This is a genomic window from Pelomonas sp. Root1444 (genome assembly GCF_001426885.1).
Taxonomy (GTDB): domain Bacteria; phylum Pseudomonadota; class Gammaproteobacteria; order Burkholderiales; family Burkholderiaceae_C; genus Pelomonas.
In genome coordinates this window covers 271461-327717 of the sequence record NZ_LMFP01000028.1, presented here as the reverse complement: position 1 = coordinate 327717, position 56257 = coordinate 271461, and the positions used below count along the sequence as shown (strand labels likewise).

Sequence of the window (56257 nt, the reverse complement as noted above, 5' to 3'; positions counted from 1 at the left end):
CTCGGGGTGGTTTCCCCCGTGTCCGCAAGTCAACCCCGGAAACCGTCTGCGGCAGCGCTTGTAGTGCGTCTCGCCCGGCCGGACTTCCGAAACCTTTTTGGAAAACACAATGTCCGTCGCCGATCTGAACAAGGCCGAAATCGTCAAGGCCAATGCCCGCAGCGCCAATGACACCGGCAGCCCCGAAGTCCAAGTCGCCCTGCTGACCGCTCGCATCAACGAGCTGACCCCCCACTTCAAGACCCACGCCAAGGACCACCACGGCCGCCGTGGTCTGCTGAAGATGGTCAACACCCGCAAGAGCCTGCTGGCCTACCTGAAGCGCGTCGACTCCAGCCGTTATGTCGCGCTGATCGCCAAGCTGGGCCTGCGCAAGTAATTCACCGATTCCGACACGGAGCCTGTCTGGTCCTCAAGCCCAGTACAGGCTCTTTGTCCATCTGCCGGAACCGAGCTGACGTGGTGTCGGATCATTCCAAGACGGTTTGCCTGAACCGCCCTGGAATGGCATCTGGACCAAACCCAGTCTCGTTCCCGGTTCCCCCGGGTGCCGCCGCACCCACAACAACCAGGAGATGAGCATGTCCATGTTCAACAAGGTCACGAAGTCCTTCCAATGGGGCCGCCACCAAGTCGTGCTGGAAACGGGTGAAGTTGCCCGCCAGTCCAGTGGTGCCGTCCTCGTCAACATCGAAGGCACCGTCGTGCTGGCCACCGTGGTCGCCAAGACCGAAGCCAAGGCCGGCCAGGACTTCTTCCCGCTGACCGTCGATTACCTCGAGAAGACCTACGCCGCCGGCAAGATCCCCGGCAGCTTCTTCAAGCGCGAGGGCCGCCCCTCCGAGCACGAGACACTGACCAGCCGCCTGATCGACCGCCCGATCCGCCCGCTGTTCCCGGAAGGCTTCTTCAATGAAGTCCAGGTCGTCATCCACGTGGTGAGCCTGAACCCCGAAGTGCAGGCCGACATCGCCGCAATGATCGGCACCTCCGCCGCGCTGGCCATCTCCGGCATCCCGTTCAACGGCCCGATCGGCGCCGCCCGCGTGGGCTACGTCAATGGCGAGTACGTGCTGAACCCGAGCAAGTCCGAGCTGGTCAACAGCAAGATGGACCTGGTCGTCGCCGGCACGCAAGCCGCCGTGCTGATGGTCGAGTCCGAGGCCTCTGGCCTGTCGGAAGAAGTGATGCTCGGCGCCGTCGTCTACGGTCACGATCAAGGCAACGTCGCCATCGCCGCGATCAACGAGCTGGTGCGTGACGCCGGCAAGCCGGCCTGGAACTGGACCGCGCCTGCCAAGGACGAAGCCTTCATCGCCAAGGTCAACGCGCTGGCCGAGGGCCCTCTGCGCGAGGCCTACCAGATCCGCTCCAAGCAGGCCCGTACGCAAGCCTGCCGCGGCGTGACCGCCAGCGTGTTCGCCGCGCTGAAGGGCGAGGGCGTCGAGTTCGACAAGGTCGAGGTCGAAGGCCTGCTGTTCGAGATCGAAGCCCGCATCGTGCGCAGCCAGATCCTGGCCGGCGAGCCGCGCATCGACGGCCGCGACACCCGCACCGTGCGCCCCATCGAGATCCGCAACGGCATCCTGCCGCGTACCCACGGCTCGGCGCTGTTCACGCGCGGCGAGACGCAGGCGCTGGTCATCGCCACGCTGGGCACCGACCGTGACGCGCAGCGCATCGATGCGCTGGACGGCGAGTTCGAAGACCGCTTCATGATGCACTACAACATGCCCCCCTTCGCCACCGGCGAGACGGGCCGTGTGGGCAGCCCCAAGCGCCGCGAAATCGGCCACGGCCGCCTCGCCAAGCGCGCGCTGATCGCCGCGCTGCCGAGCAAGGAAGACTTCCCCTACTCGCTGCGTGTGGTCTCCGAAATCACCGAGTCCAACGGCTCGTCGTCGATGGCTTCCGTCTGCGGCGGCTGCCTGGCGCTGATGGACGCCGGCGTGCCGATGAAGGCCCACGTGGCCGGCATCGCCATGGGCCTCATCAAGGACGCCAACCGCTTCGCCGTGCTGACCGACATCCTGGGTGACGAAGATCACCTGGGCGACATGGACTTCAAGGTGGCCGGCACGACGACCGGCATCACCGCCCTGCAGATGGACATCAAGATCCAGGGCATCACCAAGGAAATCATGCAGGTCGCGCTGGCGCAAGCCAAGGAAGCCCGCCTGCACATCCTGGGCAAGATGGTCGAAGCCATGGGCACGGCCAACACCGAGGTGTCGCAGTTCGCGCCGCGCCTGTACACGATGAAGATCAACCCGGAGAAGATCCGTGATGTCATCGGCAAGGGCGGCTCGACCATCCGCGCGCTGACCGAAGAAACCGGCACGACCATCGACATCGGCGAAGACGGCACCATCACGATCGCCTCGACCGACGCCGACAAGGCCGAGCTTGCCAAGAAGCGCATCCAGGAAATCACGGCCGAAGTTGAAGTGGGCAAGGTCTACGAAGGTCCGATCGTCAAGATCCTGGACTTCGGCGCGCTCGTGAACCTGCTGCCTGGCAAGGACGGCCTGCTGCACATCAGCCAGATCGCCCACCAGCGCGTCGAGAAGGTGACCGACTTCCTGCAGGAAGGTCAGGTCGTCAAGGTCAAAGTGCTTGAGACCGACGAGAAGGGTCGCATCAAGCTGTCGATGAAGGCGCTGATCGACCGTCCTGAGCGCGAAGCTGCGCCGGTGGCTCCGGCCGCTGACAGCACGCCGCCCGCCGCGGAGTAATCGCCCAAGCGATGAAAGCCATCGCGATCACCCGCCCCGGCGGGCCTGAAGTGCTGGAGCTGGCTGAAAGGCCAGACCCGGTCGCGGGCCCGGGTGAGTGCCTGATCCGCGTTGCAGCTTCGGGCATCAACCGCCCGGATGTGCTGCAGCGCAAGGGCGCCTACCCGCCGCCGCCGGGTGCGAGCGAGCTGCCGGGGCTGGAGGTCGCGGGCGAGATCGTCGCCGGCGATGCCGATGCGCTGGTCGCGCATGGTTTCAAACTGGGCGACAAGGTCTGCGCGCTGGTCAACGGTGGCGGCTATGCCGAGCTGTGCACAGCGCCGGTCGGGCAGTGCCTGCCGGTGCCGCAGGGCTGGACGCTGACGCAGGCGGCGACCCTGCCGGAAACCTGCTTCACCGTCTGGGCCAACGTGTTCGATCGCGCAGGTCTTCAGGCTGGCGAGACGCTGTTGATCCACGGCGGCGGCAGCGGCATCGGCGTGACCGCCATCCAGCTCGCCAAGGCGCTGGGCGCCCGCGTGCTGGTGACGGTAGGCGCCGCCGACAAGGCGGAGGCGTGCAAGGCGCTGGGGGCCGATCTCGCGATCAACTACCGCGAGCAGGACTTCGTCGCTGAAGCGAAGGCTGCCACCGGCGGACGCGGTGTCGACGTGATCCTGGATATGGTGGCCGGTGACTACATCGGCCGCGGCGTGCAGGCGCTGGCTGAAGATGGCCGGCTCGCGCTGATCGCGGTGCAGGGCGGCGTGAAGTCGGAGATCGACGCCGGACTGGTGCTGCGCAAGCGGCTGACCATCACGGGCTCGACACTGCGCCCGCGCTCCGCCGCTTTCAAGGCGGGCATCGCGCGGTCGCTGCGCGACAAGGTCTGGCCGCTGATCGATGCCGGCAGGATCAAGCCGGTGGTCTACCGCGAGCTGCCTGCCGTCCAGGCGGCCGAAGCGCATGCGCTGATGGAATCGAACCAGCACATCGGCAAGATCGTGCTGAACTGGTGATGGAGCTGAGATGAGAAGAAAACTCGTCGTGGGCAACTGGAAGATGCATGGCAGCCGCGCTGCAAATGCCCAGCTGCTGGCCGGCCTGAAGGAGGCCGGCCCCTGGAACGCCGACGTCGCCGTCTGCGTGCCTTTCCCCTACATCGCCGAGACGGCCCTCGCGCTGACCGGCACGAGCATCGCCTACGGTGCGCAGGATTGCTCCTCGCACGAGCAGGGCGCCTTCACCGGCGAGGTCTCGAGCGCGATGCTGGCCGACATCGGCTGCCGTTACGCCATCGTGGGCCACTCGGAGCGGCGTGCCTACCATGCGGAGAGCGATCAGCTCGTCGCCGACAAGGCCAAGGCTGCATTGGCCCATGGCGTGACGCCGATCGTCTGTGTTGGTGAAACCCGCGCCGAGCGCGAGGCCGGCCAGACGGAAGCCGTCGTCAAGCGCCAACTCGCGGCGGTCATTCACACGCTCGGCCATTGCTGCGGCGAGATGGTCGTCGCCTACGAGCCCGTCTGGGCGATTGGCACCGGCTTGACGGCCACGCCGGCCGAGGCGCAGGCCGTGCACGCGGTGCTTCGCGCTCAACTGCATGCAGCGACGGACCGTTCCGGCGTCATGCGCATCCTCTACGGCGGCAGCGTGAAGGCTGACAACGCGGCCGAGCTGTTTTCGCAGCCTGACATCGATGGTGGTCTGATTGGCGGCGCCTCATTGAAGGTGGCCGACTTCGCGGCCATCTGCCTGGCCGCGGCCCACTGAGTTTTCCGGCGCCGGCCAATGAGGGCCGGCGTCACAAGAGTTTTGATGGAGTGTTTGGAATGCAGTTCTTTGCGAATCTGGTGTTGATCGTTCAATTGCTGTCGGCGCTGGCGATCATCGGTCTGGTGCTGGTGCAGCACGGCAAGGGTGCCGACATGGGCGCTTCCTTCGGCAGTGGCGCCTCCGGCAGCCTGTTCGGCGCAACCGGAAGCGCCAATTTCCTGTCGCGCACGACGGCCGTCGCTGCGACGCTGTTCTTCGGCTGCACGCTGGGCCTGGCCTTCCTGTCCAACGGCCGAACGTCCGCTTCGACCGGCGCCGATACCGCGCTGGACCGCGCGCCCATCACCGCCCCGGCTCCGGCCGCGTCGGGTGCTGCCGCCATCCCGGGCGCCGTGCTGGCACCGGCCGCGCCGGCCTCTGCTGCGGCGTCGGCAGCGGCGAACTGAAGCCGGGCTGAAAGCTCGCTTCTTTGGCCGAGAGCTGTCACTTTCGGTATAGAATGCGAGGCTGTCTGGCAAGCAATCCCTCCCAGGTTGCCAGGCGCATTTGAATACTGCCGTCGTGGTGAAATTGGTAGACACGCTATCTTGAGGGGGTAGTGGCGAAAGCTGTGCGAGTTCGAGTCTCGCCGACGGCACCAGAACATAGGCTAGGATCCCCGTCGCTTGTGGCGGGCCAGCCAAAGCGGCCTGTCGCGAAGATCAGCCGGTTTGAAACCGTGCTGATCCAAGCTGGGTTCAAGGCGGGCGCGATCCGCGAGCGACATCATTCGATTCGCTGGTGGCGCGCCTGTTTGCTTTTGTGGTCGGCTGGTACAGCGGCTGCGTTGACGAAGACGTTTTAGTCGACCAGAGAAGGCGCAAATGAATCTCGATCAATACTTGCCCGTCATCCTCTTCATCTTGGTTGGCGCAGTGGTCGGGATTGCTCCCCAGATCCTGGGCGCACTGCTCGGTCCGAACCGGCCCGACGCGGCGAAGAACTCCCCCTACGAATGCGGCTTCGAGGCGTTTGAAGACGCGCGCATGAAATTCGACGTGCGCTACTACCTCGTCGCCATCCTGTTCATTCTTTTCGACCTGGAAATTGCCTTCCTGTTCCCTTGGGCCGTGGCGCTCAAGGAAATCGGCGCGACGGGCTTCTGGGCGATGATGATCTTCCTCGGCATTCTGGTCGTCGGCTTTGCCTACGAATGGAAAAAAGGCGCCCTGGATTGGGAATAAGAAGCGCCACGCCACACACGCTGGGAATTCGAAATGGGTATTGAAGGCGTCCTGAAAGAGGGCTTTGTCACGACCTCGGTCGACAAGCTCATCAACTGGTCCAAGACCGGCTCCCTCTGGCCGATGACCTTCGGCCTGGCCTGTTGCGCCGTGGAAATGATGCATGCGGGCGCGGCCCGCTACGACATCGACCGCTTCGGCATGCTGTTCCGTCCGAGCCCGCGCCAGTCCGACCTGATGATCGTGGCCGGCACGCTGTGCAACAAGATGGCGCCGGCCTTGCGCAAGGTCTACGACCAGATGGCCGAGCCGCGCTGGGTGCTCTCGATGGGCTCCTGCGCCAACGGCGGCGGCTACTACCACTACAGCTACTCCGTCGTGCGCGGCTGCGACCGCATCGTGCCGGTGGACGTCTACGTGCCCGGCTGCCCGCCGACGGCCGAGGCGCTGCTGTACGGCATCCTGCAGTTGCAGGCCAAGATCCGCCGCGAAAACACCATTGCCCGCTGAGTGCCAAGGTATGAGCCTGAATCTCGAAACCCTGGCCCAGCAAATTGGCGCCGTCCTCGGTGATCGCGTCGTCGATCTGAAGAACGCGCTGGGTGAACTGACGCTGACTGTGCGCGCCGCCGACTACCTCGACGTGGCGACCACGCTGCGTGACCACCCCGAGCTGAAGCTCGAGCAGTTGATCGACCTGTGCGGCGTCGACTACAGCGACTTCGGCAACGGCGGCTACGAAGGCCCGCGCTACGCGATCGTCAGCCACCTGCTTTCGATCACCAAGAACTGGCGCCTGCGCCTGAAGGTGTTTGCCACCGACGACGACTTCCCCAGCGTGGCGTCGGTCACACCGGTGTGGAGCTCGGCCAACTGGTTCGAGCGCGAGGCCTTCGACATGTACGGTGTCATCTTTGATGGCCATGACGATCTGCGCCGCATCCTGACCGACTATGGCTTCATCGGCCACCCGATGCGCAAGGACTTCCCGGTGTCGGGCCATGTCGAGATGCGCTACGACGCTGAGCAGAAGCGTGTCATCTACCAGCCGGTGACCATCGAGCCGCGCGAGATCACGCCGCGCATCATTCGCGAAGACAAGTACGGCGGCCTTTGAGTCTGTAAGCCATGGCAGAAATCAAGAACTACACGCTGAACTTCGGTCCCCAGCATCCGGCCGCCCACGGCGTGCTGCGCCTGGTGCTCGAGCTGGACGGCGAAGTCATTCAGCGCGCCGACCCGCATATCGGCCTGCTGCACCGCGCGACCGAGAAGCTCGCCGAGCAGAAGACCTACATCCAGTCGCTGCCCTACATGGACCGCCTCGACTACGTGTCGATGATGTCCAACGAGCATGCCTACTGCCTGGCCATCGAGAAGATGCTCGGCCTGGAAGTGCCTATCCGCGCCCAGTACATCCGCGTGATGTTCGGCGAGCTGACCCGCATCCTGAACCACCTGCTGTGGCTGGGCGCGCACGGCCTGGACTGCGGCGCGATGAACATCCTCATCTACTGCTTCCGCGAGCGTGAGGACATCTTCGACATGTACGAGGCGGTGTCGGGTGCGCGCATGCACGCGGCCTACTTCCGTCCGGGCGGCGTCTACCGCGACCTGCCGGGTAGCATGCCGCAGTACCAAGTCAGCAAGATCAAGAACGCGAAGACCATCGCGCAGCTCAATGAGAACCGCAGCGGCTCGCTGCTGGATTTCATCGAGGACTTCTGCAAGCGCTTCCCGAAGAACGTCGACGATTACGAGACGCTGTTGACGGACAACCGCATCTGGAAGCAGCGCACCGTCGGCATCGGCGTCGTCTCGCCGGAGCGTGCGCTGAACCTGGGCTTCTCCGGCCCGATGCTGCGCGGCTCCGGCATCGCCTGGGACCTGCGCAAGAAGCAGCCTTACGACGTCTACGACCGCATGGACTTCGACGTGCCCATCGGCACCAACGGCGACACCTATGACCGCTATGTCGTGCGCGTCGAGGAAATGCGCCAGTCCTGCCGCATCGTCGAGCAGTGCGTGGCCTGGCTCAAGGCCAACCAGGGCCCGGTCATCACGGACAACCACAAGGTGGCGCCGCCTTCGCGCGTGGACATGAAGTCCAGCATGGAAGAGCTGATCCACCACTTCAAGCTTTTCACCGAAGGCTTCCACGTGCCCGAAGGCGAGGCCTATGCAGCCGTCGAGCACCCCAAGGGCGAGTTCGGCATCTACATGGTCAGCGATGGCGCCAACAAGCCCTATCGCCTCAAGATCCGCGCGCCCGGCTTCCCGCACCTCGCGGCACTCGACGAGATGGGCCGCGGTCACATGATCGCGGACGCCGTCGCCATCATCGGCACCATGGACATCGTGTTCGGCGAGATTGATCGATGAGCTACCAACTCTCTGACGCCACCCGCGCGCGTTTTGACCGCGAGGTCGCCAAGTACCCCTTCGAGCAGCGCCAATCCGCCGTGATGGCCTGCCTGGCCATCGTGCAGCAGGAAGAAGGCTTCGTGCCGCGCGCCGCGGAAGACGCGATCGCCGCGCATCTCGGCATGCCGCCCATCGCCGTGTACGAGGTGACGACCTTCTACAACATGTACAACCAGCGTCCGGTCGGCAAGTTCAAGCTGAGCGTTTGCGCGAATCTGCCTTGCCAGTTGCGCGACGGCCAGAACGCGCTGGACCATCTGTGCAGCAAGCTCGGCATCGAGCAGGGCGGCACGACGGCCGACGGCCTGTTCACCGTGCAGAAAAGCGAATGCCTGGGCGCCTGCGCCGACTCGCCGGTGATGCTCGTCAATGACCGCCAGATGTGCAGCTTCATGACGACCGAGCGCCTCGATGAGCTGGTCGACGTGCTGCGCGCCGAAGCTGCCAAGGCCTGAGGAAGACGATGCTGGACCTTTCCAAATTCCAAAGCACCGGCGCCGAGACCTGCTTCCATGGCCGCCACATCAGCCCGCAGATCTACGCGGACCTGGACGGCAAGAACTGGTCGATCAAGGACTACGAAGCCCGCGGCGGTTACGCAGCGCTGAAGAAGATCCTGGCCGCCGACGGCGGCGAGGGCCTGACGCCTGACCAGGTCATCGCCGAAGTGAAGACCTCGGCCCTGCGCGGCCGCGGCGGCGCCGGCTTCCCGACCGGCCTGAAGTGGAGCTTCATGCCGCGCCAGTTCCCGGGCCAGAAGTACCTCGTCTGCAACTCCGACGAAGGCGAGCCGGGCACCTGCAAGGACCGCGACATCCTGATGTTCAACCCGCATCAGGTCATCGAGGGCATGGCCATCGCCGCCTACGCGATGGGCATCACGGTAGGCTACAACTACATCCACGGCGAGATCTTCGAGGTCTACGAGCGCTTCGAGGCCGCCCTGGAAGAAGCCCGCGCCGCCGGCTATCTCGGCAACGGCATCATGGGCAGCGGCTTCAATTTCCAGCTGCATGCCCATCATGGCTTCGGCGCCTACATCTGCGGCGAGGAAACCGCGCTGCTGGAATCGCTGGAAGGCAAGAAGGGTCAACCCCGCTTCAAGCCGCCGTTCCCGGCCAGCTTCGGCCTGTACGGCAAGCCCACCACCATCAACAACACCGAGACGTTTGCTGCGGTGCCCTGGATCATCCGCAACGGCGGCCAGGCCTACCTGGAGATCGGCAAGCCCAACAACGGCGGCACCAAGCTGTTCTCGGTGTCGGGCGACGTCGAGAAGCCAGGCAACTTCGAGATCCCGCTGGGCACGCCGTTCTCGGTGCTGCTGGAGATGGCCGGTGGCGTGCGCAAGGGTCGCAAGCTCAAGGCCGTCATCCCCGGTGGCTCGTCGGCCCCGGTGCTGCCGGCCGAAGTGATGATGCAGTGCACGATGGACTACGACTCCATCGCCAAGGCCGGCTCCATGCTGGGCTCGGGCGCCGTCATCGTCATCGACGACTCGCGCTGCATGGTGCAGAGCCTGCTGCGCCTGTCCTACTTCTACGCCCACGAATCCTGCGGCCAGTGCACGCCTTGCCGCGAAGGCACGGGCTGGATGCACCGCGTGCTGGAACGCATCTATCACGGCGAGGGCAGGGCCGAGGACATCGACCTGCTGAACTCGGTGGCCGACAACATCCAAGGCCGCACGATCTGCGCGTTGGGCGACGCTGCCGCGATGCCCGTGCGCGCCATGATCAAGCACTTCAAGCACGAGTTCGTGCACTTGATTGAACACAAGAAGCCCCTGGTGGCTCCGACCTGAGCGCCTAGAGAAACACCACCATGGTTGAAATCGAACTCGACGGTCAGAAGGTCTCGGTCCAGGAAGGCAGCATGGTCATGCATGCCGCCGAGAAGGCCGGCACCTACATCCCGCACTTCTGCTACCACAAGAAGCTGAGCATTGCGGCCAACTGCCGCATGTGCCTGGTGGACGTGGAGAAGGCGCCCAAGCCCATGCCGGCCTGCGCGACCCCGGTCACGCAGGGCATGATCGTCCGCACCAAGAGCGACAAGGCGATCAAGGCTCAGCAGGGCGTCATGGAATTCCTGCTGATCAACCACCCGCTGGACTGCCCCATCTGCGACCAGGGGGGCGAGTGCCAGCTGCAGGACCTCGCGGTCGGCTACGGTGCGAGCAAGAGCCGCTACACCGAAGAAAAGCGCGTCGTCTTCCACAAGAACGTCGGCCCGCTGATCTCGATGGAAGAGATGAGCCGTTGCATCCACTGCACCCGCTGCGTGCGCTTCGGCCAGGAGATCGCCGGCGTCATGGAACTGGGCATGGCCCACCGCGGCGAGCACAGCGAGATCCAGACCTTCGTCGGCCGCACGGTGGACTCCGAGTTGTCCGGCAACATGATCGACCTGTGCCCGGTCGGCGCGCTGACCAGCAAGCCGTTCCGCTACAGCGCCCGTACGTGGGAGCTGTCGCGCCGCAAGAGCGTCAGCCCGCACGACTCCACCGGCGCCAACCTGATCGTCCAGGTCAAGGGCAACCAGGTGATGCGCGTCGTGCCGCTGGAGAACGAGGCCGTCAACGAATGCTGGATCGCCGACCGTGACCGCTTCAGCTATGAGGCCCTGAACAGCGACGCCCGCCTGACGGCGCCCATGATCAAGCAGGGCGGCGCCTGGAAGCAGGTCGACTGGACGACGGCGCTGGAGTATGTCGCCAACGGCCTCAAGTCCATCGCCCACGACCACGGTCCGGCAGCGATCGGCGCGCTGGGCTCGGCGCACAGCACTGTGGAAGAGTTGCACCTGCTGACGCAGATCGTGCGCGGCCTGGGCAGCGACAACATCGACCACCGCCTGCGCCACAGCGATTTCGGCAATGCCGCGCCCGCCGGCCAGGCGCGTTGGCTGGGCGCCAGCATCGCCAGCCTGTCTGAACTCGATCGCGCCCTCGTCATCGGCTCCAGCCTGCGCAAGGATCACCCGCTGTTCGCCGCCCGGCTGCGCGCGGCAGCCCGCCGCGGCGCCGTCGTGCACCGCGTCGGCGTCAACCACGACGACTGGCTGATGCCGCTCGGCGCTTCGTTGTCCGCCGCACCTTCCGGCTGGGTGCAAGCCCTGGCCGATGTGGCTGCTGCGATCGGCCCGGGCGCACCGCTGGCCGGCACGGCAACGGACGCAGCCAAGGCCATCGCCGAAAGCCTGGTCGCCGGCCGGGCCAAGGCCGTGTTGCTCGGCAATGCCGCGGCGGAGCATCCTCAGGCCTCCAGCCTGTTGGCGCTGGCGCAGTGGATTGCCCAGCAGACCGGCGCGAGCATCGGCTACCTGACGGCCGCCGCCAACACGGTCGGTGCCCAACTGGTCAAGGCGCAACCGCAGGGCGACGGCCTGAATGCCGGCCAGATGCTGGGTGGCACGTCGCTGAAGGCCTTGCTGCTGCTGAACGCCGACCCGTTGCTCGACGCGGCCAACCCGGCCGCTGCCGCCAAGGCGCTGGGCGCCGCCGAGATGGTCGTGGTCATGAGTCCGTTCAAGAGCGGCGTGGAGTACGCCGACGTGCTGCTGCCGATCGCGCCTTTCACCGAGACATCGGGCTCGTTCGTCAACGCCGAGGGCCGCCTGCAGAGCTTCGTCGGCGTTGCTCGGCCGCTGCTGGAAACCCGCCCGGGCTGGAAGCTGCTGCGCGTGCTGGGCAACCTGCTGGGTCTCCCTGGCTTTGACCAGGACAGCTCCGAGCAGGTGCGCGAACAGGCGCTGGGCGGTGAATTTACCGGCCGGCTCAGCAACGCGACGACGGCCGTGCCGCAGATGGCCGCGCGCGCCGAAGGCGTCGAGCGCTTCGCCAACCTGCCGATCTACGCGACCGATGCGCTGGTACGCAACTCGACACCATTGCAGCTCACCGCCGACGGCCGTGAAGCGCCTGTCGTCGGCCTGCCGACGGGCCTCTGGCAGCAGCTGGGTCTTTCAGCCGGCGACCAGGTGCGCATCGTGCAGGACGGCGGCGCCGCCCAGCTGCCGGCCCGCCTTGAAGCCGGCCTGCCCGATGGTGTCGCCCGCGTACCCGCCGGCCTGCCGCAAACCGCCGCGCTGGGTGCTGCCTTCGGCACGCTGACGCTGAGCAAGGTCTGAGGGAGCCCACAAGAATGATCGACACCCTCTACCAAAACGGCGCTTCGCTGCTGGGTGGCCTGTGGCCCCTGGTCTGGAGCCTGCTGAAGATCGTCGCGGTGGTGGCGCCGCTGATGCTCTGCGTCGCCTACCTGACGCTGTGGGAGCGCAAGGCCATCGGCTGGTCGCAGATCCGCCCGGGCCCTAACCGCGTGGGCCCCTTCGGCCTGCTGACGCCCATCGCCGACGCGGTCAAACTGATCTTCAAGGAGATCATCAAGCCCGCCGCCGCCAGCAAGGGCCTGTTCTTCCTCGGCCCCGTCATGACCATCATGCCGGCGCTGGCGGCCTGGGCCGTCGTGCCCTTCGGCCCGGACGCCGCGGTCGCCAACGTCAACGCCGGCCTGCTGTTCCTGATGGCGATCACGTCGCTGGAGGTCTACGGCGTCATCATCGCCGGCTGGGCGTCCAACTCGAAGTACGCCTTCCTCGGCGCACTGCGCGCCTCGGCGCAGATGGTCTCCTACGAGATCGCGATGGGCTTCGCGCTGGTCGTCGTGCTGATGGTGACCGGCAGCCTGAACATGACCGAGGTCGTGCAGGTGCAGGAGCGCGGCTGGTTTGCGTCACACGGCGTGCCGCTGCTGTCGTGGAACTGGCTGCCGCTGTTCCCCATCTTCATCGTCTACTTCATCTCGGGCCTGGCCGAAACCAACCGCCACCCGTTCGACGTGGTCGAAGGCGAGTCGGAAATCGTCGCCGGCCACATGATCGAGTACTCGGGCATGTCCTTCGCGATGTTCTTCCTCGCCGAGTACGCCAACATGATCCTGGTGTCGGCACTGGCCGTCGTCATGTTCCTGGGCGGCTGGAGCGCTCCCATCTCCTGGAGCCTGTTCGGCATGGAGACGCCGGCCTTCATCCAGCACACGATGGCGTTCTGGAACTGGGCGTGGCTGTTCGGCAAGACCTTCGTCGTCGTCACGATGTTCCTGTGGGTGCGCGCCACGTTCCCACGCTTCCGCTACGACCAGATCATGCGTCTGGGCTGGAAGATCTTCATTCCCATCACGCTGATCTGGCTGGTCGTTGTCGGTGCCTGGATGCAGACGCCGTTCAACATCTGGAAGTGAGGCGGCGACCATGACTGCAATCACGAATTTCGCGAAGACCTTCTTCCTCTGGGAACTGCTCAAGGGAATGAAGCTCACCGGCCGGCACTTCCTGTCGCGCAATATCACCGTCCAGTTCCCTGAGGAAAAGACGCCGCTGAGCCCGCGTTTCCGCGGCTTGCATGCGTTGCGCCGCTACGAGAACGGTGAAGAGCGTTGCATCGCCTGCAAGCTGTGCGAGGCCGTTTGCCCCGCGATGGCCATCACCATCGAGAGCGACGTGCGCGCCGACGGCAGCCGCCGCACGACGCGCTACGACATCGACCTGACCAAGTGCATCTTCTGCGGCTTCTGCGAAGAAAGCTGCCCGGTGGACTCCATCGTCGAAACGAGCATCTTCGAATACCACGGCGAAAAGCGCGGCGACCTGTACTTCACCAAGGACATGCTGCTGGCCGTTGGCGACAAGTACGAGCCCCAAATCGCGGCCCAAAAGGAGGCGGACGCCAAGTACCGCTGATCGTCGCCGGCGCCACAGCCGACGCACGGTCCAGCCGCCTGGCCTGGATACGCATGGACATCACGACCATCCTCTTCTACGTCTTTTCCGGCATCCTGCTGGTGAGCTCGTTCCGTGTCATCACGGCGCGCAGCACCGTGCACGCCGCGCTTTTCCTGATCCTGTCGTTCTTCACGGCGTCCTGCATCTGGATGCTGCTGAAGGCCGAGTTCCTGGCGATTGCGCTGGTGCTCGTCTACATCGGCGCCGTCATGGTGCTGTTCCTGTTCGTCGTCATGATGCTGGACCTGAACACGGACAGCATGCGTGAGGGCTTCTGGAAGCACCTGCCCGTCGCCGCCGTCATCGGCGCGCTGATCGCATTTGAGATGGGCATCGTGCTGATGGGCGGCTACCAGCTGTCCGATGCGCCGGTGGCCACCGCCGAACAGCTCAAGCTCGGCAACACGAAACTGCTGGGCATCGAGATCTACACGAGTTACCTCTATCCGCTGCAGATCGCCGCCGTGCTGTTGCTGGTGGCCATCGTCGCGGCCATCGCGTTGACTCTGCGCCGCCGCAAGGATTCACGCGCCATGGACGCGTCCGAGCAGGTCAAGGTCACCAAGGCCCAGCGCCTGAAGATCGTCAAGATGGCGCCGACCGTCAGCGCGCCCACGCAACCTGCTGCACCCACCGAAGGAGGCCAGGCATGACCGGCATTGCTGGACTGAGTGGCTTGACCCTGGGCCACTTCCTGACGCTGGGCGCGATGTTGTTCGCGCTGTCGGTGATCGGCATCTTCCTGAACCGCAAGAACCTGATCGTGCTGCTGATGGCCATCGAGCTGATGCTGCTGGCGGTCAACCTGAACTTCGTCGCCTTCTCGCACTACCTGGGCGACATGGCGGGCCAGGTCTTCGTGTTCTTCATCCTGACCGTCGCGGCGGCCGAGTCGGCCATCGGCCTGGCCATCCTCGTCGTGCTGTTCCGCAACCGCGCCAGCATCAACGTCGAAGAGCTGGATGCGCTGAAGGGATAAGAACAAGATGCCTGCACAACTCTCCCAGAACACGCTGCTCGCGGTGCCGTTGGCGCCGCTGGTGGGCGCCGTCGTGGCCGGCTTCTTCGGCCGGGCAGTGGGCCGGCGCGGCTCGCACATCGTCACCATCCTCGGCGTGCTGATCGCCTTCATCCTGTCGGCGCAGACGCTGTACAGCGTCGCCGTCGACGGCGCGCGCTTCAACGCGACCATCTACGAATGGATGGTGCTCGGCCCGCTGAAGATGGAGGTCGGCTTCCTCATCGATGGCCTGACCGCCATGATGATGTGCGTCGTGACCTTCGTGTCGCTGATGGTGCACATCTACACCATCGGCTACATGGAAGAGGACGACGGCTACCAGCGCTTCTTCTCATACATCTCGCTGTTCACGTTCAGCATGCTGATGCTGGTCATGAGCAACAACATGCTGCAGCTGTTCTTCGGCTGGGAAGCGGTGGGCCTGGTGTCCTACCTGCTGATCGGCTTCTGGTACAAAAAACAGAGCGCCATCTTCGCCAACATGAAGGCCTTCCTGGTGAACCGGGTCGGTGACTTCGGCTTCATCCTCGGCATCGGCCTGCTGGTGGCGTTCGGCGGTTCGCTCAACTACGCCGAGACCTTTGCCAAGGCGGACGAACTGTCCAAGCTGGTCTTCCCCGGCACCGACTGGGCGCTTCTGACCGTCGCCTGCATCTGCCTGTTCATCGGCGCGATGGGCAAGTCGGCGCAGTTCCCGCTGCACGTCTGGCTGCCGGACTCGATGGAGGGCCCGACGCCCATCTCCGCGCTGATCCACGCGGCGACGATGGTGACGGCCGGCATCTTCATGGTGGCGCGCATGTCGCCGCTGTTCGAGCTGTCCGACACCGCGCTGAACTTCGTCATGGTGATCGGCGCGATCACGGCGCTGTTCATGGGCTTCCTGGGCATCATCCAGAACGACATCAAGCGCGTCGTCGCGTACTCCACGCTGTCGCAGCTCGGCTACATGACGGTGGCCCTGGGCGCTTCGGCGTATTCGGTCGCCGTCTTCCACCTGATGACGCACGCCTTCTTCAAGGCGCTGCTGTTCCTCGGCGCGGGCTCCGTCATCATCGGCATGCACCACGATCAGGACATCCGCAACATGGGCGGCCTGCGCAAGTACATGCCCATCACGTGGATCACGTCGCTGCTGGGTTCGCTCGCGCTGATCGGCACGCCGCTGTTCTCGGGCTTCTATTCCAAGGACTCGATCATCGAGGCCGTGCATGCCAGCCATCTGCCGGGTGCGGGCTTCGCGTACTTCGCCGTCATCGCGGGCGTGTTCGTGACGGCCTTCTACTCGTTCCGGATGTACTTCCTCGTCTTCCATGGCAAGGAGCACTTCCACCACAAGCCGTTCCCGGGCGAGCATGATCATCACGACGATGACCATGGCCACGATTCGCATGCGCACACGCCGCACGAGTCGCCTGCCGTCGTCTGGGTGCCGCTGGTGCTGCTGGCCATCCCTTCGGTCGTCATCGGCTTCATGACCATCCAGCCGATGCTGTTCGGCGACTTCCTGAAGGACGCGATCACCGTCAACCTGCACGCCCATCCGGCGATGGAGGAACTGGCGCACGAGTTCCATGGCGCCGCGGCAATGGCCCTGCACGGCCTGACCACGCTGCCGTTCTGGCTGGCCCTGGCCGGTGTCGTGACGGCCTACGTCTTCTACATGGTCGCGCCCAGCATCCCGGCGACGCTGGCCAAGGTGCTGCGCCCGTTGATCATCGTCCTGGAGAACAAGTACTTCATGGACTGGTTCAACGAGAACGTCCTGGCCCGCCTGGCGCGCGCCATCGGCGTCGGCCTGTGGAAGGGCGGCGATGGCGCCCTCATCGACGGGCTCATCATCAATGGCTCAGCCCGCACGGTCGGCGGCATCGCCGGCCTGGTGCGTCGCGTCCAGACCGGCCATCTGTACTGGTACGCGCTCGTCATGATCCTCGGCGTGACCGGCCTGATGACCTGGCAGCTGTGGCCCTACATCGAGCCCCAGTTCAAGTCGCTCCTCGGGGCTTGAGGAGATAACAAGAATGTTGCTGAGTCTTGCGATTTTTCTGCCCATCGTCTGCGGCGCGCTGCTGCTGGCGCTCGGGCGCGACGACCAGGCGCACGCAGTGCGCTGGCTGGCCCTGGTGGCGGCGGTGGCGAGCTTCCTCGCCACCATCCCGCTGATCACCGGTTTCGACACCACGACGGCTGCCATGCAGTTCGTCGAGAACCAGCCCTGGATTGCCCGCTTCAACATCCACTACCACCTCGGCGTGGACGGCATCTCGATGTGGTTCGTGCCGCTGACGGCCTTCATCACCGTCATCGTCGTCATCTCCGCCTGGGAGGTCATCGAGACGCGCGTCAACCAGTACATGGGCGCGTTCCTGATCCTGTCGGGCCTGATGGTGGGCGTGTTCAGCGCGCTGGACGGCATGCTGTTCTACGTGTTCTTCGAGGCCACGCTGATCCCGATGTACATCATCATCGGCGTCTGGGGCGGGCCGAACCGTGTCTACGCGGCCTTCAAGTTCTTCCTGTACACGCTGGCCGGCTCGCTGCTGATGCTGATCGCGCTGCTCTACCTGTACGTCAAGGCCGGTGGCAGCTTCGACATCCAGACCTGGCACCAGTTGCCGCTGACCGGTGGCGCGCAGACCTATCTCTTCTTCGCCTTCCTCGCCGCATTCTCGGTCAAGGTGCCGATGTGGCCGGTGCACACCTGGCTGCCCGATGCGCACGTGGAGGCACCCACCGGCGGCTCCGTCGTGCTGGCGGCCATCATGCTCAAGCTGGGCTGCTACGGCTTCCTGCGCTTCTCGCTGCCCATTGCGCCTGACGCCGCGCGCGAATGGTCGTGGCTCATCATCGCGATGTCGCTGATCGCCGTCGTCTACATCGGCCTCGTCGCGCTGGTGCAGAAGGACATGAAGAAGCTGGTGGCCTACTCGTCCATCGCGCACATGGGCTTCGTCACGCTGGGCTTCTTCATCTTCAACGAGCTGGGCGTCTCCGGCGGCCTGGTGCAGATGATCGCCCACGGCTTCGTGTCGGGCGCGATGTTCCTGTGCATCGGCGTGCTCTACGACCGCGTGCATTCACGCGAGATCGCCTCTTACGGCGGCGTCGTCAACACCATGCCCAAGTTCGCCGCCTTCGCCGTGTTCTTCGGCATGGCCAACTGCGGCCTGCCCGCCACGGCCGGCTTCGTCGGCGAGTGGATGGTCATCCTGGGCACCGTGAAGTACGACTTCTGGCTCGGCGGCGTCGCCGCGACCGCACTGATCTTCGGCGCGGCCTACACGCTGTGGATGGTCAAGCGCGTCTACTTCGGCGACATCGCCAACGATGACGTCCGCGCGCTCACCGACATCAACAAGCGCGAATTCATCATGCTGGCGCTGCTGGCCGTGGCGACGCTCTACATGGGCCTGTATCCCAAGCCCTTCACCGACGTGATGCACCACTCCGTCGTCGAGCTGCTCCAGCACGTCGCGCAGAGCAAGATCCCCGGTTGATGGCGCGCTGAGGCAAAACAATGAACGACATGAACTGGCTCGCGATCTATCCCGAAATCCTGCTGCTCGCGATGGGCTGCGTGGTCGCGCTCGTGGACCTGTGGGTCACCGACGAACAGCGCCGCCCCACCTACTGGCTGACCCAACTGACGTTGGTGGTCGTGGCTGGCATGCATTTCTCCTACTACGACGCCGGCGTCACCACCTACGCCATGCAGAACATGGTGGTGGCCGACCCCATGGGCCACCTGCTGGCCGGCTTCGCCTGCGTCGCCACGCTGATCACGCTGGTCTACGCGCGCCCCTACGCCGCCTTCCGCGAGATGCTCAAGGGCGAGCTCTTCATCCTCAGCCTGTTCGCGCTGCTGGGCATCAACGTGATGCTGTCGGCCAACAACTTCCTGGTCGTCTACCTCGGCCTGGAGCTGATGAGCCTGTCGCTGTACGCGCTGGTCGCGCTGCGCCGTGACCACGCCGTGTCGACCGAAGCTGCGATGAAGTACTTCGTCCTCGGCGCGTTGGCCAGCGGCTTCCTGCTGTACGGCCTTTCGATGATGTATGGCGCCACCGGCTCGCTGACCATTCCCGAGGTCTTCGACGTCATTTCCAAGGGCATCCCGAACAAGGCCGTGCTGATCTTCGGCGTCGTCTTCGTCGTTGCCGGCCTGGCCTTCAAGCTCGGCGCCGCCCCGTTCCACATGTGGGTGCCCGACGTCTACCAGGGCGCCCCCACGGCCGTCACGCTGCTCATCGGCGGCGCGCCCAAGCTGGCTGCGTTCGCCATCACCGTGCGGCTGCTGGTGGAAGGCATGATCGGCCTGGCCGTCGACTGGCAGCAGATGCTGGTGGTGCTGTCCGTCATGTCGCTGCTGGTCGGCAACCTGGCCGCCATCGCGCAGAGCAACCTCAAGCGCATGCTGGCCTATTCGACCATCGCCAACATGGGCTTCATGCTGCTTGGCATGACCGCCGGCGTCGTCAATGCCAGCACGCAGTGGGGAGCAAACGCCTACAGCTCGGCCATGTTCTATGTCGTCACCTACGTGCTGACGACGCTGGGCACCTTCGGCATGATCGTCCTGCTGTCGCGCCAGGGCCATGAGGCAGAAGAGATCAAGGACCTGGCCGGCCTGGCCAAGCGCAGCCCCTGGTTCGCGCTGGTCATGACGCTGTTCATGTTCTCGCTGGCCGGTGTGCCGCCGACCGTCGGCTTCTACGCCAAGCTGGCCGTGCTGCAGGCGCTGGTGGCGCCCGAACTGCCGTTCTACCTGTGGCTGGCTGGCTTCGCCGTCGTCGTCTCGCTGGTGGGGGCGTTCTACTACCTGCGCGTCGTCAAGGTCATGTTCTTCGATGCGCCGACCGACACCGCGCCGCTGGCCGCACCCGCCGACGTGCGCTTCGTCATGACGCTGAACGGCGCCGCAGTGCTCGTCTTCGGCCTGCTGCCGGGCGGCCTGCTGGAGCTGTGCAAGGTCGCCATCCGCCAAGCACTGACGACCTGAGGGCCGGCTGCCATGGACCAGTCCGTCGCTGTCTGGCTGGTCCTGGCCCTGGCTGTCTTCGCAGCCAACCTGCCTTACTTCAACGAGAGGCTGCTGCTCGTCGGCCCGCGCCAGGCGCCCAAGGCGGCGTGGTGGCGGCTGCTGGAACTCGTCCTGATGGCGGTGCTGACCTTTGCCATCGGCTCGCTGCTCGAGGCCCGCATCGGCCAACGCCACGCCCAGGGCTGGGAGTTCTACGCCGCGGCGGCCTGCCTCTTCATCACGCTGGGTTTCCCCGGCTTCGTCTGGAGATACCTGCGCCGTGGCCGAGGCTGACACCCATCTCGTCGAGCGACCGCTCGAAAGCAATCAGGTCTACCAGGGCCATTTCCTGGACGTGCGCCGCGACCGCGTGGCGCTGCCCGATGGCAGCACCTCGCACCGCGAGTACATCCGCCATCCCGGTGCCGTCATGGTCGTGCCGCTGCTGGACGACGGCCGCCTGCTGATGGAACGGCAATACCGCTATCCGATGGGCCGCGTGATGCTGGAGTTCCCCGCCGGCAAGCTCGACGCCGGCGAAGACCCTGGCGTCTGCGGCCGGCGCGAGCTGCTGGAAGAGACTGGCTACAGCGCCGCCGAATGGGCCTATGCCGGCGTGCTGCACAACGCCATCGCCTACTCCGACGAGGGCATCCACATCTTCTTCGCACGCGGCCTCACGCGCGGCGAGCAGAAGCTGGATGAAGGCGAGTTCCTCGAGCTCGTCACACACACCGTCGACGACCTGGACCGGCTCGCTGCCCGCGGCGAGCTGACTGACGCGAAGACGCTGATTGGCCTGCTCTGGCTGCAGCGTTGGCAGCAGGGCGCCTGGCCGCTCGACTGGCGCCCCGCCTGAAGCGGCGCAACGGCGCGGGCCGCTGCGCCCGTGCATGACCTCTGGCGAAGTCGTGTCAGAACGTTAAGCTCCGGCGTTTTCGCCGCCTGAACCTTGTCTGAAGAAAGCTTCTCCATGACGCGTGCAACGCCGATCCTGACCGCCCTGACGTTGGCCCTGATCCTCACCGCCTGCGGCAAGGGCGGCAAGCCCGACGATGCCAAGGCCACCACCAAGCCGGCCGCGCCGCTGCTGCTGGCTCCGGAGGACCTGCGCCAGGTCGGGCAGAGCGGCCTGATCGGCGCCCCCGTCATCACCGGTGCCATCCAGCCGGCCCGCCGCGCCGACCTGCGCGCCGAGGTGGCCGCCGTCGTGCTGCAGGTGGCCAAGGACAACGGCGAGCGTGTGCGCGCGGGTGACCTGATCATCCGCCTGGACCCCACCTCCATCCGCGACGGCCTCACGTCCGCCGACGAAGCCCTGCGCGCCGCACAGCAAAGCTTCGAGCAGGCCGAACGCGTGCTGGTCCGCCAGCGCACGCTGAACCAGCAGGGCATGATCTCCATGCAGGGTCTGGAGGACGCCGAGGTACGGCGCAACTCGGCACAGAGCGAGCTGGCCGCGGCCAAGGCCCGTGCCGTCACGGCGCGTCAGCAGGTCTCCCGCACCGAGGTTCGCGCACCGTTCGACGGCGTCGTCAGCGAGCGCAAGATCTCCGTCGGCGACACCGTGCAGATCGGCCGCGAACTCATCAAGGTCATCGACCCGGCTTCGATGCGCTTCGAGGGCCAGGTCTCCGCCGACCGCCTCGGCGAGCTCAAGCTGGGCCAGCCGGTGTCCTTCCGCATCAACGGCTTCGGTGACGCCGAGTTCCGCGGCAAGCTGGCCCGCATCGACGCCGCCGCCAATGCGACGACCCGCCAGGTCGAGCTGATCGCCGAGTTCAACGACCGCGCCAAGGCGCCGCAGGTCGCCGGCCTCTACGCCGAAGGTCGCGTCGAGAGCGCCGACCGGCGCTCGCTGGTGCTGGCCGAAGGCTCGGTGGTGCGCCAGGGTGATAACGCCTTCGTCTGGAAGGTGGCCGGCAACCAGTTGAAGAAAGTGCCCGTGACGCTGGGCGAGCGCGACGACCGCCGTGGCGAAGTGGTCATCGCTTCGGGCCTCACCGTGGGCGACGAAGTGCTGCGTGCGCCCACCAGCAGCCTGACCGACGGCGCACCGGTTCAACGTGTGGCCGCCGGCGCCGGTGCGGCATCCGCCGTTCGGCCCGCCGCACCTGCCAGCAAGTAATCCGCAAGGGGTACCCCGATGTTCCTCTCCAACTTCAGCATCAGCAGGCCCGTCGCGACCGTCGTCATGGTCATCGGGCTGATGCTGGTGGGCCTGCTGGCGCTGTCCAAGCTCAAGGTCAACCAGTTCCCCGACATCGAGCCGCCGGTGCTCGTCATCAACATCCCGTATCCGGGTGCCTCACCCGAGACCGTGGAGCGCGAGGTCGTCAACCGCATCGAGAAGGCGCTGCAGAGCATCTCCGGCGTGGACCGCTCCAACTCGACGTCGCGCGAGGGCAGCGCGACCATCGTGCTGGTCTTCGATTTCTCGAAGAACATGATCGAGGCCGCCGACGAGGTGCGCAACGCGATCGCGTCGGTGCGCTACAAGCTGCCGACCGAGATCCGCGAGCCCATCATCACGCGGGCCGACCCTGGCGCCCAGCCCATCCTGCAGTTGTCGCTGTCCAGCACGACGCTGACCCACGCCCAGCTCAGCCGCCTGGCCGAGGACAAGCTGGCCGAGCGCTTCCGCGGCATCACCGGCGTGTCGGTCGTCAACGTCAACGGCGCGCTGCGCCGCGAGCTGTCCATCCTGCTGCGTGCCGACAAGCTGCGCGAGTTCGGCGTGTCCGTCACCGAGGTGCTGAACGCCGTGCGCGCGCAGAACACCACCGCGCCGGTCGGCAAGGTGCGCGGCACGCTGGAGGACCAAAGCATCCGCCTGCTGGGCCGTATCGAATCGCCGGCCGAGTTCGAGCAGATGATCGTCAAGCGTTCAGGCGCCGGCACCAGCGCTGGGGCGGGCGGCAATGTCATCCGCCTCGGCCAGGTCGCCGAGGTTCGGGACGGCTTCGCCGAGATGACGGGTTATTCGCTGCGCAACGGCCGGCCCAACGTCGGCATCTCCATCACGCGCTCGCGCGACGCGTCCACCGTCAGCGTCGCCGACGACTCGCGCAAGCTGGTCAAGGAGATCGAGAAGGAACTTCCCGCCGGCACCACGCTGGAGGTCACGCAGGACGGCGGCAAGGATGCCGAGGACAGCCTGCACAACGTGACGCACTCGCTGGTCTTCGGCGCGGGGCTGACCATCTTCGTCGTCTACGCCTTCCTGAACAGCTGGCGCTCGACGCTGATCACCGCGCTGTCGCTGCCCACCTCGGTGCTGGCCGCCTTCATCGCCGTCTGGCTGATGGGCTTCTCGCTGAACTTCATGAGCCTGCTGGGCCTGTCGCTGGCCATCGGCGTGCTCATCGACGACGCCATCGTCGTGCGGGAGAACATCGTGCGGCACATGGAGCGCGGCAGCGACCGCGTGACCGCAGCGCGCGAGGGCACGGCCGAGATCGGCCTGGCCGTGGCCGCCACCACCTTCGCCATCGTGGCGGTGTTCGTGCCGGTTGCCTTCATGGGCAACGGCCCCGGCCAGTGGTTCAAGCCCTTCGCGCTGACCGTCGTGGCTTCGGTCATCGTGTCGTTGATCATCAGCTTCACGCTCGACCCGATGTTGTCGGCCTATTGGGGCGACCCCCCGGGGTACCACGAGCAGCCCAAGAAGGGCTTCAGCAAGGTGCTGGAGCGTTTCAACCACTGGTTCGACGGTGTCGCCAATGGCTATGGCCACGTCATCGCCTGGGCACTGCACCACCGCCGCTGGATGGCTGCGTTCGCGGTGCTGAGCTTCATCGGCGCCATCGCCCTGCAGGTCACGGTCGGCGGCTCCAGCTTCCTGCCGCAGTCCGACGCCGGCTTCCTCGCCATCGAGGTGCGCAGCCCGGCGTCCAGCAGCCTGGACTATTCCAAGCTCAAGCTCGACGCCGCCGCGGCGCTGGCCTCGACGATCAAGGAAACCAAGCACACGACCGCCTACCCGAACGCCAGCGGCGGCCGCATCTACATCGACATCGGCAAGAGCACCGAGCGCCAGCGCTCCGCCGCCGACATCGCCAAGGAGCTGCGCGAGAAGGTGGGCCGCCTGGTCGGCGCCGAGTATGTCGTGCTGGATGACCTCAACAACGGTGCGCAAAAGCCCGTGCAGATCCGCTTCTACGGCGCCGACTCGCGCAAGCTGCAGGAGATCACGCAGGACTTCCAGAAGACCATGCAGGGCATCAAGGGCGCGGTCGACGTCGGCTACTCCGAACAGGACCCGCAGAACGAGCTGCAGATCGAGCTGGACCGCGGCCTGGCCAACCAGATGGGCATCTCGGTCAACGATGCGGCCCAGGCGCTGCGCGTCGCCTTCGCCGGCGTCGAGGCTGGCGACTGGATCGACCCGACCGGCGAGGCCCGCGACGTGTCCATCCGTCTGCACCCGGCCGACCGTGTCGACGCCGCCAACATCGAGCGCCTGCCGATCGCCGTGACGGGCACCAACCGCATGGTGCCGCTGGACCAGATCGCCACCGTCACGATGGGCAAGGGCCCGGGCCAGATCCAGCATGGCGACGGCAAGCGCACCATCACGGTCAGCGCCAATGCCCAAGGGCGCGCGCCGGGCGAGATCACCTCCGAGGCCAAGAAGCTGGCCGAGAAGATCGACTTCCCGCCCGGCTTCGGCATCGAACTGGCCGGCGCGGCACGCGACCAGCAGGTCGTCTTCACGGCCATGATCACCGCGCTGCTGTCGGGCATCGCGCTGATGTACTTCGTGCTGGTCATCCAGTTCAACAGCTTCACGGCGCCGCTGGGTGTCATGCTGTCGCTGCCGCTGAGCCTGATCGGCGTCGTGCTGGCCCTGCTGCTGACGGGCGGCACGCTGAACCTGATGAGCCTCATCGGCGTCATCATGCTGATGGGCCTGGTGGCGAAGAACGCCATCCTGCTGCTAGACGCGACGCGCCAGGAGGAGCGGGCCGGCATCAACCGCGAGGAGGCGCTGATGCACGCCGGCCGCAAGCGCTTCCGGCCCATCCTGATGACGACGCTGGCGCTGATCGCCGGGATGATGCCGGTGGCCATCGGCATCGGTGAGGGCGGCGAGTTCTACCGCCCGATGGCCGTGGCCATCATCGGCGGCACGATCACGTCGACCTTCCTGACGCTGCTGGTGGTGCCCAGCTTCTACGACAGCATCGAGATCGCCCGTGACGGCGCGCTGGCCAAGTTCCGTCGCCGCGTGCCGCGCTTCACGATGGTGGGTGCGTTCTTCATCACGCTGGTCGAGGCGGTGCTGACACTGCTGATGGTGCGATTCGTGTTCCGGCTGCTCATCAAGCTGGGCCGGTTCGCCACCGGCCGCCGCGTGACCGTTACACCAGCCGCCCAGGGTTGAGCAGGTCGAGCGGGTCCAGCGCCCGCTTGATCGACCGCATCAGCGCGAGGGCCGTCGGGTCCTTGCGGCGGCTCAGTTCCTCGCGCTTGAGCCGGCCGATGCCATGCTCGGCCGAGATCGAGCCGCCGCGCTGCTGCACGGCGTCGTAAACCAGTTCGTTGATCGCCGTCTCGTGCGCGGTCAGGAACTCGGCCGCTGGCACGCCGGCCGGCGCTTGCACGTTGTAGTGCAGGTTGCCGTCACCCAGGTGGCCGAAGTCGATGACCTCGATGCCCGGCAGGTAGGCCGCCAGCGCCGCATCCATCTCGGCGACGAAGCCGGAGATGGCGGACACGGGCAGCGAGATATCGTGCTTGATGTTCAACCCCGCCTGCGCCTGGGCCAGCGGGATGGATTCGCGCAAATGCCAGAACGCCTTGGCCTGCTGGATGTTCTGTGCGATGGCTGCATCCTGCACGCAGCCACGCTCGACGCCCGCCTCCAGCAGGCCTTCGAACACCGCATGAGCATGCTCGGCGCTTTCGGCGTCGGACAGCTCCAGCAGTGCCGTCCACTCGGCGCCCGGCAGCGGCTGTGCCAGCTGCGGCAGCTCGCGCGCGACCAGCGCGAGCGCGGCGCGGTTCATCACCTCGAAGCCGGTCAGCGCGTCCCCCGCGCGTTCCCGTACGAGACCCAGCAGCCTTACCGCATCGTCCATCGACGCGCAGGCCGCCAGCGCCGTCAGGCGCTCCTTGGGGCTTGGATAGAGCTTCATCGTCGCGGCCGTGATGATGCCCAACGTGCCCTCGCTGCCGATGAAGAGATCGCGCAGGTCGTAGCCGGTGTTGTCCTTGCGCAGGCCCGACAGGCCTTGCCAGACCTCGCCGGTTGCCGTGACCACCTCCAGCCCCAGGCAAAGCTCGCGCGCATTGCCATAACGCAGCACCTGCGTGCCGCCGGCATTGGTCGCCAGGTTGCCGCCCAGCGTGCAGGAGCCTTCGGCCGCGAGGCTCAAAGGAAAGAGCATGCCGGCCTGCGCCGCCGCAGCCTGCACTTCGGCCAACACACAGCCGGCCTCGGCCGTCAGGCTCGCGTTCGCCGCGTCGATGCCGCGCACGCGCTTCATGCGCGACAGGCTGAGCACGAGCTGGCTGCCGCTGTCGTCCGGCGTCGAGCCGCCGACGAGCCCGGTGTTGCCGCCCTGGGGCACGACCGGCACGCGGTGTGCGTGGCACAGCCGCATCACGGCAGCGACTTCTTCCGTCGAGGCCGGCCGCGCAACGCCCAGCGCCTTGCCGGCGTAGCGCTTGCGCCAGTCGCCCTCGTAGGCGGACAAGTCGCCACCGGCCAGCAGCCCCGCATCGCCCAGTTGCGCGCGCAGCGCATCGAGAAAGGCGGTCATGCCGCTTCCGCCGCCTTGGCCGCCGCCAGACGCTGGCGGATCTGCGCCGTGCAGGCCACGAAGATGAGCACGCCCAGCACCACCTCGCCCAGCGCCAGCCACTGGCCGCGGCCCGCTTCGCTGGTCGAGCGCACCAGGCCTTCCATCACGTAGAGCCAGATGATCAGTGCCAGCCAGCGGTAGGTGTACATGCGATAGCGCCACAGGCCGAGGGGTGCGGCGAGCAGCGGCAGCGCCTTCACGGCCAGCGTGCCGCGGCCCGTTGGCGCCAGCCACAGCTCCCAGGCCAGGCACAGCACGATCAATGCGACGGTGGCGCCCAACGCGACGTTGCGCGACAGGCGTTCGACGGCCGTGGGTTCGGTTCTCTGGGGAGCGGTTTCGAGGGCAGGGGACATAGCTGCGGCATCATAGAAGCCATGTCCTTGACGCCTGTCTCTTCCGTTCCGCCCGCCGCGCCCGAGCCGCTGGACGCACCGCTCTCCCGCAACCCGATTGCCTTCGCGAACGATTTCATTACCGAGCTGCTGGCCTGGCCCTGGCTGCAGACGCTGCACACCTTCCGCCAGCGCTTCCGCGAGGAGAAACTCGGCCTGACGGCCGGCAGCCTCACGTTCACGACGCTCATTTCACTCGTGCCGCTGCTGACGGTGATGTTGGCCGTCTTCACGGCGTTCCCGATCTTCGCGAACTTCCAGTCGGCGCTGGAGCAGTACTTCCTGAAGAGCCTGATCCCGCCCAACATCGCCAAGCCGGTGCTGGCCTCGCTGACGCAGTTCGCGGCCAAGGCCAACAAGCTCGGCGCCGTCGGCCTCGTCGTGTTGGGCGTCACCGCGCTGGCACTGATGCTGACCATCGACCGCACGCTCAACGCCATCTGGCGCGTGCGCCGGCCGCGCCCCATGGCGCAGCGCGTGCTCGTCTACTGGGCGGCGTTGACACTGGGGCCGCTGCTGCTGGGCGGCAGCCTGACGTTGACGAGCTATGCGGTCAGCGTCGGCCAGGGCCTGTTCACCAAGATGCCCGGCAACCTGGCCGCGCTGCTGGGCGGGGTCGACATCGTGCTGCTGGGCCTGGCGATGGCCGGGCTGTTCCATTACGTGCCCAACACCCACGTCCGCTGGCGCCACGCGCTGCTGGGCGGTGTCTTCGTCTCCATCGGCTTCTCGCTCGCGAAGTCGCTGCTCGCCTGGTACGTGAAGCAGGTGCCGACCTATTCGACGCTGTACGGTGCCTTCGCGACCGTGCCCATCTTCCTGATCTGGATCTACCTCGGCTGGGTCATCGTGCTGCTGGGTGCCATCCTGGCGGCCAACACGCCCAGCCTGACCGGCCGGCTGCACCTGCGCCCGGACTTGCCCGGCCAGCCCATGGCGCTTGCGCTGGAAGTGCTGCGCGAGCTGTGGCGCGTGCGCGAGGCCGGCCAGCGGGGTTTGACGCACCTGGCGCTGGCCGGCGCGCTGCGTGTGGACCCGCTGCAGCTCGCGCCGGTGCTCGACAAGTTGCAGGCCATGGACTGGATCGGGCTGCTCGAAGAAGAGGGCGCCCAGCGCCTGGTGCTGCTGTGCTCGCCGGAGCGCGCGTCGGCCGAGCCGCTGCTCAGCGCCTTCCTCGCCGAGCGCCAGGGTCTGCTGGCCAACCTGTGGGTGGAGGGCAATTGGTCCCGGCTGACGCTGGACCGGCTGCTAGGGTCCGCAGACCCTACTGAGGCTGGAAGCCCCCGGCCTTGATGATGCGAGCCCAGGCCGCCGAATAGGCGCGCTCGCGCTCGGCGAGCTGGGCCGAAGTCATCAGGCCGACCGACAGCCCCAGCTCCGTCAGCCGCGCCTTCACACCGGGCTGGGCGATGACGCCCGCCAGCGCGTTCGAGAAGCGCTCGACGACCGCCGGCGCCGTGCCCGCCGGAGCGAACACACCGTAGTAGGGCAGGTCCTCGAAGCCCGCGATGCCCAGCTCCGCGAACGTCGGCACCTCGGGCAGCACGCCCTGGCGCTGCTGGCCCATGACGGCCACGATGCGCAGCTTCTTCTGCTGGTGGTTGGCGATCAGGTCGGGCACGGAGCCCACGCCCGCGCTGATCTGGTTGCCCAGCATGTCGGCCATCATCGGCGCGCTGCCGCGGTAGGGCACGCTGAGCAGGTTCAGGCCGTTCTTCTCGCCGAGCAGCTTGACGAGGAACTCGGGCACCGAGGCCGGCGCCGGCACGCCGACGCTGCCCTGGCCGCCTTGCTTCTTCACCCACGCGAGGTAGTCCGGCAGGCTGGCGGCGGGTGTGCCGCCCGACAGGGCCAGCGCGTTCGCGAACGTCGCGAAGCCCGCCACGGGCGTGAAGTCCCGGGCCGGGTCGAAGCCCGGGGCTTTCAGCACCAGCGGCAGGATGGAGATGGTGTGGTCGTGGCTGAGGAAAAAGGTCGTGCCGTCCGGCGCGGCGGCCTTCAGCGCCTGGGCCGCGAGCTGGCCACCGGCGCCGGGCTTGTTCTCCACCAGAACCGTTGTGCCGAGGGCGGCCTGCAGCGCCTCGGCGAGCAGCCGGGCGATGGCGTCCGTGCCGCCGCCGGCCGGGAAGCCGACGAGGATGCGGATCGGCTTGTGGTCTTGCGCGCCTGCGGCAAAAGGCAGGGCGGCCAGCGCCGCGAGGGCGGAACGGCGTTGAATCATCAGCGGGCTCCCGAGTTGACCCGCGGGAGTCTACGGGTGCAGGACCACCAGCAGCGCAGTCGCGGCGGACTTGCCGACATTGCGGATCGCATGTGGCCCGTCCACCGCATAACGCGCCGTCTCGCCGGCCTTGAGTCTGCTCGTCACGCCTTGCGCCGTGACCTCCAGGCTGCCCGACAGCACGCTCAGGTGCTCGCGGGAGCCCGGCTCGTGCGCCTGGCTGTCCAGCACGCCGCCGGGCTGCACGCTGAGCTCGTACCACTCGAAGTGACCCGCGAGTTCGATGGGGCCCAGGATGCGCAGCTTGCACAGGCCGTCCGGGCTGGTGAGGGCGGGCGTGGCATGGGCCGGCACCGTCTCGATGGCCGGCGTGCTCGGGCGCTCGGCACCCAGAAGCTCGCCCATCTCCACGCCCAGCGCATTGGCCAGACGCCAGACCACGGCCACTGTGGGATTGGCCTGGTTGCGCTCGATCTGCGACAACATCGACTTGCTGACGCCCGCTCGCTTGGACAGGTCGTCCAGCGACAGGCCACGGCTGCTGCGCAGCGCCTGCAGTGCGGCGCCAACGCGGGGAGGTTCGGTGTCCGTGCTCATGCTTGACGTGGATAGACGTTTTTCAGATACTGCACGAAAGTTCGATATATCGAACAAGTTCAATTTACCGAATTGTGCACCAGGAGCGGCGCCATGAGCCAAGCCTTCTACCAACACCTCCAGTCCGAGCTGGACGGCATCCGCGCCGCCGGCCTGTTCAAGGCGGAGCGCGTCATCACGACGCCGCAGGGCGCCGTCGTGAAGACGACCGACGGCCGCGAGGTCATCAACCTGTGCGCCAACAACTACCTGGGCCTGTCGTCGCACCCCCGGGTCATCGAAGCGGCGCATGAAGCGCTGCGCACGCACGGCTTCGGCCTGTCGTCGGTGCGTTTCATCTGCGGCACGCAGGATCTGCACAAGGAGTTGGAGGCGCGCATCGCCCGCTTCGTCGGCTGCGAGGACGCCATCCTCTACGCCGCCGCGTTCGACGCCAACGGCGGCCTGTTCGAGCCGCTGCTGGGCGAGCAGGATGCCGTCATCAGCGACGCGCTGAACCACGCGTCCATCATCGACGGCATCCGCCTGTGCAAGGCGCAGCGCTACCGCTACGAGCACAACAACCTCGGCGACCTGGAGCGCTGCCTGAAGGAAGCCAAGGAGAAAGGCGCCCGCTTCACGCTGGTGTTCACCGATGGCGTCTTCTCGATGGACGGCACCATCGCCCAGCTCGACAAGATCCGCGCGCTGTGCGACCGCTACGACGCGCTGCTGGGCATCGACGAATGCCATGCCAGCGGCTTCATGGGCCGAACCGGCCGCGGCACCGCCGAGCATCGGGGCGTGTTCGGCAAGATCGACATCATCACCGGCACCTTCGGCAAGGCACTCGGCGGTGCTTCGGGCGGGTTCACGGCCGCGCGCAAGGAGGTTGTCGAACTGCTGCGCCAGCGCTCGCGGCCCTATCTCTTCAGCAACACGCTGGCGCCCAGCATCGCTGGTGCGTCGCTGGCCGTGCTGGACCTGCTGGAAGGCTCCACCGCCCTGCGCGACAAGATCGAGGCCAACACCGTGTACTTCCGCGAGGCCATCCAGGCCGCCGGTTTCGAGATCAAGCCCGGCACCCACCCCATCGTGCCCATCATGGTCTACGACGCCGTGAAGGCACAGGCGCTGAGCAAGCGCATCCTGGAACTGGGCATCTACGCGGTGGGCTTCTTCTTCCCCGTCGTGTCCAAGGGCCAGGCGCGCATCCGCGTGCAGGTGTCGGCCGTGCATGAGCGCGAGCATCTGGAGAAGGCCGTCGCCGCCTTCGCCCAGGCCGGCCGCGAACTCGGGATCGTCAAATGACCAGCGAGACCCGCATCCTCATCATTGGTGCCAACGGCCAGATCGGCACCGAGCTGGCCACCGAACTGGCCAGGCTGCACGGCGCCGAGGCCGTCATCACCAGCGACCTCAGCCCCCAGGGCCGCGTGCCGTCGCTGCAGCACGAGATGCTGGACGTCACCGAGGCCAGCGCGCTTGCGGCCATCGTCAAGCGCCACCACATCACGCAGGTCTACCACCTCGCCGCCGCGTTGTCGGCCAACGGCGAAAAGCACCCGATGTGGGCCTGGGACCTGAACATGAAGGGCCTGCTCAATGTGCTGGAGCTCGCCCGGCACGAGAAGCTCGACAAGGTCTTCTGGCCGAGCTCGATCGCGGCCTTCGGCCCCAACACGCCCGCCGTCGACACGCCGCAGACCACCGTGATGGACCCGACCACGGTCTACGGCATCAGCAAGCTCGCCGGCGAGCGCTGGTGCGCCTGGTACCACGCCAAGCATGGCGTGGATGTGCGCAGCCTGCGCTACCCCGGCCTCATCAGCTGGAAGACGCCACCGGGTGGCGGCACGACGGACTACGCGGTCGAGATCTTCCATGCGGCGCTGAAGGAGGGGCGCTACACCTGCTTCCTGGAGGCGGGTCAGGCCTTGCCGATGATGTACATGCCGGATGCGCTGCGCGCCACCATCGAGCTGATGAATGCGCCAGCGGAGCAGGTCAAGCAGCGCGGCAGCTACAACCTGGCCGGCGTCAGCTTCACGCCGGAGCAGATTGCGGCCAGCATCCGTCGCAAGCTGCCCCAGTTCACGATGGACTGCGTGCCCGACTTCCGCCAGGCCATCGCGGCCAGCTGGCCGCAGCGCATCGACGACGCCGCGGCGCAGGCCGATTGGGGGTGGCGGCTGCAGTACGACCTCGACGCGATGGTTGACGACATGCTGTCGCATCTGACACATGAACTGAAGCTCGGCTGACAAGACGCGGCACCGCCGCGCTGGTAGGCTGGCCTGCATGAGAGTCGCTCTCGCCGCTGTAGCCCTTGCCGCAGCCCTGCCATGCTGGGCCGAGTCGACGACGCCGCGAGACGATCCGCCCGAAAGCCCACCGGCGCGCTACCTGCTCGGCGTCTCGCTCGCCACCGGCCCTGAGTACGAAGGCGCCCGTGCGCGTGAGACCAAGCTCAAGCCGGTGTGGGCCGCCAAGCTGGGCCGCGTGCGCATCACCACCGGCGGCGGCAGTGCGTTGCTCGGTTTTGGCCGAGACGGCGCGGGTGCTGGGGCAAGCACCCAACTGATCGACACGGACCGCTGGCGCCTGGGCATCTCCGCCAGCGTGGACGGCGGCCGCGACAGCGACGACGCCAGCACGACCCGCGGCCTGCCCAACGTCAGGCGCACGCTGCGTGCCAGGCTCTATGCCAACTACAGCCTGACCAAGGACTGGAACGTCGGCGCCTCCGCCTCGCAGGACGTGCTCGGCCGCCAGGGCGGCCTGACGATCAGCCTGGACACCGGCTGGCGCTTCTACCGCAGCGAGACGACGGAGTGGACCACCGGCCTGGGCATCGCCGCCGCCAACCGCCAGAACATGCGCAGCTATTTCGGCGTGCCGGTCTCGGCCGTGGCCAGCAGCGGCAAGCCGGCCTACGAGCCGGGCGCGGGCCTGCGCGACGTGCATGCCGGCATCAACTTCAAGCACGCGCTGTCCAAGCACTGGTTCGTCTTCGGCGGTGCCGGTGCCAGCCGCCAGCTCGGCCCGGCGGCGGACAGCCCGCTCGTCGAGAAGCGCAGCGGCTCCGGGGCCGCCATCGGCGTCGCCTGGCGCAACTGACGCGGCCCTCCCGCCGCGGTCCTCGGCCCCATCGGGCTCAGCACTCTTGTGGATGCTGATTTCCTCCCAGGCGCCTACAACGCGCCATGGACCGCCGTGAACTCCTGACCTGTTCGGCACGGGCCGCTCTGCTTGCGGCCGCCGTCGCGCTGCAGGGCTGTGCGGTCACACGGATCGATGAAGCCGGCCGCACGCATGTGGCGGGGTTGGTCTGGATGACCCTGCCTGCCAGCAAGGGCGCCGACAAGGCCGCCGACCTGGTGCGCACGCGCAGCGTCGGCGTCACGCTGACCAGCGGCCCCTTGGGCCAGGCTGTCACGCTGGGCTACAGCGACCAGACGTTGGGCAGCGTGCGCAACCACAGCCTGGTTCGCGTGCCGCGCTCACCTCAGACCCTGGATGGAGTCGACTGACATGAACATGCGCCACGCAATCCTTGTCATGGGTCTGACCGGGCTGTTGGGCGGCTGCGCCAGCAACAGCGTGACCTTCATCACCAAGACGTCGCTGGGCGTCGACGTCAGCTCCCAGCCCGCGGTCGCCCAGATCGGCTATGACCGGTTCGAGGGCTACATCGGCCCGCGCTTCGACAACGGTGCCGTGCCCCCGGTGGTGGCCAGTTTCGCGACCAACGGCAAACTGCTGGACCGGGAAGTGCAGCAGGTGTACGCGACCGGCCGCGCCGCCGAGATCGCGACCGCCGCCCAGGGCACGGCGCTGCCGCCGCCGTCGCTCAACGGGCCGCACCAGGTGATGTTCTTCAACACCGGCACGACGCTTGGCCTGAAGCTCGGCTTTGGCGCCAACAGCGCGACGGACGCGTTCACGCTCGGCTACAAGCGCCGCGAGATCAGCGTCATCCCCATCACCGAAGGGCAATTCCCGTCGGTGCTGGCCACGATACAAAACGACGTCGAGGCGGCGTCGCGGGACAAGGCCGGCCTCAACGTGACGCAGTACTTCGCCACCGGCCTGGCCGCCGACGCCATGGCGGGCCAGGCCACCGTGCGCAGCCTGCTGAGCCGCCGCTTCGAGGCGCTGGACCAAAGCCGCTCCGCGCTGTCCATCCTCAGTTGCGTGTCGGCCCTGCCGGACGGCGACCTGCCGCGCGTGTGGAAGAACGTCCGCGTGCTGGGACTGTTCAAGAAGGACGACCCCAACCTGGTGGCCACGCTGGGCACCAAGCCGCCAGCCGAGGCGCGCGCCCTGTATGCGAGCTACGTGGCGCGCGACGACGAGACGGATGCGGCGCGAAGCGAGCTGCTGCGGCGCCACCGTGAGTTCGTCTGCGCATTTGCCGGCCGCTGAACGAAGGAGCCCTGATGCCCAACGTCATGACCCGCGAGGTGGCCTGCATCCGCTGCGATGCCGAGGCCGCCTTCACGCGCAGCCTCGGCTTCGTCGTGCAAGGCTGCCAGCCCATCCCCAACAAGCCGGGGCGCTGCGAGCTGAGCTTCTTCGATCCGCGCCTCGAGGGCATGGCCGCGTCTGCCGCCCCGCCGCCGCCGGCCGCTGTCACCGCCACGCTCGCCGCGCTGCCGGCTGCGCCGTTGACCGGCATCCAGCAGCGCACCGCTCAGGCCATCATCAACCTGTTCGAGACCAGCCAGGTGCTGGGGGACTACGGCCGCGTCACCGTGCTGGCGGGCGACGCGGGCCATCTGAGCTTCGGGCGCTCGCAAACCAGCCTGGGGTCCGGCAATCTGGCCAAGCTGGTGGAGCGCTATGTCGCCAACCCCGCGGCGCGTTGGGCTTCGCGGCTGGTCGCCTACCTGCCGCGGCTGCAGGCGCTCGACGTGGCGCTGGACGGCGATGAGCTGCTCAAGAACTTCCTGCGCGCCTCCGCCGACGACCCGGTGATGCGCGATGTCCAGGACCGCTTCTTCGACGAAATCTACTGGCAGGCCGCGGAACGCGCGGCGGCCCGCGTCGGGCTGCGCCTGCCGCTGGGCCTGGCCGTGGTGTACGACAGCCAGGTGCATGGCTCGTGGGCCCTGCTGCGCGACCGCACGCTGGCGGCCATCGGCAGCCCCGGGCAGGCCGGCGAGCGCGACTGGCTCAGGCGCTACGTCGAGGAGCGGCGCAGCTGGCTGGCCAACCACAGCAACCCGCTGCTGCGCAAGACCGTCTACCGCATGGACACCATGCAGCGCCTGATGGACCTGGGCGCCTGGGCGCTGGAGCTGCCCCTGGTGGTGCAAGGCCAGGAGATCTCGATGGCCACGCTGTCCGGCTCGCCGCCCGGCTGCTGGGACGGACCTCTGCCCGGCAGCCGACCGCTGGCGTTGCAGCAGCCCATGCTCAAGGGGCTGGATGTACGCCTGGTGCAGGTGGGGCTCAGCGAGCACGGCTTCGACGTGCGGGCCGACGCGCTGTTCGGCGCCGGCCTGCGCAATGCCATCCTGGCCTGGCAGATGCGGGAGGGGCTGCCGCTGACCGGCACGCTGGAAGCGGCGACCGTGCTGGCGCTGGCGGCGCGTTAGAAGCGAATCTTGCCCATCCACATGTCGCGGTACATCACCCAGTCGCCGATGAAGCTGTAGAGCGGGTACTTGAAGGTCGCCGGGCGGTTCTTCTCGAAGAAGAAATGGCCGATCCACGCGAAGCCGTAACCGCACAGCAGCGCGTTGAGCACCCAGACGGCGTTCCCCGTCGCGAACAACTGCCACAGGCACAGCAGCACCAGCGTCGAGCCGATGAAGTGCAGCCGCCGGTTGCGGCGGTCGGCGTGCTCGCGCAGGTAGAAGGGGTAGAAGTCGGCGAAGCGGCGGAAGCGTTCGGTGGCCATGCGTGGATTCAAGCGCTTGGCTGGGCCTTCGGCAAGAGGCGCTATCCCTGGGCCGACAGCGCTTGGCGCAGCGCGGCCAGCGTCGCGTCCGGCGCCTCGGCCATGATCTCGTGGCCGGCGGGCAGGCGGTGCACGCGCGGTTTCAGCCAGGCTTCGAGCGAGGCCGTTTGCCTAGGCGACGTCATCTGGTCCATTGCGCCGAGGATGAGGGTCACCGGGCAGGCGACTCGCGCGGCCGCCGCCTCGGCGCTGGCGTAGGCGTCGCACAGCTTGAAATCGTGCTCGAAGAGGTTGAGCGCCGGCTGGCGCGCCTGGATGCGGCGCTTCAGCGCCGTGGAGCCGCCGCGCAGCCAGGCACCGGGGCCTGGGAAGCTGGGCTTGGCGCTGGCCAGCGAATGTGAGAAGGCCGTGACCATCTCGATGGCCGCCTCCGGGCGCTCGCGGGCCGTCGCCAGCAGCGCGTCAGACACCTTCATCGGGTAGGCGGTGCCCACCATGACCAGCGCCGTGGCGCGCTCGGCGGCTTCCAGTGCGATCAGCGAGCCCATGCTGTGCCCGACCAGCGCCGCCTTGGCCACGCCGGCGGCGTCCAGCAGCCGGTGCAGCCACTGGCCTGACGCCTCGATGCTGGGCAAGGGCGCACCGGCGCTGCGGCCGTGGCCGGGGAGGTCCACCGCCAGCACGGCGTGGCCATGGTGGGCGCACCAGCGCGCCAGCAGCGTCCAGACGCTGTGATCGTTCAGCGCGCCGTGGATGAAGACGACGCAGGGCAGGGCGGGGTCGAACGGCTTGCCGCCGGTGTAGGCATAGGCCTCGTGCGAGTCGACGGTGAGCTTCATGACTTCGCCGCCACCTTGAGCGCCCGCTTCAGGTCGTCGATCAGGTCGGCCGGATCTTCCAGCCCGACGGACAGGCGGATGGTGCCCGGACCGATGCCGGCGCTGCGCAGTGCCGCGTCGTCCATGCGGAAGTGGGTGGTGCTGGCCGGGTGGATGACAAGGGACTTGCTGTCGCCCACGTTGGCCAGGTGGGAGAACAGCCGCAAGGCCTCGATGAAGGCGCGGCCTTGTTCGCGGCTGCCCTTCAGGTCGAAAGAGAACACGGCGCCTGCGCCGCGCGGCAGCAGCTTCTGCGCCAGCGCGTGATCCGGGTGGGTGGGCAGGCCTGGATAGCCAACCTTGTCGACCAGTTCATGCCCGGCCAGGAACTCGGCCACCGCCTGCGCATTGGCCACATGCCGCTGCATGCGCAGCGGCAGCGTCTCCAGCCCCTGCAGCATCAGCCAGGCGGTGTGCGGGCTCATGCAGGCGCCGAAGTCGCGCAGGCCCTCGCGGCGGGCGCGCAGCAGGAAGGCGCCGACGGTGCTCTCCTCGCTGAACACCATGCCGTGGAAGCCGTCATAAGGTTCGCAGAGCGTCGCGAAGCGGCCGCTCTTCGCGTGTGCGGCGTCCCAGTCGAACGAACCGGCATCCACCAGAACGCCGCCGACCACCGTGCCATGGCCGCACAGGAATTTGGTGGCCGAGTGATAGACCAGGTCGGCCCCGAGTTCGGCGGGGCGCTGCAGATAGGGCGTCGTGAAGGTCGCATCCACCAGCAGTGGCAGGCCGGCCTCATGCGCGATGGCCGACACCGCCGGGATGTCCAGCACGTCCAGCCCCGGGTTGCCCAGTGACTCGCCGAACAGCAGCCGTGTCTCCGGTCGTATGACGGCCTGCCAGGCGCCCAGGTCGCGCGGGTTCACGAAGGTGGTCTCTATGCCGAACCGGCGCAGCGTGTAGTGCAGCAGGTTGTGGCTGCCGCCATACAGCGCGGTGCTGGCGACGACATGGCCGCCGGCGCCCATCAGCGTGCAGATGGCCAGGTGCAGGGCGGCCTGGCCGCTGGCCGTGGCGATGGCGCCGATGCCCCCCTCCAGCGCCGCCATGCGCTCCTCGAAGACGGCGGTCGTCGGGTTGGAGAGCCGGCTGTAGACGTGGCCGGCGCGCTCCATGTTGAACAGCGAGGCCGCGTGCTCGCTGTTCTCGAAGACGAAGGAGGTGCTCAGGTACAGCGGCGTGGCCCGCGCGCCGGTGGCCGGGTCGGGCACGGCGCCGGCATGCAAGGCGAGCGTGTCGAAGCCGGGCATGGTGTTTTTCATGGTGTGGGTGCGTGGAGATTGTGTGCTATGTTGACTGGGCGTTTTCCCATGGAGGTCCCTATGAAAGTCGTCGATATCCTGCGTGTCAAAGGTGGCACCTTGTTCACCGTCACGCCCGACGAGCTGCTGAAGGATTCCATCGCCGTGATGGCCGAGCGCGACATCGGTTCGCTGGTCGTCATGGAGCATGGTGATCTGGTGGGCATGCTGACCTTCCGCGAGGTCATCCAGGCCGTCGTGAAGAACAACGGCGCGGTCGGCACGACCATCGTGCGCACGGTCATGGACGACGCGCCGCTGACCTGCACGCCGGAGACCGAGATCGACGAGGTGCGCCGCATGATGCTGGGCCGGCACGCCCGCTACATGCCGGTCATGAACGGCAAGACGCTGATGGGCGTGATCTCGCTGTACGACGTGGCCAAGGCGGTGGTGGACAGCCAGGACTTCGAGAACCGCATGCTCAAGGCTTACATCCGCGACTGGCCGGTGGAAGAGAACGAGGCGGAGCCCGAGTCCAAGCTTTGAGTCGCTGGTTCGCAACGCATGAAGGCGGCCTTGCGGGGCCGCTTTTGCTTGGAGGCTCCTCCTAGAATCGCCGGATGGCAGGCAGCACCTTCGGCGAACTCTTTCGCGTCACCAATTTCGGCGAAAGCCACGGCCCGGCCATCGGCTGCGTCATCGATGGCTGCCCACCCGGCATGGCGCTCAGCGAGGCCGACATCCAGCCCGAGCTGGACCGCCGCCGCCCGGGCACCAGCCGCCACGTCACCCAGCGCAACGAGCCCGACGCGGTCGAGATCCTGTCCGGCGTCTATGAAGGCGTCACGACCGGCACGCCGATCTGCCTGCTGATCAAGAACACCGACCAGCGCAGCAAGGACTACGGGAACATCCTCGATACCTTCCGCCCCGGCCACGCCGACTACACCTACTGGCGCAAGTACGGCGTGCGCGACCCGCGCGGTGGCGGCCGCTCGTCTGCGCGGCTGACGGCGCCGATGGTGGGCGCGGGCGCGGTGGCGCGCAAATGGCTGCGCGAGGCCTACGGCACCGAGTTCCGCGGCTGCATGACGCAGCTGGGCGAAGTCGAGATCCCGTTCGAGGGCTGGGAGCATGTCGGCCAGAACCCCTTCTTCGCCGCCAACGCCAGCAAGATCGAAGCGCTGGAGGCCTACATGGACGCCCTGCGCAAGGCGGGCGACTCGGTCGGCGCGCGCATCCGCGTCGAGGCCACCGGTGTGCCGGTCGGCCTGGGCGAGCCGCTGTTCGACAAGCTGGACGCCGACATCGCCTACGCGTTGATGGGCATCAACGCCGTCAAGGGCGTGGAGATCGGCGCCGGCTTCGGCGTGGTCGCGCAGAAGGGCACCGAGCATGGCGACGAGCTGAGCCGCGAAGGCTTCGCCAGCAACAACTCGGGCGGCATGCTGGGTGGCATCTCCACCGGCCAGGACATCGTCGCGAGCATCGCGATCAAGCCGACCAGCTCCATCCGCAGCCCCAAGGCCAGCATCGACCGCGCGGGCAACCCGGCCACGGTGGAAACCTTCGGCCGCCACGACCCCTGCGTCGGCATCCGCGCCACGCCCATCGCCGAGGCCATGTTGGCCCTGGTGCTGATGGACCACGCCCTTCGCCACCGTGCGCAGTGTGGCGATGTGAAACTGCCCATCGAGCCCATTCCCGGCGCCCGCCCGGCTTGATGGCGCCAGAGCGGGGCGGTGGGGTCATTTCGCCATGCCGCTGACGGATCCCCAGGCCTTCGTCGACCGCAGCGCACGCGCCAGGCGGCGGGTCGGCAGATGGATCACGTTGGCCAATGCGGCGATCGCACTGCTGCTCGGTGCCATGGTCTGGCAGGTGCTTTCAGCCTCCCGGCACTCCTACGAAGACCAGGCGCGCGACGTGTCGGCCGGCCTGGCCGCTGTCGCCAAGCTCAACGTCGAGGGCGAGATGGACCGCATCGATGCGGTCATCCAGGCGACGGCCGCGGAGGTCGAGCGGCAGCTGGCGGGCGGCGGGGCGTCGGACGCGCTGTTGAACGAGGTGCTCCAGTCACGCTACCGCCTGCTGCGCGACATCGAGGCCTTCCGTCTCACGGACGCGCAAGGCCAGGTGCGCTGGGGCACGGCGTTGCCGGCCGGCGCACCGACGCAGGTGGCCGACCGGGACTACTTCCAGCAGGCCCGTGACGCGCCGCAGCCGCGCACCATCGTCGCCGGGCCGCTGCGATCCCGCGTGTCGGGCAACTGGGTCCTGGCCTTCGTGCGACCGCTCCAGCGCGAGGGTCGATTCGCCGGCGTCATCTACGTCAGCGTCAACGCCGAACATTTCCGCCAACTGTTCGGCCGCTACCGGCTGGAGCCGCTGGATGCGATCACCCTGCGGCGGGACGACCGCCGGCTCGTGGCGCGCGTTTCACCCGGTAGCGCCGCCCAGGGCGAGGTGGGCGATACCGCGGTGTCGCAGGAACTGCTGTCGCAGGTGAGCGCCAATCCGCGCGAGGGGAGTTTCAGCTCGCGTGTGGCGGTGGATGGCGAAATGCGCACGACCACCTACAGGGCGATGGACGCCTGGCCGTTCGTCGTCTATGCGGGCGTCAGCAACGAGCGCTTCCTGAGCCCGTGGCGGGCCCAGGCCGCGACGGTCGGCGCGCTGGCAGCGCTGGTGTGGTTGCTCTGCGCCGTGGCGTCGTGGGCGGTCTACCGGGCGGACGAGCGGCGCCACCGCGCCATGGGCGCACTGGCAGACCAGAGCCAGCGATTGCGGGCGCTGCTGCGCGTCGCCGCCGATGGCATCCACATCATCGACCGCCGCGGCCGGCTCATCGAGATGAGTGACTCCTTCGCGGAGATGCTGAGATCGACCCGCGAACGCCTGCTCGGCCGCCATGTCTCGAGTTGGGACGCGAACCAGAACGAGGCAGCGATCGCGGCCTGGCTGGCGAAGGTCAAGGCGGGCGACCGCCAGCGGGTGGACGTGCAGCACCGCCGCGACGATGGCCAGGTCATCGACGTCGAGCTGCACATGAGCGTGGCCGAGATCGCCGGCGAACTGCTGGTGTTCTCCACCGGGCGCGACGTGACCCAGGTCCGCCGGCTGCTGAAGGAGCAGTCCGCCATCCTGGAGTCCGACCTGGTGGGCATCGCCAGGATCGCCGGCCGTGTCATCACATGGCACAACCGCGCGGTCGCGCGCATCTTCGGCTACGGCGCGGGAGAACTGGACGGCCTGCCGGCCCGGGGGCTGTACTCCGACGACGACACCTACGAGGCCATGGGGCGTGAGCTCTATACCGCGCTCGAGACCCAGGCGCAGTACCGGGCCGAGCTGCGCATGCGGCGCAAGGGCGGCGAGGCGGTCTGGATCGATTTCGGCGCGGCCCGGCTGTCGGACACCGAGATCTTCGTGATGGCGATCGACGTGACGGCCACGAAGGCGGCGCACGAGGCGCTGGCCCACGCCGCCTTCCACGACGCGCTGACGCAACTGCCCAACCGTGCGCTGCTCTACGACCGCATCGAGCAGGCGCTGGCCGTCGCCGCGCGCGAGCACAAGCATGTGGCCATCGGCTATCTCGACCTCGACGGCTTCAAGGCTGTCAACGACACCCATGGGCATGACGCGGGCGACCAGCTGCTGGCCGAGGTGGCGCGCCGCCTCGTGGCGGGCGTGCGGCCTGCCGACACGGTGGCGCGCATCGGCGGCGACGAGTTCGTCGTGCTGCTCACGGCGCTCGAGCCTGGCGAGTGGGACGCCATCCTCCAGCGACTGGGCGCATCCATCGAGCGGCCGGTCCGGCTGGCCTCGGGCACCGTGGTGTCGGTCGGCGCCTCGATGGGCGTCGCGACGTCTCGGCCGGACGAGGCCGCGACGGCCTTCGAACTGGTGGAGCGCGCCGACCACCAGATGCTGCGCCGCAAGCGCGACATCCGGCCCCATCACCGCCGCGCATGACGCCAGGCTGATCGCAGGCGGGTGCAGCTCAGCCCCCGCAAACCGCGTTTCGTCACACCGCCGCTGCGCCGGGATGGCTCTGTTTCTAGACTGCAAAGGTCTGTATCAGAGAGCCTTTGGGGGAGTCATGCGCAAGTCCTGGAAATTGGGTGGCATCGCTGCGGTCGTGCTGGTGATTGGCGGCGCGGGCGTGGCGGTCATGGCCAGCAAGGGCGACGGTCCCAAGAAGCCGGGCGAGAAGCCCAAGACGGCGCTGGAGTTCGTCGCCAGCGAGGTCGTCAAGCCGGTGGTCACGGCCATGCCGGCCCAGATCGAATTCAGCGGCCCACTGGTCGCACCGAGCACGGTCATCGTGCGCGCGAAGTCCAACGGCACGCTGCTGAACCTGGCGGTGGGCGAGGGCAGCCGCGTGAAGGCCGGCCAGGCGCTCGGCCAGGTCGACCTGGAAGAACTGCGCTACCGCATCGCCGAGCGCGGCGCCAGCGTCGAGGCCATGCGTGCCCAGATGGAGCAGGCCGAACGCACCTTCAAGACCAACGAAGGCCTCGCGGCCCGCAACTTCATCGCCCAGACGGCGCTGGACAGCTCGCGTGCGGCCTATGAATCAGCGCGCGCCAACTGGCAGGCAGCCAAGGCCCAGCTGGACACCAGCCAGGTGACGATGCGCCAGGCCGGTTTGGTGTCGCCCATCAACGGCGTCGTCGCCAAGCGCCATGCCGTGCCGGGCGAGAAGCTGGCCGCGGAGCAGCAGATCCTGACCATCGTGGACCTGTCCAAGCTGGAGCTGGCCGGCCTGGTGGGGACCCACGAAGTGAGCCGCCTGCAACCGGGTATGCCCGTCAAGGTGCAGGTCGAGGGTGTGGAGCAGCCGGTCGAGGCCAAGATCGCGCGCATCTCGCCGGCCGCCGAGCCCGGCACGCGCTCCATCGGCGTGACGCTGGTGCTGGACAACCCCAAGGAGCTCTACCGCGCCGGCCAGTACGCCGTCGCCCAGGTGGTGCTGGCCGACGACACGCAGCGCCTGACGGTGCCCATCGCCGCCATCAGCCGCAACTCCGGTCAGGAACAGGTCTGGATGATCGAGAACGGCAGCCTGGTGCGCCGCATCGTGACGACCGGCCGCAGCGACGCCCGCGAAGGCCGCGTCGAGGTGCTGAACGGCCTGAAGCCCGACGCCCAGGTGCTGGCTGCGCGCTTTGACAACCTGCGCGAGGGCGACCCGGCGCAGATCGTGGCGGCCAAGTCGGCCAAGGTCGCCAGCGCGGCCTCCGCGCCGGCGCAACAGTGAGGGCCGCGCCATGTGGATGACCCGCGTTTCGATCCAGAACCCGGTCTTCGCGACCATGGTGATGGTGGCCCTGTGCGTGCTGGGCCTGTTTTCGTATTCCAAGCTGGGCGTCGAGCAGATGCCCGACATCTCCTTCCCCGGCGCGCAGGTGGACGTGCGCTACCCCGGTGCCTCGCCCGAGGCCGTCGAGCGTGAAATCGCCAAGCCGCTGGAAGAGGCGCTGAACACGATTGCCGGCGTGGAACGCATCCAGTCGCGCAGCTTCGAAGGCCGCGTGCAGGCCAGCGTCGAGTTTTCGCTGAACGCCGACATGGGCCGGGCGATGCAGGACCTGCGCGACCGCGTCGCCGCCGCGCAGGCCCGGTTCCCGCGTGACGCCAAGCCGCCTACGGTGCAGCGCTTCGAGAACGACAACTCGCAGCCCGTCGTCGTCATGGCGCTGCTGAGCCCCACGCGCGGTTCGCGCGAGCTGTCCATGATGGCCGACCTCATCGTCTCCAAGCGGCTGGGCCGCGTGGAGGGCGTGGCCAAGGTGGACGTCGGCGGCATGACCACCCGCGAGGTGCGCATCGACCTGGACCCGATGCGGCTGCGTGCCTACGGCGTGACGCCGGCCGAGATCGCCAAGGCGCTGGCCGAGGCCAATGCCGACCAGCCGGTGGGCCTGCTGTCCGACCAGACCTCCGACGCCATCCTGCGTGTGGAAGGCCGCGTGAAGGACCCCAAGGCGTTCGGGCAGATGGTCGTCGCCCGGCGCGGCAGCCTGGCGCTGACGCTGAACGACCTGGGCACGCTGGTCGAGCGCGAACGAGAGCAGGACAGCATCGCCCGCATCAACGGCCAACCCGCCGTGAGCTTCAACGTCTTCAAGCAACAGGACGCCAATATCGTCAAGACCGGCGAATCCGTGAAGGAGGCGATGGACGAGCTGCGCAAGACGCTGCCCAAGGACGTGGAACTGCGCCTGATCTATGCCGCCAGCGACTTCGTGAAGGGCTCGCTGACCGGCCTGCAGCACACGCTGATCGAAGGCGCGCTGCTGACGGTGGCCATCGTCTTCCTGTTCCTGCACAGCTGGCGCTCCACCATCATCACGGGGCTGACGCTGCCCATCGCCGTCATCTCCAGCTTCATCGCCGTGCACGCCTTCGGCTTCACGCTGAATTTCATGACGATGATGGCGCTCTCCTTGTGCATCGGCCTGCTGATCGACGACGCCATCGTCGTGCGCGAGAACATCGTGCGCCACGTCGGCATGGGCAAGGACCACCGCACCGCGTCGTTCGACGGCACCAACGAGATCGGCCTGGCCGTCATGGCGACCACCTTCGCCATCTGTGCCGTGTTCGTGCCGGTCGCCTTCATGGGCGGCATCATCGGCAAGTTCTTCTACCCCTTCGGCATCACCGTCGCGGTGGCCGTGCTGGTCAGCCTGTTCGTCAGCTTCACGCTCGACCCCATGCTGTCCTCCGTCTGGCGAGACCCGCCGAGCACGCGCATCCGCGACTTGCCGGTCATCGGCCACCTGATCCGCGCCACCGACTGGGGCATGGACCGCCTGCACGACCTGTACGCCAACACCATCGACTGGGCCTTCTCCGGCCGCCGCTACCGCGTCTTCGTGCCGCCGGTTCCCGCCTACGGCCATCCGTTCGACGCCGACGGCCGGCGCGACAGGGCTGCCAAGCGCGTGCTGCGCTTCGCGACGCTGACGCCGCGTGGGCTGGTGATGTGGGGCGCCGCCGCCAGCTTCGTGGCCGCACTCGCACTCGCGCCGATGGTCGGCAGCGAGTTCGTGCCGCAGACCGACAACGGCTTCACGCAGGTCAACCTGCGCATGCCGGTGGCCAGCAGCATCGAGCGCGGCAGTGCCAAGGTGGCGCAGATCGAGGAGATCCTGAAGGCCTACCCCGAGATCAAGACCGTCTCCACCGTCGTGGGCAGCACCGGCGAAGGCCTGTCCACCGGCCGCAACCAGGCGTCGCTGAACATCACGCTGACCGACCGCAGCGATCGCAAGCGCTCGCAGAAGGAAGTGGAAGACGCCATCCGCGCCGACATCGCCAAGATCCCCGGCATCGAGGTCAGCGTCGGTTTCGACCGCCCGATCTGGATCACCATCCTTGGCAGCGACCCCGAGGTGCTGACGCAGGCCGCCAAGGATCTGGTCGAGAAGATCAAGCAGATCCCCGGTGCGGTGGACGTGGACACGACCGTCAAGCCCGGCCTGCCGGCCTTCGCCGTGCGCCTGAAGGACTCGGCCATCCGCGAGCTGGGCCTGACCGCACCGCAGATCGCCTCGTCGCTGCGCGCGTACGTGAACGGCGAGATCGCGACCTACTGGACCACGCCGGACGGCAACCAGGTGGAGGTGCTGCTGCGCCTGCCGCGCGAGCAGCGCGAGCGCATCGAGCAGATGAGCAAGCTGCCGGTCGCCTTCTCGAAGGACGGCGCGCCCATCACGCTGGACCAGGTCGCCACCATCGAGCCGGTCTTCAACCCCGAGGTCATCCGCCGCGAGAACCTGCAGCGCCGCGAGGCCGTGTTCGCCGGCGTGCAGGGCCGCCCGGGCGGCGACGTCAACGCCGACGTACAGAAGCTCATCAAGAACACCCAGCTGCCCCCGGGCACCAGCTTCAAGGTGGACGGCGCCGGCAAGCAGCAGGCCGAGGCCTTCAACGGTCTGCTCGCGGCCATGGCGCTGGCGGGCATCTTCATCTACATCGTGCTGGCCAGCCAGTTCGGCAGCTTCCTGCAGCCCATCGCCATCATGGCCAGCCTGCCGCTGGCCCTGATCGGCGTGATGTTGGCGCTGCTGTTGTGGCGCTCGACGCTGAACGTGTTCTCGATGATCGGCCTGGTCATGCTGATGGGCCTGGTGACCAAGAACGCCATCCTGCTGGTGGACTTCGCCAACCACGCCCGCAAGGCCGGCGCGACGGTCGCCGAAGCGCTGCGCGAGGCCGGCCTGATCCGCATGCGCCCCATCATCATGACGACGGCGGCGATGGTCTTCGGCATGCTGCCGATGGCCATCGCGCTGAACGACGGCGGCGAGATCCAGGCCCCCATGGGTCGCGCCATCATCGGCGGCGTCATCACGTCGACGCTGCTGACGCTGGTGGTGGTGCCGGTGCTGTACAGCTACCTGGTGCGCGACAAGAAGCCGGTGGCCAAGGCTGCAGAGCAGGGCGGTGGCGCGCTGCCGCTGCACGGCATGCCGGGGGCGATGCCTGCCGACAAGGAATAGTCAGTTCTCCCTCGAGCGCTTCTGCGCCTGGGCCGGCTGCTTCGGTGGCCGGCCCTTTTTGTTGGTCCACGCCGGCGTCACTCAGGGACCGGAATATGGGCTTCGTCCGGCCCCAACGGTTCGATGCGATCGGCAAGAAGCCAGAACGTTTGTTCGTCGATGCGCAGCGAGGCCGCTGCATCGAGGCTGTTCCGCTGCTTCACCCGCTCCCATGCGACGTCGGGCGAGCACTCGAAGGTGTACAGCAGATGGGCTGCGCCCATCCTGCGCACTTGCTCCCTCGCCCGGTCCCGCTCGCCGCGTGTCCAGAAGCCGAAGTCGAGGACGACGTCGCTGCCGGCACCGACGATGCGCGAGGTGTAGGTCCAAAGCATCGCGTGGACAGGCTCTCGTACGGCCTCGATTTGGGCGGGCGAGGGCCGGGCACCAAAGAGCCGGACCACCCACTCGTCATGGCTGAGGTGCACGCAACGCCGCTCGGCGGCAAGCTGGCTTGCGAAGCGCGTCTTCCCGCACCCCGGGAGGCCGTGCAGCAGGTGAACGGTGGCGGTCATCCCGCTGCCCAAGGTTGAAGGTACGGGGCAGCCTGCACGGGCATCCGCTTGAAAAACAGGTTAGGCATAGCTCGTGACGAGGAGTGCGCAACAGGCGGCAGAAGCGGCAATAGACGCTACAAACAGCGCACGGCGAAACTCAGTGCTGAGGGACTGACTGTGCAGTCCAGTGGCAAGCATAGCCAGCCCGGTTAAAGCTAGCGCGACCGCATAGCGACCAGCGACGGCATTTGCGATTACCGCCACAGCACCGGAGCCTGCCAACATAGCGACAAGCATGTGCTTTCGAGTGACTGGAGACATTGGACCTCCCTGGTCTATTGATTGGCCTAACGTGTTCACGCGTGAAGACGCACTCTATCCTGGCCTGTTGCGGCGAATCAACCGGTGCAAGCCTCCCGCACGCAACCCCGCAGCCATCGATGCGCCGCATCCCCGTCCATCCTCGGATGCCACAGCAGCGAGACGGTGAACGGCTGCAGCGCCAGCGGGAGGTCCACGCTCACCAGGCCATCGCGCAGATGCCCGGTGTGCCGCTCGGGCACCGTCGCAATCAAGTCCGTGCCGCGCGCCAGCGCCAAGGCTTCCGAGAACCCGGCCACCGTGACGACGATGTCGCGGTGCAGTCCCAGGGCGGACAACGCTTCGTCGACCGGCCCTGCCGCCGTGACGCGCCGGGAGATGGCGACATGCCGGCCCGCTGCGTAGCGCTTGGCCGTCAGCTTGCCGGTCGCCAGCGCATGGCCTTGGCGGATGACGGCGACGAAGCGGTCGCGGAACAGCGCCTGGGCTCGCAGCTCCGGCCCGATCGAACTGCCAACGACGCCGGTCTCCAGGTCGACGCCGCCGTCCCGCAGCGGCTCGCTGCCGCGGTCCGGCTTGGGCACGAAGCGCAGCCGCACACCGGGCGACTCGGCCGCGACCCGCGCCAGCAACGCCGCGCCGAAGTTCTCGACGAAGCCTTCCCGCGTGCGCAGCGTGAACTCACGCTCCAACCTGCCCAGGTCCAGCGCCGCTGCCGGCCTCAGCGCCGCTTGCGCTTCCTGCACCAGTGGCCCGATGCGCTCGCGCAACGCCAGCGCCCGGGGTGACGGCACGAGGCCTCGCCCCGCGCGCACCAGCAGCGGGTCGCCCGTCACATCGCGCAGCCGCGCCAGCGAGCGGCTCATCGCGGACGGGCTCAGTCGCAACCGCCGGGCAGCGCCAGCGACGCTGCCCTCGGCCAGCAGGGCATCGAGTGTGAGCAGCAGGTTGAGGTCGGGGTCTGGCATGGCGTCTCGTGCAGGTATGAAGTGCAGATGATGCGTCTTCCGCCATGCCCGGCCAATGCTTAAGGTGCGGGCCATGACGACCACGACCCTTGCACCCTCGGCCACCACACCCTCCGCCGCCATGCTCGCCAGCCTGGCGCTGGCCACCTTGCTGCCCTCGCTGGCCGTCAGCAGCGCCAACGTCGCGCTGCCCACGCTGGCTGCGTCGCTGGGCGCCGGCCTGGCCGACGTGCAGTGGGTGGTGTTGGCGTATTTGCTGGCGACGACCAGCCTCATCGTCGGCGCCGGCCGGTTGGGTGACCTGCTGGGCCGGCGGCGCATGCTGCTGGCCGGCATCGCGCTGTTCACCGCAGCGTCGGCGCTGTGCGTGCTGGCGCCGACGCTGCCTTGGCTGGTCGCCGCACGCGCGCTGCAAGGCGCCGGTGCCGCGGCCATGATGGCCTTGTCGATGGCCATGGTCGGCACGGCCCTCGCGAAGGCGCCAAGCGGCCGCGCGATGGGGTTGCTGGGCACGATGTCGGCCGCGGGCACGGCGCTGGGGCCGTCTCTGGGCGGCGCATTGATCGCCCTCTCGGGCTGGCCGGCCGTCTTCGCCGTCAACCTGCCGCTGGGTGGCCTCGCGCTCCTGCTGGTCTGGCGCTGCTTGCCGGCCGACCAGGAGCGGGGAGGTGCGACGCGGTTCGACGTGCCGGGCACGCTGTGGCTGGCATTCACGCTGGCTTTCTTTGCGCTGGGGATGACGCAGCACACCGGCCTGCTCATCGTCGCCGCAGCGGGCCTGCTGCTCTTCATTCGCACGGAGGCCCGCGCCGCGTCGCCGCTGGTGCGGCTCGAGCGGCTGCGCGACCCGGCGCTGGGCGCTGGCCTTGCGATGAACGCGCTGGTGTCGACCGTCATGATGGCCACGCTGGTTGTCGGCCCCTTCCACCTTGGGGGTGCGCTGAGCCTGGGGGCGGCGGCGGTGGGCGCGTTGATGTCCGTCGGCCCGGCGTTGTCGGCGTTCAGCGGCGTGCCGGCGGGCCGGCTGGTGGACCGCTTCGGTACCCGGCGCATGACGCAGCTCGGCCTGGCGATGATGGTGCTCGGCTGCGGGTTCATCGCGGTGCTGCCACCGTCCGCCGTCGCCTATGTCGGCCCGCTTGCCGTCGTCACGCCGGGCTATGCACTCTTCCAGGCTGCCAACAACACGGCGGTCATGGCTGGCGTGGCGGTCGAGCAGCGCGGCGTGATGTCCGGGCTGCTGACGCTGTCGCGCAACCTGGGGCTCATCGCGGGTGCATCGGCCATGGCGGCGGTCTACGCGGCCGGCGGGCTGGGGGCGAGCTTCGCCATCGCCGTAGCGATGCTTGCGTTGTCGCTCGGCCTTGCCAAGCGCGCGAAATGACAAGCACAATCGCCCCCGCTCCGGGGTGCCCGGGCCTGGCGAAAGCCGCGCCCAGACGCTGAGACAGTTGAAGGACTGAACCCGTGAACTTGAACCGGCTAATACCGGCGTAAGGAGAGCGCATGCCTCGCGGCGTGCAGGCGAGACCCCCTCTCGCCGCGCACCTCAAGGCGGCCTTGGAGCAACCGACCCACCGCTCCAGGAGACCGCCATGAACGCCCCCGATAAAGCCCTCTCGCTCGATGAACGCCTGTCGCTGACGCGCGAGCCGTTCCCGGCCTCGTCCAAGGTCTATGTGACCGGCAGCCGGCCCGATGTGGCGGTGCCCATGCGCGCGATCGCGCTGACCAATGGCGAGACCGTCGTCGTCCACGACACCTCGGGCCCCTATACCGACCCCGAGGCGCAGATTGACGTGCGGCGCGGCCTGCCGCCCATTCGTTCGAGCTGGGTCGGCGACCGTGCCGACACCGAGACCTACACGGGCCGCACGCGCGTCGCGCTGGACGACGGCGGCAAGGAGGACAACGAGCGCATCGCCACGCTGCGCGCCGAGGCCGCGGCCCTGCAGCGCGCGCCGCGCCGGGCCCAGGCGGGCGCCAACGTCAGCCAGCTGCACTATGCCCGCCGCGGCATCGTCACGCCGGAGATGGAGTTCGTCGCGCTGCGCGAGAACGGCAGGCGCGAATGGATGCGCGAGTACCTGAGCGACGCGGAGCGCGAGCAGCGCCTCCGTGGCGATTCGCTGGGCGCAGCCATTCCCGACATCATCACGCCCGAGTTCGTTCGCGACGAGGTGGCCCGCGGCCGCGCAGTCATCCCCGCCAACATCAACCACACGGAGCTGGAGCCGACCATCATCGGCCGCAACTTCCTCGTCAAGGTCAACGCCAACATCGGCAACTCGGCCGTCACGTCCAGCATCGAGGAAGAGGTGGAGAAGCTCGTGTGGAGCATCCGCTGGGGCGCGGACACGGTGATGGACCTCTCCACCGGCCGCAACATCCACACGACGCGCGACTGGATCGTGCGCAACTCGCCCGTGCCCATCGGCACCGTGCCCATCTACCAGGCACTCGAAAAGGTGGGCGGCGTCGCCGAGGACCTGACCTGGGCCATCTTCCGCGACACGCTGATCGAGCAGGCCGAGCAGGGCGTCGACTACTTCACCATCCACGCCGGCCTGCGCCTGCCCTTCATCCCGATGACGACCAAGCGCCGCACGGGCATCGTGTCGCGCGGCGGCTCCATCCTGGCCAAGTGGTGCATCACGCATCACCGCGAGAACTTCCTGTACACGCACTTCGAAGAGATCTGCGAAATCATGAAGGCCTACGACGTGACCTTCTCGCTCGGCGACGGCCTGCGCCCCGGCAGTGGCGCCGACGCCAACGACGAGGCTCAGTTCGCCGAGCTGAAGACGCTGGGCGAGCTGACGAAGGTGGCCTGGAAGCACGACGTGCAGACCATGATCGAAGGCCCCGGCCACGTGCCCATGCACCTGATCCAGGCCAACATGGCCGAGCAGTTGAAGCACTGCCACGAGGCGCCGTTCTACACGCTGGGCCCGCTGACCATCGACATCGCGCCCGGCTACGACCACATCGCCTCGGCCATAGGCGCGGCCATGATCGGCTGGATGGGCACGGCCATGCTCTGCTACGTGACGCCCAAGGAGCACCTGGGCCTGCCCGACCGCGACGACGTGAAGCAGGGCCTCATCGCCTACAAGATCGCCGCCCACGCGGCCGACATCGCCAAGGGCCACCCCGGCGCCCGCGCCCGCGACGACGCGATGAGCAAGGCGCGCTTCGAGTTCCGCTGGAACGACCAGTTCGCTCTCGGCCTGGACCCCGACACGGCGCGCGACTATCACGACGAGACGCTGCCCAAGGATTCGTCCAAGGAGGCGCACTTCTGTTCGATGTGCGGGCCGAAGTTCTGCTCGATGAAGATCACGCAGGACGTGCGCGAGTACGCGGCGGCCCAGGGTCTGGAGGCGGCCGACGTGGTGGCCGACGGCATGGCGCGCAAGTCCGCTGAATTCCGCGCCGCTGGCGGCGAGCTCTACATCCCCATCGCCAAAGCCTGATGGCCACCGTCGCCATCGCAGGCGCCGGCGTCATGGGCCGGCTGCTGGCCTGGCAGCTCGCGCGGGCGGGGCATCGCGTCAGCGTCGTCGACCCTGCGGCCGGGCCCGCTGAGCCCGGCGCGGCAGCCTTCACGGCGGCCGGCATGCTGAGCCCGCTGGCCGAGCAGGAGCATGCCGAGCCCGATGTCGTGGCGCTGGGCTGGCGCTCGCTGCAGCTGTGGCCGGCGATTGCCGCCGCGCTGGGCCAGCTCGGCCTCGTGAAGACCGACGGCAGCCTGCTGCTGGCCCACGGCAGCGACGTCGGCGCGGCGCGGCGCGTGCTCGCGCGGCTCAGCGACGGCCCCGAGCCTCTGAACCGCGCCGCGCTGCAGATGCTGGAGCCCGCGCTGGCGCCCGACCTCAAGGCCTGGTGGCTGCCGGGCGAAGGCCAGGTGTTGCCGCACCGACTGCTGGCGGCGCTGGCCGAGCAGGCGCCGGATGTCGACTGGCAATGGGGCCGTCGCGCCACCGTCGTGCAGCCGCATCGCCTCGAACTCGACGACGGCCGGCGCCTCGACGCCGACCTCGTCATCGACGCGCGCGGCCTCGGTGCCAAGCCCGACCTGCCCACGCTGCGCGGCGTGCGCGGCGAGATCGTGTGGCTGCATGCGCCGGGCGTCGCATTGCACCGGCCGGCGCGTCTGATGCATCCGCGCCATCGCGTCTACCTCGTGCCGCGGCCGGGCGACGTCATCGTCGTCGGCGCATCGGAGATCGAGAGCGAGGACCGCTCGCCCGTCAGCCTGCGCAGTGCCGTCGAGCTGATGGCCGCGGCGCACAGCGTGCTGCCCGGCCTGGCCGAGGCGCGCATCGTCCACATGGAAACCAATCTGCGGCCGGCGCTGCCCGACCACCGGCCGCGCATCGATCACGAGCCCGGCCTGATGCGCATCAACGGCCTGTTCCGCCATGGCTGGCTGCTGGCACCGGCGCTGGTCGAGAAGGTCATCGAGCATGTCTGAATTCACCCTCAACAACGAACCCCGCCCCTGGCGACCGGACCTCAGCGTCGCCACACTGCTGGCCGAACAGGGCAGGGCGGCCGATGCCGTCGCCACCGCCCTGAACGGCGCTTTCTTGCCGCGCGCGCGGCGCGAGACGACGCTGATCCAGCCCGGCGACGCATTGACCCTGATCCAACCCATCACAGGCGGATGACCATGACCTGGACTCTCTACGGCCGCACGCTGACCAGCCGCTTCCTGCTCGGCACCGCCGGCTACCCGTCGCCCGACGTGCTGCGCCGCGCCGTGCGCGCGAGCGGCGCGCAGGTGCTGACCGTGGGCCTCAAGCGCACGCTGGCCGCGGCGGGCGACAACGGCTTCGTCGCCGCCATCCGCGACACGCTGCGCGAGACCGGTGGCCACCTGCTGCCCAACACTGCCGGCTGCCGCACCGCACAGGAAGCCATCACGCTGGCGCAGATGGCGCGCGAGCTGTACGACACGCGCTGGATCAAGCTCGAGGTCGTCGGCGACGAGCACACGCTGCAGCCCGACCCCTGGGAGCTGGTCAGCGCGGCGCAAGCGTTGGCCAAGGAGGGCTTCCAGGTCTTCCCCTACTGCACCGACGACCTCGTGACCTGCCGCCGCCTGCTGGACGCAGGCTGCGAGGTGTTGATGCCCTGGGGCGCGCCCATCGGCTCGGGGCAGGGCCTGATCAACCCGTTCGCGCTGCGCACGCTGCGCGAGCGCCTGCCCGGCGTGCCGTTGATCGTGGACGCCGGCATCGGCGCGCCGTCGCATGCGGCGCAGGCGATGGAGCTGGGGCTGGACGGCGTGCTGCTGAACTCCGCCGTCGCCCACGCCGGAGACCCCGTCTGCATGGCCGCAGCCTTCGGCCATGCGATCGCCGCCGGGCGGTTGGGCTTCGAGGCCGGCGTAATGGCCAAGCAGGACATGGCGGTGGCGAGCACACCGGTGGGCGGCCGACCGTTCCTCATCGCATGAACCAGAAGCCCGTCATCTGGAGCATCGCCGGCCTGGACAGCGGCGGCGGTGCGGGCCTCTCGGCCGACCAGCGCGCGGCCGACGCGATGGGAGTGCACCTCTGCCCCGTGGCCGCCGCGCTCACGGCGCAGAGCAGCGTCGCCGTCGAAGGCATCTTTCCGGTGCCGCCGGATCAGCTCGACGCCCAGCTCGCGGCGCTGGCCGGCGACCTGCCGCCCGCCGCCATCAAGACCGGCCTGCTGGGTGGCGTCGAGCAGCTGCGCGTCGTCACCCACTGGCTGGACCGGCTGCGTGAGCGCGCGCCGGTCGCGCTCGTCGTGGACCCCGTGCTGCGCGCCTCCACCGGCGCGAGTTTTGCCGACGAGCCGCTGCTGCGCGCCTACCGCGAGGAGCTGCTGCCGCGTGCCAGCGTCGCGACACCCAACCGCCGCGAGGCGGTGCGCCTGGTGGGCGAGGGCGATGTCGCGGCGCAGGCGCGTGCGTTGCAGGCGCTGGGCGTGGGCAGCGTCTGCATCACCGGGGGCGACGAAGGCGGGCCGCTGGCGCTCGATTGGCTGGACAGCCCGCAGGCCAGCGGCTGGCTGGCGCTGCCGCGCCGCGACGCCCGCAACAACCACGGCACCGGCTGCTGCTTTGCGACGGGCGTCGCTGCGGCACTGGCGCGCGGTTTCGTTGCGGCAGATGCAGCCGTCCTCGCCAAGATGCTCACGGCGTCGGGCCTGCAGGCCGGTACGGCGCCCGGCGCTGGCGCCGGCCCTGTGCGGCCGACTGCGAGCTTCATCACCGACGCCGGCCCGCTGCCGGCGTTGTTCGAGACGCCGCCCGCGGCCTGGCCCGAACGCCGCACCGGCCCGTCCGCGGTCCGAGGCCTTTACGCCATCACCGACAGCGGGGCCCACGCGGCGCGGCTGTTCGAGGCCGGGGTGCGCACCGTGCAGCTGCGCATCAAGCGCAGCGAAGGGGACGCGGATTGGCACCGCCGCCTGCGTGCGAAAGTCGAATCGGCACGCCGCCCCGGCGCCACGCTGGTCCTGAATGACCACTGGCGCGACGCCCTCGCGCTCGGCGTCGACTTCGTCCATCTGGGCCAGGAGGACCTGCTTGCGCTGTCCGCCCATGACCGTCGCGATCTGGCGGAAGCCAGAGCCAACGGCTTGCGCCTGGGCATCAGCTCCCACAGCCTGTGGGAGCTGGCGCGTGCCGCCGCCTGGGCGCCGGACTACATCGCCTGCGGTCCCGTCTGGCCGACGCTGACCAAGGCCATGCCGTGGCGACCGCAAGGCCTGGACAACCTGGCCTGGTGGGCGGCGATGGCGCCGGCGCCCGTCGTTGGCATCGGTGGCGTGCTGGCGCCGGAGCAACTGGCCCACATCGCCGCGCAAGGCGCTGCGGCCGGCTGTGTCGTGCGCGGGCTGGCCCCCGGTTCGGCGCACACGCCGCAGCACTGGATGGCGGCCTGGCAAAGCGGTGCTGCCCAATCTCATGCGGCCGGCTGGCCGCATCCGTCGATCTAGCCCAGCAGCGCCGCGACCTGCTCCGGCGCCACCGGCTTGCAGAAGCCGAAGCCCTGCATGAGGTCGCAGCCCATCTCGATCAGCGCGGCCTCGTCGGCCGGCAGCTCCACGCCTTCGGCGACGACAAGCATGTGCATCGCGTGGGCGACGCGCACCATCGACTCGACCAGCGTGCGCGAGTCGGCGTTGATGGACAGGCCGTGCACGAACAGCCGGTCGATCTTGAGCTTGCGGCAGCGGATGCGGCGCAGGTAGGCCAGCGAGCTGTAGCCGGTGCCGAAGTCGTCGATGGCCAGGCTATAGCCCAGGCCCTGCAGCATGACGACGAAGGAGTCGGGCTTGTCGATGTCTTCGAAGCAGGCGCTCTCGGTCAGCTCGAACTCGATCTCGGTGGGGCCGAGCTGCAGCGACTTCAGCTGCTGCAGGAAGCGTTCGCGGTGCTGCACCTTGCGGCACTGCTCCCACGACAGGTTGATCGCCACCAGCGGGCAGACGAGGCCGAGCGCCTTCCAGGCGTCCAGGTCGCGGCGCAGGATGGCGAGCGCTGCCAGGCCCAGGTCCACGATGAGGCCGGAACTCTCGGCCACCGGGATGAATTCGGTAGGCGGGATCCAGCCGCGCTGCGGGTGCTTCCAGCGCGCCAACGCCTCGAAACCGCGGATGCGGCGCTGCGCGTCGTACTGCGGCTGGTAGGCCAGCGAGAGCTGGTCCCCGGCCGTGAGGGCGGCGCGCAGGTCGTGCTCCAGCGCGAGGCGTTGGCGCAGCGCCTCGCCGATCTGCGGCGTGAAGAGCTGGAAGCTGTCCCGGCCCAGCTGCTTGGCGTGGCGCATCGCGGCGTCGGCGCAGCGCAGCGCCTCGCTGGGGTCGCGCGCATGCTCGGGCAGCGACGCGGCGCCGATGCCCACATGCAGCGGCAGCCAATGGCCGTCATGGAAGAACGGC

Annotated in this window: 51 protein-coding genes, 1 tRNA gene and 1 riboswitch (1 of these 53 running past the window's edge); of the genes, 42 read left to right on the top strand and 10 right to left on the bottom strand. The window is 68.0% G+C overall.

Translation table 11 applies throughout. From position 1 onward, the window contains the following. Window positions 1-109: 109 nt before the first annotated feature. The 24 genes from rpsO to ASD35_RS19150 all read left to right on the top strand — a co-directional run bounded on the left by rpsO (window position 110) and on the right by ASD35_RS19150 (window position 25351). A complete protein-coding gene (gene rpsO / locus ASD35_RS19265) occupies window positions 110-379 on the top strand; it encodes a 30S ribosomal protein S15 (RefSeq protein WP_056876579.1) in 270 nt (89 codons plus the stop codon). Window positions 380-581: 202 nt separating this feature from the next. After that, complete coding sequence (gene pnp, locus ASD35_RS19260; protein ID WP_056877432.1) at window positions 582-2735, top strand: polyribonucleotide nucleotidyltransferase; 2154 nt, start codon at window positions 582-584, stop codon at window positions 2733-2735. An 11-nt stretch (window positions 2736-2746) separates the two neighbouring features. Continuing rightward, window positions 2747-3733, top strand: coding sequence for an NAD(P)H-quinone oxidoreductase (locus ASD35_RS19255; protein ID WP_056876578.1), 987 nt, complete (start codon window positions 2747-2749; stop codon window positions 3731-3733). 10 nt (window positions 3734-3743) lie between these two features. After that, window positions 3744-4487, top strand: coding sequence for a triose-phosphate isomerase (gene tpiA, locus ASD35_RS19250; RefSeq protein ID WP_056876577.1), 744 nt, complete (start codon window positions 3744-3746; stop codon window positions 4485-4487). Between the two features lie 59 nt (window positions 4488-4546). Next, window positions 4547-4936, top strand: a complete 390-nt coding sequence (secG, locus tag ASD35_RS19245) for a preprotein translocase subunit SecG (protein ID WP_056876576.1) — start codon at window positions 4547-4549, stop codon at window positions 4934-4936. A gap of 109 nt (window positions 4937-5045) precedes the next feature. Next, window positions 5046-5130 (top strand) — tRNA-Leu (locus ASD35_RS19240). A 223-nt stretch (window positions 5131-5353) separates the two neighbouring features. Then, window positions 5354-5713 carry an NADH-quinone oxidoreductase subunit A gene (locus tag ASD35_RS19235; RefSeq protein ID WP_056876575.1) on the top strand — a complete coding sequence of 120 codons (360 nt, stop codon included), beginning with the start codon at window positions 5354-5356 and terminating at the stop codon, window positions 5711-5713. Between the two features lie 33 nt (window positions 5714-5746). Beyond that, window positions 5747-6223 (top strand): NADH-quinone oxidoreductase subunit B family protein, encoded by a 477-nt coding sequence (locus ASD35_RS19230; protein ID WP_046113908.1) that lies wholly within the window; start codon window positions 5747-5749, stop codon window positions 6221-6223. Between the two features lie 10 nt (window positions 6224-6233). Further along, a complete protein-coding gene (locus tag ASD35_RS19225; protein ID WP_056876574.1) occupies window positions 6234-6830 on the top strand; it encodes an NADH-quinone oxidoreductase subunit C in 597 nt (198 codons plus the stop codon). An 11-nt stretch (window positions 6831-6841) separates the two neighbouring features. After that, window positions 6842-8095, top strand: a complete 1254-nt coding sequence (locus tag ASD35_RS19220; protein ID WP_056876573.1) for an NADH-quinone oxidoreductase subunit D — start codon at window positions 6842-6844, stop codon at window positions 8093-8095. Continuing rightward, window positions 8092-8592: an NAD(P)H-dependent oxidoreductase subunit E gene (gene nuoE / locus ASD35_RS19215; RefSeq protein WP_056876572.1), complete on the top strand. Its 501-nt coding sequence runs from the start codon at window positions 8092-8094 to the stop codon at window positions 8590-8592. Before ASD35_RS19220 ends, nuoE begins: the two co-directional genes overlap by 4 nt. 8 nt (window positions 8593-8600) lie before the next feature. After that, a complete protein-coding gene (nuoF, locus tag ASD35_RS19210) occupies window positions 8601-9941 on the top strand; it encodes an NADH-quinone oxidoreductase subunit NuoF (protein WP_056876571.1) in 1341 nt (446 codons plus the stop codon). Window positions 9942-9961: 20 nt separating this feature from the next. Then, window positions 9962-12268 (top strand): NADH-quinone oxidoreductase subunit NuoG, encoded by a 2307-nt coding sequence (gene nuoG, locus ASD35_RS19205; protein WP_056876570.1) that lies wholly within the window; start codon window positions 9962-9964, stop codon window positions 12266-12268. A 14-nt stretch (window positions 12269-12282) separates the two neighbouring features. Then, window positions 12283-13380, top strand: coding sequence for an NADH-quinone oxidoreductase subunit NuoH (gene nuoH, locus ASD35_RS19200; RefSeq protein WP_056876569.1), 1098 nt, complete (start codon window positions 12283-12285; stop codon window positions 13378-13380). A 10-nt stretch (window positions 13381-13390) separates the two neighbouring features. Continuing rightward, window positions 13391-13879: an NADH-quinone oxidoreductase subunit NuoI gene (gene nuoI / locus ASD35_RS19195; protein WP_056876568.1), complete on the top strand. Its 489-nt coding sequence runs from the start codon at window positions 13391-13393 to the stop codon at window positions 13877-13879. Window positions 13880-13932: 53 nt separating this feature from the next. Beyond that, window positions 13933-14574, top strand: a complete 642-nt coding sequence (locus ASD35_RS19190; RefSeq protein WP_056876567.1) for an NADH-quinone oxidoreductase subunit J — start codon at window positions 13933-13935, stop codon at window positions 14572-14574. Then, a complete protein-coding gene (nuoK, locus tag ASD35_RS19185) occupies window positions 14571-14900 on the top strand; it encodes an NADH-quinone oxidoreductase subunit NuoK (protein ID WP_056876566.1) in 330 nt (109 codons plus the stop codon). The genes ASD35_RS19190 and nuoK overlap by 4 nt, the downstream gene beginning before the upstream one ends. 7 nt (window positions 14901-14907) lie before the next feature. Next, window positions 14908-16953 carry an NADH-quinone oxidoreductase subunit L gene (gene nuoL, locus ASD35_RS19180; RefSeq protein ID WP_056876565.1) on the top strand — a complete coding sequence of 682 codons (2046 nt, stop codon included), beginning with the start codon at window positions 14908-14910 and terminating at the stop codon, window positions 16951-16953. Between the two features lie 13 nt (window positions 16954-16966). Further along, window positions 16967-18442, top strand: a complete 1476-nt coding sequence (locus ASD35_RS19175) for an NADH-quinone oxidoreductase subunit M (protein ID WP_056876564.1) — start codon at window positions 16967-16969, stop codon at window positions 18440-18442. A gap of 20 nt (window positions 18443-18462) precedes the next feature. Beyond that, window positions 18463-19944: an NADH-quinone oxidoreductase subunit NuoN gene (nuoN, locus tag ASD35_RS19170; RefSeq protein ID WP_056876563.1), complete on the top strand. Its 1482-nt coding sequence runs from the start codon at window positions 18463-18465 to the stop codon at window positions 19942-19944. 12 nt (window positions 19945-19956) lie between these two features. Beyond that, window positions 19957-20259: a DUF2818 family protein gene (locus tag ASD35_RS19165; RefSeq protein WP_056876562.1), complete on the top strand. Its 303-nt coding sequence runs from the start codon at window positions 19957-19959 to the stop codon at window positions 20257-20259. Continuing rightward, window positions 20246-20824 (top strand): NUDIX domain-containing protein, encoded by a 579-nt coding sequence (locus tag ASD35_RS19160; RefSeq protein ID WP_056876561.1) that lies wholly within the window; start codon window positions 20246-20248, stop codon window positions 20822-20824. Before ASD35_RS19165 ends, ASD35_RS19160 begins: the two co-directional genes overlap by 14 nt. 114 nt (window positions 20825-20938) lie before the next feature. Further along, window positions 20939-22093, top strand: coding sequence for an efflux RND transporter periplasmic adaptor subunit (locus ASD35_RS19155; protein ID WP_056876560.1), 1155 nt, complete (start codon window positions 20939-20941; stop codon window positions 22091-22093). 18 nt (window positions 22094-22111) lie between these two features. Further along, on the top strand, window positions 22112-25351 hold the full coding sequence (locus tag ASD35_RS19150; RefSeq protein WP_056876559.1) for an efflux RND transporter permease subunit: 3240 nt from the start codon (window positions 22112-22114) through the stop codon (window positions 25349-25351). On the opposite strand, the gene ASD35_RS19145 is transcribed toward ASD35_RS19150, so the two are convergent. Together ASD35_RS19145 and ASD35_RS19140 are read right to left on the bottom strand one after the other, a co-directional pair. Then, complete coding sequence (locus tag ASD35_RS19145; protein ID WP_056876558.1) at window positions 25329-26732, bottom strand: FAD-binding oxidoreductase; 1404 nt, start codon at window positions 26730-26732, stop codon at window positions 25329-25331. The genes ASD35_RS19150 and ASD35_RS19145 overlap by 23 nt on opposite strands. Continuing rightward, a complete protein-coding gene (locus tag ASD35_RS19140; RefSeq protein ID WP_056876557.1) occupies window positions 26729-27130 on the bottom strand; it encodes a DUF2069 domain-containing protein in 402 nt (133 codons plus the stop codon). Before ASD35_RS19140 ends, ASD35_RS19145 begins: the two co-directional genes overlap by 4 nt. A 21-nt stretch (window positions 27131-27151) precedes the next feature. Between ASD35_RS19140 and ASD35_RS19135 the strand changes: the two genes are divergently transcribed. Further along, entirely contained in the window at window positions 27152-28462 is a 1311-nt protein-coding gene (locus ASD35_RS19135) for a YihY family inner membrane protein (protein WP_082580288.1), read from the top strand. Here the strand turns inward: ASD35_RS19135 and ASD35_RS19130 are convergent. Both ASD35_RS19130 and ASD35_RS19125 read right to left on the bottom strand, forming a co-directional pair. After that, the gene (locus tag ASD35_RS19130) at window positions 28434-29390 is read right to left on the bottom strand and encodes a tripartite tricarboxylate transporter substrate-binding protein (protein WP_056876556.1); all 957 of its coding nucleotides are present in this window, start codon (window positions 29388-29390) and stop codon (window positions 28434-28436) included. The two genes, ASD35_RS19135 and ASD35_RS19130, sit on opposite strands and share 29 nt — an antisense overlap. A 30-nt stretch (window positions 29391-29420) precedes the next feature. After that, window positions 29421-29987 (bottom strand): helix-turn-helix domain-containing protein, encoded by a 567-nt coding sequence (locus ASD35_RS19125; RefSeq protein ID WP_056876555.1) that lies wholly within the window; start codon window positions 29985-29987, stop codon window positions 29421-29423. Window positions 29988-30080: 93 nt separating this feature from the next. On the opposite strand from ASD35_RS19125, the gene kbl reads away from it, so the two are divergent. The 6 genes from kbl to ASD35_RS19095 all read left to right on the top strand — a co-directional run bounded on the left by kbl (window position 30081) and on the right by ASD35_RS19095 (window position 35569). After that, entirely contained in the window at window positions 30081-31277 is a 1197-nt protein-coding gene (gene kbl / locus ASD35_RS19120; protein WP_056876554.1) for a glycine C-acetyltransferase, read from the top strand. Beyond that, entirely contained in the window at window positions 31274-32230 is a 957-nt protein-coding gene (locus ASD35_RS19115) for an NAD-dependent epimerase/dehydratase family protein (RefSeq protein WP_056876553.1), read from the top strand. The genes kbl and ASD35_RS19115 overlap by 4 nt, the downstream gene beginning before the upstream one ends. A 37-nt stretch (window positions 32231-32267) precedes the next feature. Beyond that, window positions 32268-33086 (top strand): MipA/OmpV family protein, encoded by an 819-nt coding sequence (locus ASD35_RS19110; protein WP_056876552.1) that lies wholly within the window; start codon window positions 32268-32270, stop codon window positions 33084-33086. Between the two features lie 86 nt (window positions 33087-33172). Continuing rightward, complete coding sequence (locus ASD35_RS19105) at window positions 33173-33499, top strand: hypothetical protein (protein ID WP_056876551.1); 327 nt, start codon at window positions 33173-33175, stop codon at window positions 33497-33499. Window position 33500: 1 nt separating this feature from the next. Beyond that, window positions 33501-34394, top strand: coding sequence for a hypothetical protein (locus ASD35_RS19100; RefSeq protein ID WP_056876550.1), 894 nt, complete (start codon window positions 33501-33503; stop codon window positions 34392-34394). Between the two features lie 14 nt (window positions 34395-34408). After that, a complete protein-coding gene (locus tag ASD35_RS19095) occupies window positions 34409-35569 on the top strand; it encodes a peptidoglycan-binding protein (RefSeq protein ID WP_200956075.1) in 1161 nt (386 codons plus the stop codon). Here the strand turns inward: ASD35_RS19095 and ASD35_RS19090 are convergent. Genes ASD35_RS19090 through ASD35_RS19080 form a run of 3 tightly spaced genes read right to left on the bottom strand, consistent with a single transcriptional unit; the run spans window position 35566 to window position 38014 of the window. Further along, complete coding sequence (locus tag ASD35_RS19090; RefSeq protein ID WP_056876549.1) at window positions 35566-35874, bottom strand: DUF962 domain-containing protein; 309 nt, start codon at window positions 35872-35874, stop codon at window positions 35566-35568. The genes ASD35_RS19095 and ASD35_RS19090 overlap by 4 nt on opposite strands. A 41-nt stretch (window positions 35875-35915) precedes the next feature. Continuing rightward, complete coding sequence (locus ASD35_RS19085) at window positions 35916-36713, bottom strand: alpha/beta fold hydrolase (RefSeq protein ID WP_056876548.1); 798 nt, start codon at window positions 36711-36713, stop codon at window positions 35916-35918. Further along, window positions 36710-38014 carry an O-acetylhomoserine aminocarboxypropyltransferase gene (locus tag ASD35_RS19080; protein ID WP_056876547.1) on the bottom strand — a complete coding sequence of 435 codons (1305 nt, stop codon included), beginning with the start codon at window positions 38012-38014 and terminating at the stop codon, window positions 36710-36712. The genes ASD35_RS19085 and ASD35_RS19080 overlap by 4 nt, the downstream gene beginning before the upstream one ends. A gap of 60 nt (window positions 38015-38074) precedes the next feature. Here ASD35_RS19080 and ASD35_RS19075 point away from each other — a divergent pair, with 60 nt between their 5' ends. The 5 genes from ASD35_RS19075 to ASD35_RS19055 all read left to right on the top strand — a co-directional run bounded on the left by ASD35_RS19075 (window position 38075) and on the right by ASD35_RS19055 (window position 46512). After that, complete coding sequence (locus tag ASD35_RS19075; protein ID WP_056876546.1) at window positions 38075-38542, top strand: CBS domain-containing protein; 468 nt, start codon at window positions 38075-38077, stop codon at window positions 38540-38542. A gap of 74 nt (window positions 38543-38616) precedes the next feature. After that, window positions 38617-39720: a chorismate synthase gene (aroC, locus tag ASD35_RS19070; protein ID WP_056876545.1), complete on the top strand. Its 1104-nt coding sequence runs from the start codon at window positions 38617-38619 to the stop codon at window positions 39718-39720. Window positions 39721-39754: 34 nt separating this feature from the next. Beyond that, on the top strand, window positions 39755-41974 hold the full coding sequence (locus ASD35_RS19065) for a diguanylate cyclase domain-containing protein (RefSeq protein ID WP_056876544.1): 2220 nt from the start codon (window positions 39755-39757) through the stop codon (window positions 41972-41974). Between the two features lie 127 nt (window positions 41975-42101). Beyond that, window positions 42102-43262, top strand: coding sequence for an efflux RND transporter periplasmic adaptor subunit (locus ASD35_RS19060; RefSeq protein ID WP_056876543.1), 1161 nt, complete (start codon window positions 42102-42104; stop codon window positions 43260-43262). 10 nt (window positions 43263-43272) lie between these two features. After that, on the top strand, window positions 43273-46512 hold the full coding sequence (locus ASD35_RS19055; RefSeq protein ID WP_056876542.1) for an efflux RND transporter permease subunit: 3240 nt from the start codon (window positions 43273-43275) through the stop codon (window positions 46510-46512). 77 nt (window positions 46513-46589) lie between these two features. Here the strand turns inward: ASD35_RS19055 and ASD35_RS19050 are convergent, their stop codons facing one another. Continuing rightward, window positions 46590-47066: an ATP-binding protein gene (locus tag ASD35_RS19050; protein ID WP_056876541.1), complete on the bottom strand. Its 477-nt coding sequence runs from the start codon at window positions 47064-47066 to the stop codon at window positions 46590-46592. A gap of 380 nt (window positions 47067-47446) precedes the next feature. Continuing rightward, on the bottom strand, window positions 47447-48337 hold the full coding sequence (locus ASD35_RS19045; RefSeq protein ID WP_056876540.1) for a LysR family transcriptional regulator: 891 nt from the start codon (window positions 48335-48337) through the stop codon (window positions 47447-47449). A gap of 73 nt (window positions 48338-48410) precedes the next feature. On the opposite strand from ASD35_RS19045, the gene ASD35_RS19040 reads away from it, so the two are divergent. The 6 genes from ASD35_RS19040 to ASD35_RS19015 all read left to right on the top strand — a co-directional run bounded on the left by ASD35_RS19040 (window position 48411) and on the right by ASD35_RS19015 (window position 55315). Continuing rightward, window positions 48411-49721, top strand: coding sequence for an MFS transporter (locus ASD35_RS19040; protein ID WP_056876539.1), 1311 nt, complete (start codon window positions 48411-48413; stop codon window positions 49719-49721). An 11-nt stretch (window positions 49722-49732) separates the two neighbouring features. Continuing rightward, window positions 49733-49854: riboswitch (TPP riboswitch) on the top strand. 78 nt (window positions 49855-49932) lie between these two features. Continuing rightward, window positions 49933-51813: a phosphomethylpyrimidine synthase ThiC gene (gene thiC, locus ASD35_RS19035; protein WP_056876538.1), complete on the top strand. Its 1881-nt coding sequence runs from the start codon at window positions 49933-49935 to the stop codon at window positions 51811-51813. Beyond that, on the top strand, window positions 51813-52814 hold the full coding sequence (locus ASD35_RS19030; protein ID WP_056876537.1) for an FAD-dependent oxidoreductase: 1002 nt from the start codon (window positions 51813-51815) through the stop codon (window positions 52812-52814). The genes thiC and ASD35_RS19030 overlap by 1 nt, the downstream gene beginning before the upstream one ends. Further along, a complete protein-coding gene (gene thiS, locus ASD35_RS19025; protein ID WP_056876536.1) occupies window positions 52807-53010 on the top strand; it encodes a sulfur carrier protein ThiS in 204 nt (67 codons plus the stop codon). Before ASD35_RS19030 ends, thiS begins: the two co-directional genes overlap by 8 nt. A gap of 2 nt (window positions 53011-53012) precedes the next feature. After that, window positions 53013-53801: a thiazole synthase gene (locus ASD35_RS19020; RefSeq protein WP_082580396.1), complete on the top strand. Its 789-nt coding sequence runs from the start codon at window positions 53013-53015 to the stop codon at window positions 53799-53801. Beyond that, window positions 53798-55315: a PfkB family carbohydrate kinase gene (locus tag ASD35_RS19015; protein WP_056876534.1), complete on the top strand. Its 1518-nt coding sequence runs from the start codon at window positions 53798-53800 to the stop codon at window positions 55313-55315. Before ASD35_RS19020 ends, ASD35_RS19015 begins: the two co-directional genes overlap by 4 nt. Here ASD35_RS19015 and ASD35_RS19010 read toward each other — a convergent pair. Beyond that, window positions 55312-56257, bottom strand: partial view of a bifunctional diguanylate cyclase/phosphodiesterase gene (locus tag ASD35_RS19010; protein ID WP_056876533.1) — the 3' portion only. 863 nt of this gene lie beyond the right edge of the window; the window shows 946 of its 1809 coding nt (coding positions 864-1809); the start codon falls outside the window, past its right edge — the gene reads right to left on this strand; it ends in the stop codon at window positions 55312-55314. The genes ASD35_RS19015 and ASD35_RS19010 overlap by 4 nt on opposite strands.

Bases quoted from the DNA above. Each gene is read 5' to 3' on its own strand.
- rpsO (WP_056876579.1), top strand. From the start codon at position 110: ATGTCCGTCGCCGATCTGAACAAGGCCGAAATCGTCAAGGCCAATGCC.
- pnp (WP_056877432.1), top strand. From the start codon at position 582: ATGTCCATGTTCAACAAGGTCACGAAGTCCTTCCAATGGGGCCGCCAC.
- ASD35_RS19255 (WP_056876578.1), top strand. From the start codon at position 2,747: ATGAAAGCCATCGCGATCACCCGCCCCGGCGGGCCTGAAGTGCTGGAG.
- tpiA (WP_056876577.1), top strand. From the start codon at position 3,744: ATGAGAAGAAAACTCGTCGTGGGCAACTGGAAGATGCATGGCAGCCGC.
- secG (WP_056876576.1), top strand. From the start codon at position 4,547: ATGCAGTTCTTTGCGAATCTGGTGTTGATCGTTCAATTGCTGTCGGCG.
- ASD35_RS19235 (WP_056876575.1), top strand. From the start codon at position 5,354: ATGAATCTCGATCAATACTTGCCCGTCATCCTCTTCATCTTGGTTGGC.
- ASD35_RS19230 (WP_046113908.1), top strand. From the start codon at position 5,747: ATGGGTATTGAAGGCGTCCTGAAAGAGGGCTTTGTCACGACCTCGGTC.
- ASD35_RS19225 (WP_056876574.1), top strand. From the start codon at position 6,234: ATGAGCCTGAATCTCGAAACCCTGGCCCAGCAAATTGGCGCCGTCCTC.
- ASD35_RS19220 (WP_056876573.1), top strand. From the start codon at position 6,842: ATGGCAGAAATCAAGAACTACACGCTGAACTTCGGTCCCCAGCATCCG.
- nuoE (WP_056876572.1), top strand. From the start codon at position 8,092: ATGAGCTACCAACTCTCTGACGCCACCCGCGCGCGTTTTGACCGCGAG.
- nuoF (WP_056876571.1), top strand. From the start codon at position 8,601: ATGCTGGACCTTTCCAAATTCCAAAGCACCGGCGCCGAGACCTGCTTC.
- nuoG (WP_056876570.1), top strand. From the start codon at position 9,962: ATGGTTGAAATCGAACTCGACGGTCAGAAGGTCTCGGTCCAGGAAGGC.
- nuoH (WP_056876569.1), top strand. From the start codon at position 12,283: ATGATCGACACCCTCTACCAAAACGGCGCTTCGCTGCTGGGTGGCCTG.
- nuoI (WP_056876568.1), top strand. From the start codon at position 13,391: ATGACTGCAATCACGAATTTCGCGAAGACCTTCTTCCTCTGGGAACTG.
- ASD35_RS19190 (WP_056876567.1), top strand. From the start codon at position 13,933: ATGGACATCACGACCATCCTCTTCTACGTCTTTTCCGGCATCCTGCTG.
- nuoK (WP_056876566.1), top strand. From the start codon at position 14,571: ATGACCGGCATTGCTGGACTGAGTGGCTTGACCCTGGGCCACTTCCTG.
- nuoL (WP_056876565.1), top strand. From the start codon at position 14,908: ATGCCTGCACAACTCTCCCAGAACACGCTGCTCGCGGTGCCGTTGGCG.
- ASD35_RS19175 (WP_056876564.1), top strand. From the start codon at position 16,967: ATGTTGCTGAGTCTTGCGATTTTTCTGCCCATCGTCTGCGGCGCGCTG.
- nuoN (WP_056876563.1), top strand. From the start codon at position 18,463: ATGAACGACATGAACTGGCTCGCGATCTATCCCGAAATCCTGCTGCTC.
- ASD35_RS19165 (WP_056876562.1), top strand. From the start codon at position 19,957: ATGGACCAGTCCGTCGCTGTCTGGCTGGTCCTGGCCCTGGCTGTCTTC.
- ASD35_RS19155 (WP_056876560.1), top strand. From the start codon at position 20,939: ATGACGCGTGCAACGCCGATCCTGACCGCCCTGACGTTGGCCCTGATC.
- ASD35_RS19150 (WP_056876559.1), top strand. From the start codon at position 22,112: ATGTTCCTCTCCAACTTCAGCATCAGCAGGCCCGTCGCGACCGTCGTC.
- ASD35_RS19145 (WP_056876558.1), bottom strand. From the start codon at position 26,732: ATGACCGCCTTTCTCGATGCGCTGCGCGCGCAACTGGGCGATGCGGGG.
- ASD35_RS19140 (WP_056876557.1), bottom strand. From the start codon at position 27,130: ATGTCCCCTGCCCTCGAAACCGCTCCCCAGAGAACCGAACCCACGGCC.
- ASD35_RS19135 (WP_082580288.1), top strand. From the start codon at position 27,152: ATGTCCTTGACGCCTGTCTCTTCCGTTCCGCCCGCCGCGCCCGAGCCG.
- ASD35_RS19130 (WP_056876556.1), bottom strand. From the start codon at position 29,390: ATGATTCAACGCCGTTCCGCCCTCGCGGCGCTGGCCGCCCTGCCTTTT.
- ASD35_RS19125 (WP_056876555.1), bottom strand. From the start codon at position 29,987: ATGAGCACGGACACCGAACCTCCCCGCGTTGGCGCCGCACTGCAGGCG.
- kbl (WP_056876554.1), top strand. From the start codon at position 30,081: ATGAGCCAAGCCTTCTACCAACACCTCCAGTCCGAGCTGGACGGCATC.
- ASD35_RS19115 (WP_056876553.1), top strand. From the start codon at position 31,274: ATGACCAGCGAGACCCGCATCCTCATCATTGGTGCCAACGGCCAGATC.
- ASD35_RS19110 (WP_056876552.1), top strand. From the start codon at position 32,268: ATGAGAGTCGCTCTCGCCGCTGTAGCCCTTGCCGCAGCCCTGCCATGC.
- ASD35_RS19105 (WP_056876551.1), top strand. From the start codon at position 33,173: ATGGACCGCCGTGAACTCCTGACCTGTTCGGCACGGGCCGCTCTGCTT.
- ASD35_RS19100 (WP_056876550.1), top strand. From the start codon at position 33,501: ATGAACATGCGCCACGCAATCCTTGTCATGGGTCTGACCGGGCTGTTG.
- ASD35_RS19095 (WP_200956075.1), top strand. From the start codon at position 34,409: ATGCCCAACGTCATGACCCGCGAGGTGGCCTGCATCCGCTGCGATGCC.
- ASD35_RS19090 (WP_056876549.1), bottom strand. From the start codon at position 35,874: ATGGCCACCGAACGCTTCCGCCGCTTCGCCGACTTCTACCCCTTCTAC.
- ASD35_RS19085 (WP_056876548.1), bottom strand. From the start codon at position 36,713: ATGAAGCTCACCGTCGACTCGCACGAGGCCTATGCCTACACCGGCGGC.
- ASD35_RS19080 (WP_056876547.1), bottom strand. From the start codon at position 38,014: ATGAAAAACACCATGCCCGGCTTCGACACGCTCGCCTTGCATGCCGGC.
- ASD35_RS19075 (WP_056876546.1), top strand. From the start codon at position 38,075: ATGAAAGTCGTCGATATCCTGCGTGTCAAAGGTGGCACCTTGTTCACC.
- aroC (WP_056876545.1), top strand. From the start codon at position 38,617: ATGGCAGGCAGCACCTTCGGCGAACTCTTTCGCGTCACCAATTTCGGC.
- ASD35_RS19065 (WP_056876544.1), top strand. From the start codon at position 39,755: ATGCCGCTGACGGATCCCCAGGCCTTCGTCGACCGCAGCGCACGCGCC.
- ASD35_RS19060 (WP_056876543.1), top strand. From the start codon at position 42,102: ATGCGCAAGTCCTGGAAATTGGGTGGCATCGCTGCGGTCGTGCTGGTG.
- ASD35_RS19055 (WP_056876542.1), top strand. From the start codon at position 43,273: ATGTGGATGACCCGCGTTTCGATCCAGAACCCGGTCTTCGCGACCATG.
- ASD35_RS19050 (WP_056876541.1), bottom strand. From the start codon at position 47,066: ATGACCGCCACCGTTCACCTGCTGCACGGCCTCCCGGGGTGCGGGAAG.
- ASD35_RS19045 (WP_056876540.1), bottom strand. From the start codon at position 48,337: ATGCCAGACCCCGACCTCAACCTGCTGCTCACACTCGATGCCCTGCTG.
- ASD35_RS19040 (WP_056876539.1), top strand. From the start codon at position 48,411: ATGACGACCACGACCCTTGCACCCTCGGCCACCACACCCTCCGCCGCC.
- thiC (WP_056876538.1), top strand. From the start codon at position 49,933: ATGAACGCCCCCGATAAAGCCCTCTCGCTCGATGAACGCCTGTCGCTG.
- ASD35_RS19030 (WP_056876537.1), top strand. From the start codon at position 51,813: ATGGCCACCGTCGCCATCGCAGGCGCCGGCGTCATGGGCCGGCTGCTG.
- thiS (WP_056876536.1), top strand. From the start codon at position 52,807: ATGTCTGAATTCACCCTCAACAACGAACCCCGCCCCTGGCGACCGGAC.
- ASD35_RS19020 (WP_082580396.1), top strand. From the start codon at position 53,013: ATGACCTGGACTCTCTACGGCCGCACGCTGACCAGCCGCTTCCTGCTC.
- ASD35_RS19015 (WP_056876534.1), top strand. From the start codon at position 53,798: ATGAACCAGAAGCCCGTCATCTGGAGCATCGCCGGCCTGGACAGCGGC.